This window comes from Cupriavidus sp. GA3-3 (genome assembly GCF_000389805.1).
In the GTDB taxonomy this organism is placed as follows: domain Bacteria; phylum Pseudomonadota; class Gammaproteobacteria; order Burkholderiales; family Burkholderiaceae; genus Cupriavidus; species Cupriavidus necator_D.
This window is the reverse complement of sequence record NZ_KB944488.1, coordinates 1-56,123: the sequence shown is the minus strand read 5'-3', so window position 1 is coordinate 56,123 and position 56,123 is coordinate 1. Positions and strand designations below refer to the sequence as shown.

General features: G+C 65.6%; 57 protein-coding genes (1 of these 57 running past the window's edge). 23 read left to right on the top strand and 34 right to left on the bottom strand.

Annotated elements, in window-relative coordinates; all coding sequences use genetic code 11:
* Window positions 1-402 carry the 3' portion of a SagB/ThcOx family dehydrogenase gene (locus tag C265_RS21315; RefSeq protein WP_010809970.1) on the top strand. Its footprint begins 264 nt before the window's first position, so the window shows 402 of its 666 coding nt (coding positions 265-666); the start codon falls outside the window, past its left edge; it ends in the stop codon at window positions 400-402.
* 45 nt (window positions 403-447) lie between these two features.
* Window positions 448-690, top strand: a complete 243-nt coding sequence (locus tag C265_RS21310) for a hypothetical protein (protein ID WP_010809969.1) — start codon at window positions 448-450, stop codon at window positions 688-690.
* A gap of 102 nt (window positions 691-792) precedes the next feature.
* Here C265_RS21310 and C265_RS21305 read toward each other — a convergent pair whose 3' ends face one another.
* From C265_RS21305 to C265_RS21295, 4 genes are all read right to left on the bottom strand, one after another.
* Window positions 793-1,155, bottom strand: a complete 363-nt coding sequence (locus tag C265_RS21305; protein WP_010809968.1) for a TraR/DksA C4-type zinc finger protein — start codon at window positions 1,153-1,155, stop codon at window positions 793-795.
* Between the two features lie 64 nt (window positions 1,156-1,219).
* Window positions 1,220-1,609, bottom strand: coding sequence for a ribose-phosphate pyrophosphokinase-like domain-containing protein (locus C265_RS33230; protein WP_144062262.1), 390 nt, complete (start codon window positions 1,607-1,609; stop codon window positions 1,220-1,222).
* Window positions 1,492-1,824 (bottom strand): YqjD family protein, encoded by a 333-nt coding sequence (locus C265_RS21300; protein ID WP_010809966.1) that lies wholly within the window; start codon window positions 1,822-1,824, stop codon window positions 1,492-1,494. Before C265_RS21300 ends, C265_RS33230 begins: the two co-directional genes overlap by 118 nt.
* Window positions 1,825-1,887: 63 nt before the next feature.
* Complete coding sequence (locus C265_RS21295) at window positions 1,888-2,556, bottom strand: dienelactone hydrolase family protein (protein WP_010809965.1); 669 nt, start codon at window positions 2,554-2,556, stop codon at window positions 1,888-1,890.
* Window positions 2,557-3,074: 518 nt separating this feature from the next.
* Here C265_RS21295 and groL point away from each other — a divergent pair.
* The gene (gene groL / locus C265_RS21290) at window positions 3,075-4,712 is read left to right on the top strand and encodes a chaperonin GroEL (RefSeq protein ID WP_010809963.1); all 1,638 of its coding nucleotides are present in this window, start codon (window positions 3,075-3,077) and stop codon (window positions 4,710-4,712) included.
* Between the two features lie 19 nt (window positions 4,713-4,731).
* On the opposite strand, the gene C265_RS21285 is transcribed toward groL, so the two are convergent.
* From C265_RS21285 to C265_RS21275, 3 genes are read right to left on the bottom strand one after another with little or no spacing between them, the layout of a single operon-like run.
* Complete coding sequence (locus C265_RS21285) at window positions 4,732-5,388, bottom strand: BON domain-containing protein (protein WP_010809962.1); 657 nt, start codon at window positions 5,386-5,388, stop codon at window positions 4,732-4,734.
* 25 nt (window positions 5,389-5,413) lie between these two features.
* Window positions 5,414-6,040 (bottom strand): phosphoribosyltransferase, encoded by a 627-nt coding sequence (locus C265_RS21280; protein WP_010809961.1) that lies wholly within the window; start codon window positions 6,038-6,040, stop codon window positions 5,414-5,416.
* A gap of 32 nt (window positions 6,041-6,072) precedes the next feature.
* Window positions 6,073-6,678, bottom strand: a complete 606-nt coding sequence (locus C265_RS21275) for a nitroreductase family protein (protein ID WP_010809960.1) — start codon at window positions 6,676-6,678, stop codon at window positions 6,073-6,075.
* Window positions 6,679-7,039: 361 nt separating this feature from the next.
* Here C265_RS21275 and C265_RS21270 point away from each other — a divergent pair, with 361 nt between their 5' ends.
* From C265_RS21270 to C265_RS21260, 3 genes are all read left to right on the top strand, one after another.
* On the top strand, window positions 7,040-7,519 hold the full coding sequence (locus C265_RS21270) for a hypothetical protein (protein ID WP_010809959.1): 480 nt from the start codon (window positions 7,040-7,042) through the stop codon (window positions 7,517-7,519).
* 4 nt (window positions 7,520-7,523) lie between these two features.
* The gene (gene phbB, locus C265_RS21265; RefSeq protein WP_010809958.1) at window positions 7,524-8,270 is read left to right on the top strand and encodes an acetoacetyl-CoA reductase; all 747 of its coding nucleotides are present in this window, start codon (window positions 7,524-7,526) and stop codon (window positions 8,268-8,270) included.
* Window positions 8,271-8,353: 83 nt separating this feature from the next.
* A complete protein-coding gene (locus tag C265_RS21260) occupies window positions 8,354-10,042 on the top strand; it encodes an alpha/beta hydrolase (RefSeq protein WP_246840237.1) in 1,689 nt (562 codons plus the stop codon).
* 238 nt (window positions 10,043-10,280) lie between these two features.
* Here C265_RS21260 and C265_RS21255 read toward each other — a convergent pair whose 3' ends face one another.
* The 10 genes from C265_RS21255 to C265_RS21210 form a co-directional block, all read right to left on the bottom strand.
* On the bottom strand, window positions 10,281-11,120 hold the full coding sequence (locus C265_RS21255; protein WP_010809956.1) for a universal stress protein: 840 nt from the start codon (window positions 11,118-11,120) through the stop codon (window positions 10,281-10,283).
* A gap of 360 nt (window positions 11,121-11,480) precedes the next feature.
* Window positions 11,481-11,759 (bottom strand): DUF1488 domain-containing protein, encoded by a 279-nt coding sequence (locus C265_RS21250; protein ID WP_010809955.1) that lies wholly within the window; start codon window positions 11,757-11,759, stop codon window positions 11,481-11,483.
* A gap of 40 nt (window positions 11,760-11,799) precedes the next feature.
* A complete protein-coding gene (locus C265_RS21245; protein WP_010809954.1) occupies window positions 11,800-12,252 on the bottom strand; it encodes a universal stress protein in 453 nt (150 codons plus the stop codon).
* Between the two features lie 344 nt (window positions 12,253-12,596).
* Window positions 12,597-13,076, bottom strand: a complete 480-nt coding sequence (locus C265_RS21240) for a carboxypeptidase-like regulatory domain-containing protein (protein WP_010809953.1) — start codon at window positions 13,074-13,076, stop codon at window positions 12,597-12,599.
* A gap of 52 nt (window positions 13,077-13,128) precedes the next feature.
* Window positions 13,129-13,593, bottom strand: coding sequence for a universal stress protein (locus C265_RS21235; protein ID WP_011615450.1), 465 nt, complete (start codon window positions 13,591-13,593; stop codon window positions 13,129-13,131).
* 167 nt (window positions 13,594-13,760) lie between these two features.
* Window positions 13,761-14,876, bottom strand: a complete 1,116-nt coding sequence (ald, locus tag C265_RS21230) for an alanine dehydrogenase (RefSeq protein WP_010809951.1) — start codon at window positions 14,874-14,876, stop codon at window positions 13,761-13,763.
* Between the two features lie 253 nt (window positions 14,877-15,129).
* Window positions 15,130-15,981, bottom strand: a complete 852-nt coding sequence (locus C265_RS21225; RefSeq protein WP_037024973.1) for a YgcG family protein — start codon at window positions 15,979-15,981, stop codon at window positions 15,130-15,132.
* Between the two features lie 130 nt (window positions 15,982-16,111).
* A complete protein-coding gene (locus C265_RS21220; protein ID WP_010809949.1) occupies window positions 16,112-16,564 on the bottom strand; it encodes a pyridoxamine 5'-phosphate oxidase family protein in 453 nt (150 codons plus the stop codon).
* 449 nt (window positions 16,565-17,013) lie between these two features.
* Window positions 17,014-18,525: a thymidine phosphorylase family protein gene (locus tag C265_RS21215; protein ID WP_010809948.1), complete on the bottom strand. Its 1,512-nt coding sequence runs from the start codon at window positions 18,523-18,525 to the stop codon at window positions 17,014-17,016.
* 77 nt (window positions 18,526-18,602) lie between these two features.
* Entirely contained in the window at window positions 18,603-19,397 is a 795-nt protein-coding gene (locus tag C265_RS21210; protein WP_011615454.1) for a helix-turn-helix domain-containing protein, read from the bottom strand.
* A 366-nt stretch (window positions 19,398-19,763) separates the two neighbouring features.
* Here C265_RS21210 and C265_RS21205 point away from each other — a divergent pair, with 366 nt between their 5' ends.
* The 6 genes from C265_RS21205 to C265_RS21180 all read left to right on the top strand — a co-directional run bounded on the left by C265_RS21205 (window position 19,764) and on the right by C265_RS21180 (window position 25,577).
* Complete coding sequence (locus C265_RS21205; protein ID WP_010809946.1) at window positions 19,764-20,186, top strand: Hsp20/alpha crystallin family protein; 423 nt, start codon at window positions 19,764-19,766, stop codon at window positions 20,184-20,186.
* Between the two features lie 28 nt (window positions 20,187-20,214).
* Entirely contained in the window at window positions 20,215-20,679 is a 465-nt protein-coding gene (locus C265_RS21200) for a cyclic nucleotide-binding/CBS domain-containing protein (protein ID WP_010809945.1), read from the top strand.
* Between the two features lie 68 nt (window positions 20,680-20,747).
* A complete protein-coding gene (locus C265_RS21195; protein WP_010809944.1) occupies window positions 20,748-21,395 on the top strand; it encodes a BON domain-containing protein in 648 nt (215 codons plus the stop codon).
* A gap of 94 nt (window positions 21,396-21,489) precedes the next feature.
* A complete protein-coding gene (locus C265_RS21190) occupies window positions 21,490-22,143 on the top strand; it encodes a BON domain-containing protein (RefSeq protein WP_010809943.1) in 654 nt (217 codons plus the stop codon).
* 55 nt (window positions 22,144-22,198) lie between these two features.
* Window positions 22,199-24,895: a bifunctional acetate--CoA ligase family protein/GNAT family N-acetyltransferase gene (locus C265_RS21185; protein ID WP_010809942.1), complete on the top strand. Its 2,697-nt coding sequence runs from the start codon at window positions 22,199-22,201 to the stop codon at window positions 24,893-24,895.
* 283 nt (window positions 24,896-25,178) lie between these two features.
* Window positions 25,179-25,577 carry a response regulator transcription factor gene (locus tag C265_RS21180; RefSeq protein ID WP_010809941.1) on the top strand — a complete coding sequence of 133 codons (399 nt, stop codon included), beginning with the start codon at window positions 25,179-25,181 and terminating at the stop codon, window positions 25,575-25,577.
* 39 nt (window positions 25,578-25,616) lie between these two features.
* Here C265_RS21180 and C265_RS21175 read toward each other — a convergent pair whose 3' ends face one another.
* The 3 genes from C265_RS21175 to C265_RS21165 all read right to left on the bottom strand — a co-directional run bounded on the left by C265_RS21175 (window position 25,617) and on the right by C265_RS21165 (window position 28,911).
* On the bottom strand, window positions 25,617-26,264 hold the full coding sequence (locus tag C265_RS21175) for a response regulator transcription factor (RefSeq protein WP_010809940.1): 648 nt from the start codon (window positions 26,262-26,264) through the stop codon (window positions 25,617-25,619).
* A 398-nt stretch (window positions 26,265-26,662) separates the two neighbouring features.
* On the bottom strand, window positions 26,663-27,493 hold the full coding sequence (locus C265_RS21170; RefSeq protein WP_010809939.1) for a universal stress protein: 831 nt from the start codon (window positions 27,491-27,493) through the stop codon (window positions 26,663-26,665).
* 59 nt (window positions 27,494-27,552) lie between these two features.
* Entirely contained in the window at window positions 27,553-28,911 is a 1,359-nt protein-coding gene (locus C265_RS21165) for an MBL fold metallo-hydrolase RNA specificity domain-containing protein (protein WP_010809938.1), read from the bottom strand.
* Window positions 28,912-29,135: 224 nt separating this feature from the next.
* Here C265_RS21165 and C265_RS21160 point away from each other — a divergent pair, with 224 nt between their 5' ends.
* From C265_RS21160 to aspA, 8 genes are all read left to right on the top strand, one after another.
* Window positions 29,136-31,850: an HAD-IC family P-type ATPase gene (locus tag C265_RS21160; protein ID WP_081645146.1), complete on the top strand. Its 2,715-nt coding sequence runs from the start codon at window positions 29,136-29,138 to the stop codon at window positions 31,848-31,850.
* Window positions 31,851-31,939: 89 nt separating this feature from the next.
* Window positions 31,940-32,290 (top strand): DUF2252 family protein, encoded by a 351-nt coding sequence (locus tag C265_RS32980; RefSeq protein WP_371258370.1) that lies wholly within the window; start codon window positions 31,940-31,942, stop codon window positions 32,288-32,290.
* Complete coding sequence (locus C265_RS31045) at window positions 32,287-32,853, top strand: hypothetical protein (protein ID WP_010809935.1); 567 nt, start codon at window positions 32,287-32,289, stop codon at window positions 32,851-32,853. Before C265_RS32980 ends, C265_RS31045 begins: the two co-directional genes overlap by 4 nt.
* 183 nt (window positions 32,854-33,036) lie before the next feature.
* Window positions 33,037-33,489, top strand: a complete 453-nt coding sequence (locus C265_RS31685) for a hypothetical protein (protein WP_011615461.1) — start codon at window positions 33,037-33,039, stop codon at window positions 33,487-33,489.
* An 82-nt stretch (window positions 33,490-33,571) separates the two neighbouring features.
* Entirely contained in the window at window positions 33,572-33,988 is a 417-nt protein-coding gene (locus tag C265_RS21140) for a DoxX family protein (protein WP_231881343.1), read from the top strand.
* Window positions 33,989-34,042: 54 nt separating this feature from the next.
* Window positions 34,043-34,171 carry a hypothetical protein gene (locus tag C265_RS33090; RefSeq protein WP_256333822.1) on the top strand — a complete coding sequence of 43 codons (129 nt, stop codon included), beginning with the start codon at window positions 34,043-34,045 and terminating at the stop codon, window positions 34,169-34,171.
* 416 nt (window positions 34,172-34,587) lie between these two features.
* Window positions 34,588-36,291 carry a SulP family inorganic anion transporter gene (locus C265_RS21135; RefSeq protein ID WP_081645144.1) on the top strand — a complete coding sequence of 568 codons (1,704 nt, stop codon included), beginning with the start codon at window positions 34,588-34,590 and terminating at the stop codon, window positions 36,289-36,291.
* Between the two features lie 511 nt (window positions 36,292-36,802).
* The gene (gene aspA, locus C265_RS21130; protein ID WP_010809932.1) at window positions 36,803-38,236 is read left to right on the top strand and encodes an aspartate ammonia-lyase; all 1,434 of its coding nucleotides are present in this window, start codon (window positions 36,803-36,805) and stop codon (window positions 38,234-38,236) included.
* A gap of 113 nt (window positions 38,237-38,349) precedes the next feature.
* On the opposite strand, the gene C265_RS21125 is transcribed toward aspA, so the two are convergent.
* From C265_RS21125 to C265_RS21090, 8 genes are all read right to left on the bottom strand, one after another.
* Complete coding sequence (locus tag C265_RS21125) at window positions 38,350-38,535, bottom strand: UTRA domain-containing protein (protein WP_010809931.1); 186 nt, start codon at window positions 38,533-38,535, stop codon at window positions 38,350-38,352.
* Window positions 38,536-38,811: 276 nt separating this feature from the next.
* Window positions 38,812-39,534, bottom strand: coding sequence for a DUF6081 family protein (locus C265_RS21120; protein WP_010809930.1), 723 nt, complete (start codon window positions 39,532-39,534; stop codon window positions 38,812-38,814).
* Between the two features lie 24 nt (window positions 39,535-39,558).
* Window positions 39,559-40,470, bottom strand: a complete 912-nt coding sequence (locus C265_RS21115) for an SDR family oxidoreductase (RefSeq protein WP_010809929.1) — start codon at window positions 40,468-40,470, stop codon at window positions 39,559-39,561.
* Window positions 40,471-40,505: 35 nt separating this feature from the next.
* Window positions 40,506-42,947 carry an RND family transporter gene (locus C265_RS21110; protein WP_010809928.1) on the bottom strand — a complete coding sequence of 814 codons (2,442 nt, stop codon included), beginning with the start codon at window positions 42,945-42,947 and terminating at the stop codon, window positions 40,506-40,508.
* 21 nt (window positions 42,948-42,968) lie between these two features.
* The gene (locus C265_RS21105; protein ID WP_010809927.1) at window positions 42,969-44,030 is read right to left on the bottom strand and encodes a YCF48-related protein; all 1,062 of its coding nucleotides are present in this window, start codon (window positions 44,028-44,030) and stop codon (window positions 42,969-42,971) included.
* 34 nt (window positions 44,031-44,064) lie between these two features.
* Window positions 44,065-45,447 (bottom strand): DUF1329 domain-containing protein, encoded by a 1,383-nt coding sequence (locus C265_RS21100; protein WP_010809926.1) that lies wholly within the window; start codon window positions 45,445-45,447, stop codon window positions 44,065-44,067.
* A 17-nt stretch (window positions 45,448-45,464) separates the two neighbouring features.
* The gene (locus tag C265_RS21095; RefSeq protein ID WP_010809925.1) at window positions 45,465-47,114 is read right to left on the bottom strand and encodes a DUF1302 domain-containing protein; all 1,650 of its coding nucleotides are present in this window, start codon (window positions 47,112-47,114) and stop codon (window positions 45,465-45,467) included.
* Window positions 47,115-47,181: 67 nt separating this feature from the next.
* Window positions 47,182-48,258, bottom strand: coding sequence for a homogentisate 1,2-dioxygenase (locus C265_RS21090; RefSeq protein WP_010809924.1), 1,077 nt, complete (start codon window positions 48,256-48,258; stop codon window positions 47,182-47,184).
* Window positions 48,259-48,398: 140 nt separating this feature from the next.
* Here C265_RS21090 and C265_RS21085 point away from each other — a divergent pair, with 140 nt between their 5' ends.
* On the top strand, window positions 48,399-48,926 hold the full coding sequence (locus C265_RS21085; RefSeq protein WP_010809923.1) for a MarR family winged helix-turn-helix transcriptional regulator: 528 nt from the start codon (window positions 48,399-48,401) through the stop codon (window positions 48,924-48,926).
* A 17-nt stretch (window positions 48,927-48,943) separates the two neighbouring features.
* On the opposite strand, the gene C265_RS21080 is transcribed toward C265_RS21085, so the two are convergent.
* From C265_RS21080 to C265_RS21055, 6 genes are all read right to left on the bottom strand, one after another.
* Entirely contained in the window at window positions 48,944-49,936 is a 993-nt protein-coding gene (locus tag C265_RS21080) for a 4,5-dihydroxyphthalate decarboxylase PhtD (protein ID WP_010809922.1), read from the bottom strand.
* A gap of 40 nt (window positions 49,937-49,976) precedes the next feature.
* Window positions 49,977-50,702: a DUF6081 family protein gene (locus C265_RS21075; RefSeq protein ID WP_010809921.1), complete on the bottom strand. Its 726-nt coding sequence runs from the start codon at window positions 50,700-50,702 to the stop codon at window positions 49,977-49,979.
* The gene (locus C265_RS21070) at window positions 50,699-51,694 is read right to left on the bottom strand and encodes a 3-keto-5-aminohexanoate cleavage protein (RefSeq protein WP_010809920.1); all 996 of its coding nucleotides are present in this window, start codon (window positions 51,692-51,694) and stop codon (window positions 50,699-50,701) included. Before C265_RS21070 ends, C265_RS21075 begins: the two co-directional genes overlap by 4 nt.
* Window positions 51,695-51,821: 127 nt before the next feature.
* The gene (locus C265_RS21065) at window positions 51,822-53,033 is read right to left on the bottom strand and encodes an FAD-dependent monooxygenase (RefSeq protein WP_010809919.1); all 1,212 of its coding nucleotides are present in this window, start codon (window positions 53,031-53,033) and stop codon (window positions 51,822-51,824) included.
* 24 nt (window positions 53,034-53,057) lie between these two features.
* On the bottom strand, window positions 53,058-53,924 hold the full coding sequence (locus C265_RS21060; protein ID WP_010809918.1) for a fumarylacetoacetate hydrolase family protein: 867 nt from the start codon (window positions 53,922-53,924) through the stop codon (window positions 53,058-53,060).
* Window positions 53,925-53,958: 34 nt separating this feature from the next.
* Window positions 53,959-55,041: a cupin domain-containing protein gene (locus tag C265_RS21055; RefSeq protein ID WP_081050282.1), complete on the bottom strand. Its 1,083-nt coding sequence runs from the start codon at window positions 55,039-55,041 to the stop codon at window positions 53,959-53,961.
* 120 nt (window positions 55,042-55,161) lie between these two features.
* Here C265_RS21055 and C265_RS21050 point away from each other — a divergent pair, with 120 nt between their 5' ends.
* Complete coding sequence (locus tag C265_RS21050) at window positions 55,162-55,653, top strand: MarR family winged helix-turn-helix transcriptional regulator (protein ID WP_010809916.1); 492 nt, start codon at window positions 55,162-55,164, stop codon at window positions 55,651-55,653.
* Between the two features lie 93 nt (window positions 55,654-55,746).
* The coding region (locus C265_RS21045) for an IS256 family transposase (protein ID WP_010809915.1) at window positions 55,747-56,123 on the top strand (377 nt) is incomplete at its 3' end.

The following is a 56,123-nucleotide window of genomic DNA, read 5'->3' as shown; positions in this document are numbered from 1 at the left end:
GGCGAGGCGGTGATCGACGTCTACGCGGCGCTGCCCGCCGGCCTCTACCGCTACGACCCGATCCACCATTGCCTGGTGCTGAAGCGCGCGGCAGACGTGCGCAGCATGACCGGCTACCAGGACTTCGTCGGCATGGCGCCGCTGGACCTGGTCTACGTCGCCAACCATGGCCGGATGCAGGACGTCCCGCCCAAGCTGCACGAGACCTTCGCTGCCGCCGCGGCCGGCGCCATGGTCCAGAACGCCTATCTCTACTGCGCCTCGGCCGGGCTGGGCGCGGTGGTGCGCGGCTGGCTTAACCGGCGCCAGCTGGCCGAGCATATGTCGCTGAACGAGGACGAGGAACCGATCCTGTCCCAGACCATCGGGCGTCCGGCTCCGCATGACAGCGCGCCGGTCTAGGCATCCTGGCCGGATCGCCACCACCTGACAACAGGAGACACCGACATGATCAAGAACCTCGGCAGTGCGGAACAGATCCGCAATGAAATTCTGCGGCGTCTGCAGGAAAACGCCGACCTCGGCGACACCTGCCGCGACTGCGACATCCCGTTGCCGCAGCGTGTCGACGCAACTGCCAACGGCGGCTGCAACTGGACCATCGACGCCTTCCCCGCTGTCCCGCCGGCATGCCTGGCCACGGTCAAGGCAGTCACGACCGAAATGATGCGCGAGTACGACCTGCGCTAGCCGGTCAGCGCCAGCCTCCCGGCCGCTGCCGGGGGGCGACCGTCGTTTTCGCGGTGGCGGCCCGCCAGGCGCTCAGTTGCCCTCGGCGGCATCCTCCGACTGTCACGCATAAAGCTGCTCGTGCCGGCGCTGGCATGCGGTACAGCGCTTCGCGGTCGGATATGCCTGCAGGCGCGAGAACGGGATCGGCTGCTGGCAATCGATGCAGGTGCCGTACTGGCCGTGCTGCATCCGCGCCCGCGCGGCGGCGATGTCGGCCAGTTGCATGCGGTAGTGTTCCAGCATCGCATCGTCCTGCCGCTGCAGGATTTCTTCGTCGGCAAGGTCGCCCTCGTCCCGCGCCTCACGCTGCGCCAATGGTGTCATCGGCGTGTCGGCGGAACCAACGGCGGCATGGATGCGCGCTTCGTCCGCGTCAAGCTGCGCCGCCAGCGAGACGGTTTCCTGCGCTGTGAGCTTGTTCATGACGGATCTCCTGAACCCGCTGGCGCCTGGAGTGCCAGCCGGATGCCGGCTGCCAGGCGCTCTGCTACGGGAATGCGGTTGGATGGGTGCGCAACGGTGTCGCACGTGACAATGTCGGCCGCGACCGCTTGCAGCCTGTCGGGAAGAGCTTGTCCTGGCGCATGTACGCGAGGTATGGCGCCACCAGTCCGACCCGCACGGCGCCACCTTCCCTGGCTGCGGCAGCGGGCCACAGCAGCGGCACCAGCCTGGCATCCGGACGGTCCAGCGTGCACACGACCATGGCTTCGCAACCGGCCACTGGCTGCAGCAGCCTGCCTGCCTGCCGTGCCCGCGCTAACGGCGGGTGACGGCCAGCGCGACCAGGGCGCCAGCCACGGCCGCGACAGCGGCGACGGAGCCCATGCTCTCCCAGGGATGTGCGTGGACGTAGCGATCCGTGGTGTCGGCCCATTGCGAGACACGCATGCGCGCCGCCTGGCGTTGCTCGGCGAGGCGGCCCTGGAGCGCGTGCAGGCGTGCGCTCAGCTGCGCGCGTGCCTGCGCGGTCTCCACGCCGGCTTCGTCGGCAACATCCCGCAACAATGCCTGTACATCCGCCAACAGCGTGTTGGCATCACGGGCTAGTGCTTCCTTGTGCGGCAAGAGCGCGGCGCGAGTATCGTTCATTTCATTCTCCTTTTCACTGAGTCATCGCCGTGCATCGCACGGCACCATGGAAATCCTGTCGAACTACAAGTTCCCGCCAGCCGCTGCAAAATGCTGGCAGAACCATTTTCCGGCGAGCTCGCCGACCTGTTCCAGCGCACCCGGCTGCTCGAACAGGTGAGTAGCGCCGGGAATCACCTCCAGCCGCTTCTCGCATTGCATCCATGCGGTGGCGCGCGCGTTGAGCTTCAGCACCACCGGATCCGCTTCGCCTACGATCATCAGCGTCGGGGCCTGCAGTTGGCGCAGCGCCTCGTGGCCTGCCAGGTCCACGCGGCCTCCGCGCGCCACCACCGCGTCGATCCGCATGCGCGGCGGCGGCTCAGCGGCGGCACGGATGGCCGCGGCAGCCCCCATACTGGCGGCGAAGTAGCCGAGCCGCAGGTGGCGATCGCGCGTCAGGTGCGCGACCGTGACCGTGGCAGCTTTGAGGCGTTCCCCGAGCAGGGCGATGTCGAATCGCTTCGACCTCCCGGCGTCCTCGTCCGGCGCCAACAGGTCAAACAGTAGCGTGCCCAGGCCCACCCGATTCAGCGTCGCTGCGACCCCGCGGCTGCGCACGCTGTAGCGCGAACTGCCGCTGCCATGTGCGAACAGGACCAGGCCGGATGCCGCTTCCGGCAGGGTAAGGTCGCCTGGCAGCGCGATGTCGCCGATATGGATCCGCACCTGTTCGATGGTGATGTGCTCCATGAGACTTCCCTTCCCCCCTCTTCCTGTCCTTGCCAACGGCCGCGCCACCATCGCGTCCTGTGCCAGTGCACGTTCAGTTCGGTCTCGGCGATGCCGAGGTCCATCGTCAGCGCTCCCCGCAGGCATATTGGATGGGGTTGCCGATGTCCCGCGCCAGTTGCATTTCCTTAGTCGTGCTGACGACGGGGCGCGTTCACACTGTTAAAGCTATGCGCCTGCGCGGCCATCGACTTGGGCTGGATCAAACAATGACCAGACACCTGCAGGCGACACCGCCTACATGACCCGCCGTAGCAGGTCGCGCAATGCCCCTCTTCCACCTGGATGAGACCAAGGCGCTGGAGCCGCTGGAGCCCGGGCATCCCGTGCCCGTACTGGACAGCGACCGGCCGGAATGAAGCGCGCCTGTCACAGGCGCGGGGCGCCACCCCGGGCTTGCGTTGCATCAACGTGCGGACCTGCACGGCAACTACCGTAGTAGCAAGCCCGACCCACTGATTGTCAATGCGGAGTTTTTCATGCCTGCCAGAACACTTATCTTCCACCAAGGCGCGCGCCGCATGATGCTGAGCGGCGTGGAACAACTGGCCCACGCGGTCAAGGTCACGCTGGGCCCGGGAGGCCGCAACGTGATCGTGGAGCGGCCCGACATGGTGCCGCTGGTCGCCAATTCCGGCGTGGTCGTGGCGAAGTCGGTGACGCTGGCCAATCCGTTCGCCGACATGGGCGCCCGCCTGCTCTGCGAGGCCGCGGTGCGCACCAGCGAGATCGCTGGCGATGGCACCACCACTGCGACCACGCTGGCCCACGCGATCGTGGCTGAGGGCGTGAAATACGTCGAAGCCGGCCACGACCCCATGCAACTCAAGCGCGGCATCGAGGCCGCCGGCAAGCTGGTCGCCAGCGCCTTGCTGGAAAGCGCCCGGCCCTGCAGCAGTACCGGCGAGATGCGCCAGATCGCCACGATCTCGGCCAGCGGCGACCAGACCGTCGGCACGCTGGTGGCGCAGGCTGTCGAGCGGGTCGGCAAGGATGGCGCAATCAGCGTGGAGGATGGCTCCAAGCTGGACGACGCACTCGACATCGCCGACGGCGCGCTGATCGATCGCGGCTACCTCTCGCCCTTGTTCGCGACCAACGAGAGCCGTGCCGTCGTGCTGGATTCGCCGCTGGTGCTGCTGTGCGACGCGAACATTGCCGCCATCGCGCAACTGCTGCCGGTCCTTGAGGCCGTGAGCCACGCTGGCCGGCCCTTGCTGGTCATCGCCAACGATGTGGAGGGCGAGGCCCTGGCCACGCTCGTGGTGAACAACCTGCGCGGCGCGCTGAAGAGCTGCGCAGTCAAGTCACCGGGTTTCGGCGACTCGCGCACCGAGCAGCTGGGCGACCTGGCCGCGCTGACCGGCGCCACGGTGGTCTCACCGCAGGCCGGCATCTCGCTCGAGCACGTCACGCTGGAACAGCTTGGCGAAGCCCGCCGCGTGGAGGTCAACAAGGACACCACCACCCTGATCGGCTCCGGTGACGAACGCCCGCGCGTGGCCGAGCGCATTGCCGCCCTGCGCCTGCGCCTGGACGAGGTGCGCTCGGACTATGAGCGTGAGGCGCTGCAGCGGCGCCTGGCCCGGCTGGCCGGCGGCGTGGCTGTGATCAAGGTGGGTGCGGCCACGGAGAGCGCGCTGCACGAGCGCAAGAACCGCTTCCAGGATGCTTTGCACGCCACCCGCGCCGCGGTGGACGAAGGCATCGTCGCCGGCGGCGGCGTGGCGCTGCTGCGCGCCCGCGCTGCCCTCGAAGCCTGGCAGGCACCGAACGCCGAGCAGGCCGCCGGCGGCCACATCGTCCACGCGGCACTGGCCGCGCCGATGCGGCAGATCGCCGCCAACGCCGGTGCGGATGCCGACGCAGTGGTGCACCAGGTATGCGTCGGCTCGGGCACGCTCGGCTACGACGCCGGCACCGAGCGCTATGGCGACATGCTGGAACTCGGCGTGATCGACCCCGTCAAGGTGGTGCGCACGGCCCTGCAAAATGCCGTGTCGATCGCCTCCCTGCTGCTGACGACGGACTGCATGATCGCGATTCAGCGCAGCCCCGCCGGCCAGGGCGATGCCGGCATGCGCACGGGGTCGTCGATGTTCGGCGAAGAATACTGAGCAACGGTGCAGGCCTGAGCTAGCCGGGCCTGACTTCGATCTGGTTGACGACCGCGCTGACGCCCGGTGCAGACCAGGCCGCTTCGAATGCCGCCTCGCGCTCGGCCAGCGTGCGCAGAGTGCCGGTCAGCGTCACCGCGCCATCCCTCACCGTCACGGTTACCTGGTCGGCGTCGCTGGCAGCCTGGCGTGCGATGGCCGCCTGGATCCGTGCCGCCACGTCCTGCTTGTCGGCACGAGGCCGGATGGCGAGCGCATTGGTGACCCCGACCACGCCGAACAGTCCGGCCACGGCGTGCTCGGCGGCGGTGCGCTGGTAGTACCAGTCGACATCGCCGCTCAGGGTCACCACGCCGTGTTCGACCAGGATCCGGATACGGTCGGCCGGCACCGTCGCATCCCAGGACAGCACGTTGGCAGCGGCCCGGGCAATGTCGGCATCGGTGCGGCGCGCATCGTCGGGCAGGTGAACGTCCAGTTCCACGGCCAGCGCCCGCACGCCGGGAATGCGCCTGACGGCCGCTTCCGCCGAGTACTTCTCGGCAAAGGTTCCAAGGTGCCCGGTCAGCGTGACGACGCCGTCCTGGACCTGGACCCCGATCTCGTTGCCATGGACCGCAGGATCCCAGATCAGCGCCTCGGTCACGTCCTGCTGCAGCTGCCTGTCGCCCTTCATGGGTGCCCCCCGCTTGTGCGTGTCTTTACCGCCCTTTCAGGCAAGCCACGACCTCCGCATCCTCGACCTGCGAGAAGTCGCGGTAGAACTCCCCCACTGCCCGGAAGCCGGCCGGCGTCTCCAGGCATACCACCTCGTCGACATAGGGCTGCAACAGCTCCAGCGTCCGCGGTGGCGCCACCGGCACCGCGCAGACGAGCCGCGCGGGCTTCTGCTCGCGGATGGCGTGCAGCGCGGCGATCATCGAGGCCCCGGTCGCCAGGCCGTCGTCCACGATGATGACCTGTCGACCGGTGGCGCGGACCGGTTCCCGGCCCGGCGTGTAGGCGGCGCGGCGCCGCCGCAGCACCTCAAGCTGGGCCGCGCGCTCGCGGTCGATGTATTCGCTGTCGGCGCCTGCCGCGGCGGCATAGGGCGTAAGATAGGTCCACCCGCTCTCGTCTACGGCGCCGATGGCGAACTCCGGGTTGCCCGGTGCGCCGAGTTTGCGCACGAGCACGACGTCAAGGTCCGCGCCGAGCGCATCGGCAATGATGGCGCCCATCGGCACCGCACCGCGGGGCACGGCCAGCACCAGCGGCCGTTTTCCTGCGTGGCCAGCAAGCGCACGCGCCAGTTGTGCGGCGGCATCGGCCCTGTCAATGAATGGCATTACCCCCCTCCTTTGGCTGCCTGGGTGGCGGCTTACGCCGGATAGCCCACGCTCTGGGCCAGGATCACGCGCTGGTCGGGCGCCAGCCGCATGGCAGTGGCCAGCGCGCGGCGGTCCAGCAGCCCGCGCGCCACCGTGGCCAGCCCGGACGCGGCGCAGAAGAGGTAAACGTTCTGGCTGATATGCCCCGTATCCAGCGCGGTATAGAACTGGCGCAGCGGCTTGTCGGTCTCATCGAGCCTGGAGAGCCGGCTGACATAGACGAGATTCAATGGCGCCTCGGCAACATAGTCCTGCAGGCCGGTCGCCGCGCGCAGGTCTGCGCCGACGACCAGCCGAAGGCGCCAGTCCGCCGGTTCAAGCACGTACAGTCCGTCGCGCAGCGCCGCGTACAGGTCGATTTCCTGCCAGTTGCGGGTCGTGGGCGCAGTGCGCAGGCCGGTGCCCGGGCGGTTGACGCCGAAAGCCGCCCACAGCAGGGACGACAGCAGTGTGTCATCCAGGTTCCGCGCAGCAAAGTGTCGGGTCGAGCGGCGCTGCAGCAGCGCCGTCAGCAGCGGCATGCCGCCTTCGGTCTGCGGTGGCGGCAGCTTCAGGTATTCCGCGCCGGCTTCGGATAAAACGATGGGATGTGTCACGTCGTGCTCCGGATCGATGGGGTCGGCAACGCCCCCCTGGGATTAACGTAGGCGGCAAGCCGGCCCTGCCATTTGGGATGGATCAAAGGAAAGCCCGTTTGCTCGCGGCATGTAGCAGGACAGCTCGGTCCCGGCTCCTGATCGGCCTTGCCTCTCCGGGTGTCCGGCCACAATGCGCAGGCCGCCGGCCATGCGACCCCTGCGCTCTGACGAACCCGGCGCGGCTTGGCGATGCCGCGCGCCGCCCGACGCATTGCGCACTCCTTGCGATACGTCAAGCCCCGCCAAGGTTGCCCTCCTAGACTTATCCAGACCTGCGCGCCCCGGGGCAGGCCAGCCGCTTGACTATAGGAGTTCCTCCATGCCAGACCAGACCGATCCCGCCTTCGAACTCGCGCGCTGCGCCGAGCAGTCCGCCCTGCGCATTTGGCTGCGCTGGGAAGAATCGCGCCAGATGCTGCTCAGGCTCCGCCTCAAGGCCCTGGACGAGGACATCAAAGGCACCCGGCAGGCGCTCGCCCGCGTCAACGATGCGCCAGACTGGAACGCCTTCCATGGCCTGCCCGCTCAGATTCTGGCCGCGCAGGTCGAGCGCAACGCCGCACATGCACGCGACATTGGCGGTCTTTACATAGAAATGGCCTCGGCCTTCATGGAGCACCTGCGCGAGTCGACCGAAGCCTGGCAGGACTACCAGCAAAGGGTCATGGTGGAGGGAGGCGGCTACGCGCCCTTTGCGGAATCGGCGCGCGAAATGTTCGACAACGTCGGCCGCCTGATGGCCGTCCCTACCCCAGGCGCGAAGGCCCCGGCGCGCCCCGCCGGCGCGTCACGGAGCTGACGAGATGGCCGGACAACGCATTGCCCTGGTAACGGGAGGCATGGGCGGCCTCGGCGAAGCGATTGCCGTGCGGCTGCTGGCCGACGGCGCGCGCGTCGTGGTGACGCACTCCGTACACAATGACCACGTGGCCCAGTGGCTCGGCACGCAACGCTCCGCCGGCCGCGAATTCACGGCGTTCCCGGTCGACGTGACGGACTTCGCGTCCTGCCAGCGCTGCGTGTCGCAAGTGCGCAGCGAGCTCGGCGACGTCGATATTCTGATCAACAATGCCGGGGTCACGCGCGACCGGACCCTGCGCAAGATGGATAAGGCTGACTGGGACTTCGTGCTGCGCACGGACCTCGACTCGCTCTTTCATATGACGCGGCCGCTGGTTGAGCCGATGTTGGCGCGCGGTTGGGGCCGGATCGTCAATATTTCTTCGGTCAATGCCTCGCGGGGCGCCTTTGGCCAGACCAACTATGCCGCCGCCAAGGCGGGGGTACATGGCTTCACCAAGGCGCTGGCGCTGGAACTCGCACGCAAAGGCATCACCGTCAACACCGTTTCGCCGGGCTACCTGGATACGCACATGGTGACGGACATGCCCGCCGAGATCCTCGAGCGGGACGTGTTGCCGACTATCCCGGTCGGCCGGCTAGGCAAGCCGGCCGAGGTCGCGGCGCTGATCTCTTACCTGTGCAGCGACGACGGGGCCTTCGTCACTGGCGCGAATTTTGCCATCAACGGCGGGCAACACCTGCAATGAGGATCGACGACAGGACGTCACCGCCCAGCCTGTCGGCCATGCCGGAATGCGCGCCGCAGGCCGCCATACCGGCGCAAGTCTGGATGGACAAGCAGATCCGCGCCGGCCTGGCCCGTGCCACCGGGGGCCTGTCGGTGATCTCGGCAAGTCTGGCCGGACTCGACTGGGCGCTGCAGCTCGGCATCTCCCCGGCAAAGATTGTGCAGGCATGGCAGGTGTGGCTGCAGCACAGCATCGAGGACTGGCCACGGCTGTTGCCGACCGCGGCCGAGCCGCCGTCCGTTGACCTCAGCGATCAGCGCTTTGCCGATGCCGGCTGGCAGGACTGGCCTTATCGCTGCTGGCGCGATGCGTTCATGCGCAACGAAGCCTTCTGGGAGTCGCTGACGCAGGATATTGACGGCCTGTCGCGTCATCACCAGCACATCGTCGCCTTCTGCGCCCGGCAATGGCTTGACCTGCTCGCGCCCGGCAATGTTTGGTGGATGAATCCGACCATTGCCAGGACCGCCTCGAGCACCTTCGGCGCCAACTTCCTGCAAGGCGCCCATCACTGGCTGCAGGACGCCAGTGAGCTGTTGTCAAAGGTGCCTGGGCTGCCTGCGGGGCGCCCCGCGCTGGAATTTCTACCCGGGCGCGACGTGGCGCGCACGCCTGGCAAGGTGGTGTTCCGCAACGCACTAATTGAACTGATCGAGTATGCGCCCGCCCTTGGCGCCAATACAGTCTGGCGCGAGCCGGTGCTGATCGTGCCGTCCTGGATCATGCGGTACTACATCCTCGACCTGAAGCCCGAGGATTCGCTGGTGCGCTACCTGGTCGAGAGCGGCCATACCGTGTTCATGATTTCATGGAAGAACCCGGACGCCTCGGCCCGCGACTTCGGGCTTGACACCTATCTGGAGGCCGGGCTTCTGACCGCGCTCAACACCGTGCACGCGCGCTGCGACGGCGCGCACGTCCACGCCGCCGGGTATTGCCTGGGCGGCACCCTGCTTGCCACGGGTGCCGCCATGCTCGCCCGCGACGCCGCCGGCGGGCCACTGGCCAGCATGACGCTCTTTGCGGCAGAGACCGATTTCCATGATCCGGGCGAACTGGGCCTGTTCATCGACAAGAGCTCGCTCGCCACGCTCGACGCCCTCATGTGGAGTCAGGGATATCTGGACGGGCCTCAGATGAAGTCTGCCTTTCAGATGCTGAACGCCCAGGACCTGATCTGGTCGCGCGTAATGAGCGAGTATTTGCTCGGCCAACGTTTGCGCGCCAACGATCTGGTCTCCTGGAACCGCGACACCACCCGCTTGCCTTACCGCCTGCATTCGGAATGCCTGCACAAGCTGTTCCTGGGCAATGAGCTGGCCACCGGCAAGCTGTGCGTGGGCGGACAGCCCGTCGCCCTGTCGGACCTCGACCTCCCGCTTTTCGTGGTTGGCACCGAACACGACCACGTCTCGCCCTGGCGCTCCGTGTACAAGCTGCACTTACTGACCAAGGCTGAACTGACCTTCTTGCTGACCTCGGGCGGCCACAACGCAGGCATCGTGTCCGAGCCGGGCCACCCGGGCCGGCGCTACCATATGCATACGCGATTGCCCGCCGCGCCCTACCTGAGCCCGGAGCAATTCCTCAACGTAGCTGTGTACCGCGACGGTTCCTGGTGGCCGGCGTGGCATGACTGGCTAGTGGCCCACTCGACAGCGCGCTGCACGCGACAGGCGCCGGGCCAGGGGCTCGCGGACGCTCCTGGTACCTACGTGCTGGAACCCTAGCCTCTTGTTCACTGTGCTGCGCCTGGCAACCTTGCGAGCGGGCAAACTTTCGGGTAGCCGGATCGAATGGAAACATGCCGTCGGACACGGGAAATGCCGGCCGACGCCTAAGGAACTCATTCCAGAAACCCCGCGCAAGCTGGTGGAGTGTTCGGTTTTGTCCCACATCCCGCTCCCTGGCAGCAGCCGAACCGCACCGCACCTCACTTCATCGCATCGCCGAGGCGCTGCGGCAATATCAGTGCGACATCAGGACCGGCACTGTCATCGACTCAAGCAACGTGCGGGTGACACCGCCAAGGACCAGCTCGTGCACCCGGCTGTGCCCGTAGGCCCCCATGACGATCAGGTCAGCATTTCGGTCCGCGGCGTGTGAGAGTAACATCTGGCCGACGTCTTCGCCGTCTTCCGCTCCAAACGTGCAAAGCTGCACCGCCACGCCATGCCGACCCAGCCAGTCCACGGCATGCTGAGGCGGCGAAACCCATGTCCCCTTCAGAACCCCAGACGGTGTCCACGAGACCACCTCCACAGTGCCCGCGCGCTGCAGGAGCGGAAGCGCATCGCGGATGGCCCGCGCCGACTCGCGGCTGCCGTTCCACGCCACCATGATGTTCTTGCCAACGCTCGGGAACCGGCCCGCATACGGAACCACCAGCACCGGCCGCCCGCATCCCAGCACAATGGATTCAACAAAGCCGGGCTCGGCGTAGGCGGCTTCATCAGTGGGATCGTGCTGTCCGAGGATGACAAGATCCGCCCGATGCGCCTCTGCCTGGACCGTTGCCGCCGTGGCCCAGTCCGGCGCCCGCCATTCCGTAATGACGGTTACCTCGTCCGTTGCGCCCATCAGGGCGTGACGGGCCCGCTCGCCGACCTGATGCCGCCATTCGGTGTAAGAGGCAAGATTGCGGTCACCGTCCACCAGGTAGCGCACGGCGGTGGGATCCGGCTTGCCGACGGCTAGCAGGCCAACCAGCGTGGAATGAAACTCCAGCGCCAGCCGGGTGGCGAGGTGCAGCCGGTCGTACACGCGGCGGCCGGCATCGAGATGAACCAGGATCGTTGCGTAGTCCATGGATTGACTCCATCAGGCAGCCCCGGACGGAGCTTTTCTTGAATCTATATCGCCACCCCGCCCCGGATTTGTCGTGCATCAAGCCGTCTTCGTGTCCGCGCTACAGGCAATACCGCTGGCACCAGGTACGAGTTGGCCCAGGCTGCCTGCCGCCAGCGCGGCGGTGCGTGGCTTCGGCGGCCGCAGCAGGTCCGGTACGGCGGTACACGCTGTGCATAGCGGCACCAACGCGCAGGCGGCAAGCCTGCGCCATCCTGGCCGTTTCTCCGGTGTGCATGACTGCAAGCGATTCTTCATGGGTAGCTCCTTGTAAGGACGCGCACCGCCCGGTGGCGGCTGCCGCCGGCCAGGACGTGCGCCTCACACCGCGAAGCGAAAATGGCCGCTGTGCAGCACGATGTGCCGCGCACCTGTCATCTCGAACAGCGCTCCCGCGACGCGTTCAATGTCCTGGCGGTTGCTCATGAATGCCGGCAGCAAATCTTCACTGCGGTACGAGCGTGCGCCGAAATGATCCTCAAGCGCCTCGGCAGTGATCTCATAGGTCGCCGGTGTGCCATCCACCTTCACGGCACACCGCAGGCTTGGCCCGGTCGGGCAGTAATCCGGCGTCTCGCCGGAAAAGTCGATCGTATGCATAGCTCTCTGGCGTAATGCCCTCCAAAATCTGTTCGCCTGCTTACGCTTCCTCGGCGCGGAGAAGCAGGACGGGCGCGACGGCCAGGTTGATCACGCTTCGCGCGACGCTGCCCATGACGAGTCGCCGCACTCCCCGGCGGCCGTGCGTACCCATCACAACCAGATCAGCGCCCCAGCCATTGGCTTCGGCAGCGATCGTGGCAGCAACGTCGCCCTCGACCATAGGCTTACCGAGCAGCCGCGTTACGTGGCGAATACCCGCTGCGGCAAGCCGGCCGGAGGCGGCAGCGAGAACGCTTTGCCCCGCCGTCGTGAGGTCCTCTATCAATCTCACCGGATCCAGATTGCTGGCATCCAGAAACGGGCTGCGGTCATCGACCACATGGACCACCTCCACTTCGGCGTTGGCGGCGCGCGCGATGATCATGGCCTGTTCCAGGGCAAGTTCCGATGCGGCGCCGCCGTCCATGGCGACAAGGATGCGCTGGTACATAGCGGTTTCTCCGGCGATGGGAGCCTGTGGCGACTCGGGTCTGGACTGGTTAAATGCAGCGTAGGGCAACCGGCGCAACTGCTGTTGATACGTGTCAAAGCCGCGGTACCGCGCTCCAACCGCCGCTGGTCGCGCGCGCATCGGCAGTCTTCGCGCAGGGGTTGCGGCTCGCGGATTCAGGCCTGCCCACGCCGAGCGGCTCGCCTGCTTGTCCCCGAACGAAGCCTGAGCGCTTCTTCTTCCCCTTCCAGTTCCGTCGCTTCTCTTTCGCGGGATCGTCCCTGAACCGCCGCGAACTTGCTTGCGCGGTGTCGTGCCCGCGGCGACACGTCCGAGCGGCAGGCTCAGCGACGCGGACAGGGTGTCGTGGCGCAGAGCAGCCAGTCGTCCTCGAGCGTATTGACCGGCAGCCGGAACGTCACCTCGAGCGGCTCGCCAGCGACGACGATGTCGCGCATCTGGTCCCGCCCCTGGTAGCCGACCGCGAGCCGATAGGCACCCGGCCTGAGTCGCATATAGAACAGCGGCCCGCTAGCCGTAGTGTGCAGCACCGGGCGGCCCTCCTGGCTGGCCACGACCACCGTGGCACCGCCCAGCGGCTTCCCGCGCCCGGCATCCACCATCGTCAGCCGTACATTGAAACGCGCGGCGATGGCCAGCATGCTTTGCATGCCCGCCTCATCGTCTCCACCCGATACGTAGGAAACGCCGTGCTGCTCCATGATCTGCACGCCAGCGGGCGCGGCGCGAGTGGCGCAACCCGCCGCCGCAACGGCAATCGCCAGCGACGACAGGCCGAGGCCTAGGCTTCTTGAAACCTGCATTTGCGTCACTCCGGAAGAATTATTGGGGTTTTCGCAGGCCGGAACCGAACGGTCAGGGCGTATCGCCGCGCGACTGCTGCCGAACGAGCAGCACGGGGCGAACCGTCTTGCTGACCACGTGCTCCGAGACCGAGCCCAGCACCATGCGCCGCACGCCGCGATGGCCGTGTGTGCCCATGACGATCAGGTCCGCGCTCCAGTGGTCCGCTTCCGCTATGATCGCCTCGGCAATCTTCGCAGGGGTGCCGGGCGTCTCGGCCAACCTGCTGCTCCAGCGCACGCCGGCGGCACTGAAGCGCTCGCCGGCACGAGCCAGCACCTGCTTGCCATAGGCAATGATGTCGGCCATCAGCCAGTGCCGGTCACCCGGGCTGACCTCGAAGAACAGGTCGCTGTCGTCGACGACGAACATGGCGCTGACCTCGGCGTCGGTGGTCAGCGCCATCGACACGGCCTGCTCCAGGGCATTCAAGGATGAACGGCTGCCATCGAGGGCTAGGAGAATGCGGCGGTACATGGCGACCTCGGCTTCGGCTGTGGTTCATCCCAAATTAGCGGTCGCAAGGACATGCGGGTTGATGCCAGTCAACCAAGCCAGCCACACCGCTGTGATTCGGCTCATGGCAGTGCTGCTGCACCAGGGGTGGCCGACAGCAACGTGTCGGCCGATACTGGCGGCCGCGCTCAGGTCAGCACCTGCTCGGCGGGTACATGGGCGTAGCCATGGGCGCTTGCGACGGCCGCATAAGTCACACTCCCGCGACAGATATTCAGCCCGGCCCGCAGGTAGGGGTCGTCTGAGAGCGCGCGGGACCATCCCTTGTCGGCAAGGGCCATCGCATGACCGATCGTGGCGTTGTTCAGGGCAAAGGTGGAGGTCCTCGCCACCGCTGCCGGCATGTTGGTCACGCAGTAGTGCAGCACGCCGTCCACCACATAGGTCGGATCCGTATGGCTGGTCGGGCGCGATGTCTCGGCGCAGCCTCCCTGGTCTATCGCCACATCCACCAGCACCGAACCCGCTTTCATGCGCGCGACCATCGCACGCGTGACCAGCCTGGGCGCCTCGGCGCCAGGCACCAGCACCGCGCCGATGACCGCATCGGCCGAGAGCAACGCGCGCTCGATACTGTCAGCGCTGGAGTAGACCGTCACGACTCGATTGCCGTACACGGAGCCGAGATGCCGCAGTCGTTCGATATTCTTGTCCAATACCGTCACGCGCGCCCCCATGCCAACCGCGATCTGGACAGCATTGGCGCCCACCACGCCGGCGCCGATCACCACGACATGTGCCGGCGCGACGCCCGGGACGCCGCCGAGCAGCAGTCCCATGCCGCCGTTCGGCTTCTCGAGGTAGGCTGCCGCCACCTGGACCGACATGCGGCCGGCGACCTCGCTCATGGGGGCCAGCAGCGGCAGACCACCGTCAGGCCCCGTAACCGTCTCATAGGCGATGCAGACAGCGCCGGATTGCAGCAGCGCGGCAGTCAGCTCACGGTCCGCGGCCAGGTGCAGGTATGCATAGAGGATCTGCCCGGGCCTGAGCAGCGCCAGTTCGCGTGGTTGTGGCTCCTTGACCTTGACAATCATCTGGGCCCGGTCGTACACGGCCTTCGCATCGGCAGCCAGCTTCGCGCCAGCCGCTTCGTATTGCGCGTCGGAAAGGCCAAGCGCGGCCCCGGCCCCGGCCTGGACCATGACCTGGTGACCGCGGCTGACAAGTTCGCGCACGCAGGCAGGCGCCAGGCCAACCCGGTACTCGTTGTCCTTGACTTCTTTAGGCACGCCGATCCACATGGCCTTTGCTCACGCGCGTGGTAATTCCGGCAGATTCCGCACCAGGTGCTTGAATCCTCAGTCCACGGCCGGATGCACCGAGGCCTGTCCGTGGCCACACGTACGGCGACACCTGCATGGCAGCCTCGATGTCGGCAGATATCGAAATAATTATAGGGCCCAAGGGTTACATAGCTGCCCAGCCATTTCACATCCAAATATCGCCATTTTCGCCCCCTCGGCGGACGCCGCAAGATGTGATTGATGTTTGCCATCACCACTTGCCGGAAGCACCACCACCGCCAAAGCCGCCGCCACCGCCGCCGAATCCCCCGGGGCCCGACCGGCCGCCATATCTTCCCGAGCGGCCGCCGATAGCCAGCAAGCCCATGTGCGGGCCACCCATCAGCGTGAACAAGAGCGCGATTGCCCCTGCAACGATGCCGGCAAAGATGGCGCCAGAAAGCATCCACGCGACCACTCCAACGGCCCCACCCGTCGCGACTGCACCCGGGAAGCGCCCCAGCATGGAACGCAGTAACCCACCCAGAACCAGAGTGAGCACAAGCAGGATTGGCATCAGTTGCCGGACGGGGTCACCCGTATCCCCTGCTCTTTCCTCCGGAGGTGGCAGTGGCTCCCCTTCGATGACCCCAAGCATGCGGTCGATGCCCGCAGACACACCGCCATAGAAGTCGCCCCGCTTGAATCGGGGCACGATATCATCACTGATGATGCGCTTGCTCGCGGCGTCAGTCAGGACGCCTTCGAGCCCGTAACCCACCTCAATACGAAGCGTGCGGTCGTCCTTGGCGATGATGAGCAGCGCGCCGTCATCAACGCGGTTACGTCCCAGCTTCCATTGCTCGACCACGCGAAGCGAATACTGTTCGATGGTTTCCGGTCGGGTAGTGGGAACCATGAGAACTGCAACCTGAGCTCCCTTCCTGGCTTCGAAGGCCTGCAGCGTCTGGTCCAGGGACGCCTGCTGTGCGCGCGTTAGCGTACCAGTCAGGTCAGTCACTCGCGCCGTCAATGACGGAACGGCAACCTCGGCGATGGCTCCGGGAAACACGAAGGCAGTCAGCACCAGAAGCAGGCCTCGCGCGGCCGTGCGCAGGTTCAACTGGCACCACCGAGGGCGCTGGCCGCAGCGGCACAGACTAATGGCTGGCATGACGAGCACCGCCCACATCTTGCGCACGGCACACCTCCGCAACGAAAGGTCTCTTGACTTCCCTCAGCGGACCCAGGTGTCAGCAGCTGACAAGATCCGTATGTCCGAAGCCCTTGGAATAGTCGAGCACGGAAATGACTGTCGGGGTCACCCTGAATATTCGGACGTCCTCCGCGGTTGGCATCGGCACTGGCAAGGCAATCTGCTCCGGATACTTCAATGGGAACATCCGGAGGATTCTCTCCGCTACGGCCACATCGACCACCGGTTGCGCGTGCGCCGCCATGGACAGGCCGGTAATCGCCATGAGATCTGGCGTGTCGTGATCAATTGTCAGCGAGACACGGTCATCCAATGCCAGATTGGCCGCCTTTTGGCTGCCCGGACCACAGAGGAAGTAGAGCGTGAGACCCTCATTCACATAACCCACAGTGGTAGCCTGAGGCCAGCCATCCGGCCTCAAGGTGGCAAGCGTCATGATCCTGTGTTGGTTCAACAAGGTCAGGATCTTCTGTCTGGTCTCTTCGTCCATATTTGGTCACCTGTTACGCCAGTACAAACAACACCAACGGGGCCGGCACGGCCGGGGGAGCGATCTCCAGCCGGCACGTTCCTGGACAAATGCCCCGCATCTTCTTCATTCCACGACAGCAATGGCTGGTTCAGGCCCATGTCTTGCCTCTCCCCCTAGCTACCTCGGCTTCGGCTATGGGCTATTTCCAAAGTAGCGGTCGCAAGCGCATGCGTGTTGATGGCTGTCAACGAAGCCCAGAGTCCCCTTGGCCGGCCGACCGCCCGCCCGCCCGCTGACCCGCATCAACCGGCCTACCCCCCGCCTAAGCCGGAAGCAATGTCTGCGCTCCCGCACCCGGGAACCGCTTCCGGCACCTGGTGATGGGCAGCGTGGCCGAGGGGGAGGTGTGCAGATCGACGGTGCCGGTGCTGCTGGTGCGGGCGGCCGCTGCCGGCCGCCCACTGGAGCTATTCGATGCGGAAGGGGTCATGCGCCAGGGCGTAGCTGAACGCATATTCCAGTTCGCCGGACGCCTGGGCATGCAGCGTACAGAGCGGTGCGCCGGCTACGACCTCGTCGCCGGCGCGCACATGCAGTTCCAGCCCGGCCACCTGCCGGCGCGGCGCCCCGGCCAGCTTCGCCGTGCGCGCGACGTGCCGGTTGTCGACGGACGTCACGATGCCGCTGCGGGCTGCGACCACGTCGCGCCGGAACACCGCCTGCCCCGGGGTGCGCAGCCCCCCTTGCGCTTCACAGATCGCCTGGAACCGGGCCCAGGCGGCACCACTGTCGAGCAGGCTGCCGGCCAGCAGCCGTCCCTGCCCGGGCGGTATCGCACCGCAGAACTCCAGCAGCTCGCCCGCCAGCAGCAGCGAGCGTTCGCGCAGGTCGGCGGGCGCCGTCGGCTGGCACTGCAGCACGGCCAGCACGTCGAGCGCCTCGAGCGCAGGGCCGACGCCCCGGCCCACCGGCTGCGAGCCGTCGGTGCGCAGAATCCGGAGCTTCAGCCCGAACGCATCCGCGACCTTGGTCATGGCGAGATCCAGGCGCGCCAGATCGCTGTCTTCGCGGATCTTGGCCGTCGGCCCCACCGGCACGTCGATCAGCACGTGGGTGGAGCCGGCGGCAATCTTCTTCGACAGGATTGAGGCCACCAGCTGCGCATCGCTGTCGATATCCAGCGCGCGTTCCACGCGGATCAACACGTCGTCCGCGGGACTCAGGCTCAGCGCGCCGCCCCACACCAATGCAGCCCCGACCTGTTCTACCACGCGCCGCAGTTCCGTCGAATCCAGCGTCACGCGGGTCAGGGCTTCCATCGTATCGGCGGTGCCGGCGGGTGAGGTGATCGCGCGCGATGAGGTCTTGGGCAGCAGCAGCCCGGCCGCTGCCGCGATAGCCACGACGACCGGCGTGGTGCGATTGCCCGGCAGCCCACCGACGCAATGCTTGTCGGCAACCACCTCGCGGTCCCAGTTCAAGCGCTGGCCGGACCGGACCATGGCCCGGGTCAGGTCGACAGTCTCGCGCAGGCTCATGCGACCGTCCGCGCAGGCGGTGAGGAATGCCGCAATATGCACGTCGGCGTACCGCCCTGCACTGATGTCGCCGATGATGCCGTCGAGCTGGACGCTGTCCAGGTGGCAGCCATAGATCTTGGCACGCAGTGCGCGCACCGACTCCAGCGCGGGCGCATGGGTGACATGCACGACATCGCCGGCGCGTGCCGAAAGCGTCCGTGCCGCGCTCAACGACAGGCTCGCTTCGCCCGTGTTCAATAGCGGCGCGCCCAGCAGCGTCAGCGTGGCGATCAACGACCTGTCGCCGATCTGCACGCGCACGCGCGCCTGCGCGGAAAAGCCCTCGGCGCGGCAGACGGGGCAATCCGGATGCATATAGATGACATGCTCCTGCCACGTATCGATCTCGAGCGGCCGGAACACCAGCGCCCCCACTTCGCGGGGCGCGGCGGCGGCCACGACATCGCCGGGACGGCCGGGAATTCCGGGATCAGAACTGGCATCGTTCACGTCATGCCTTGCCGCGTATGACGCCGCTAGCGAGCGTCCAGGGCGTCCAGATTGAGCAGCTCGATGGACTTGCCCTGCACTGTCAGCAGCCCTTCCTGCTGGAACTTGGACAAGGTCCGGCTCACGGTTTCCAGGGTCATGCCAAGGAAGCTGCCGATGTCTTCACGAGTCATGCGCAGCACAAAGGACGTGGCCGAATAGCCGCGTTCGCGGTAGCGTGCCGAGACGTTCAACAGGAATGCCGCCACGCGCTGCTCGGCGGACATGTTGTTGCCTAACAGCATCATCTGGCGCGATTCCCTCACGATCTCGGCACTGAACATCTTGTGCAAGTGGCGTTGCAGCGGCTTGATCTCGCGGCATAGCGCCTCGAGCTGGTGAAACGGGATCACGCAGACCACGCTGTCTTCCAGGGCAATCGCATCGCAGTTATGGGTTTCCTGGCAAACGCCGTCCATGCCGATTGAGTCCCCGGCCATGTAGAAGCCGGAGATGGTCTCCTTGCCCCGCTCCGGCGCCACCACGGTCTTGAACGAGCCGACGCGGACCGCATAGAGGCTGCGGAACGGGTCGCCCGCCCGGTACAGCCGTTCGCCCTGCTTGACCGAACGCCAGCTCCGCACGACGGAGTCCAGGCGGGCCATTTCGCCGGCCTCCAGGCTGGCGGCCATGCAGATGTTCCGCATCATGCAAGTTGTGCACCGCGCCCGCGCGGGATCCGGCGCCGGCTCCGCAAACGTCTCATCCTCACGCCTGGAGAGCGCGACGGACATGTTGGGGGCGTCACAAACAGCATCAGCTTCAGTATGCAAGTCAAACATGGTTGTCTCCAGCCTGCCGGCCTTTCCCTAATCCCGACCCTCGCCTTCACCCGTGTCGTCTGGCGGACCGCATATTCGTGCGCGCCGCGATGTGTTTGACTGAAGTATTGGCCTGCCCGCGCTCCGCGCCTAGAAGGCTGCGCTGAGTTGCGTGTCAGAAATGCAGCGTCACTTGTCAGGGTTCCCTGACGCCGGTCATGCCGAACGCCCTGGCTGTCCAAGCTGGCGCATGTGACGTCATGCCGTTATCCCGTGCAAGCAGTCGGGGCAATGTGCCGGCGTTTGATGCAAAGCAAACCGCAACCGCCCCGGCTTGCCAAAGTAAGAAAACACGGCGCGCACGGCGCCGTCATCCAGGAGACCATGATGAGCAACATCAAGCGCTACGACCCGTTCTCGATCGAACCGCTCGGCGACATGCTGCAGAGCATGCTACGCAATTGGCGGATCGGGCCAGACACCGAGCTGCCATTCAAGGTCGATGTGGCCGAGTCCGACAGCAGCTTCACCATTACCGCCGACCTGCCAGGCGTGAAGAAGGAAGACATCAACGTCAGCGTAGACCGTGGGACTGTGATGATCTCCGCCAAGCTCGAGAAAGCTTCCGAGGTAAAAGAAGGCGACCGCGTGATCCGCCAGGAGCGCTACAGCGGCTCGATGCAGCGTGCCTTTACGCTGGACGGCAACATCGACACGGAAAAGATCGATGCCAGCTTCCAGGACGGCGTGCTGCGCCTGGTGCTGCCCAAGAAGGAAAGCTCAAGCCAGCAACGCATTACCGTCCGTTAGGCAACGTTGCGCAAAAAAGGAGACCGGGATGCTAGTCCAGGATATTTGCTCAGCGAAAGCCGTGCATGTCCCGCTGTCCTGCACCCTGCAGGAAGCTGCCGTCCAGATGCGGGACCGCCACGTCGGTGCGCTGATCGTGACAGAGAACTCACCGGCAGGGACGCGCGCGGTCGGCATGGTCACGGACCGGGACATCGTCATCGGTGCGACAGCCACCGGTGCGGATCCATGCCGGACCGACGTGGTCGAGGTGATGACGCGTGGCCTGGTGGCGATCCAACGGGATGCCGTTGTCGCAGAGGCAATGCAGTTGATGCTGACGCACGGCGTACGACGCCTGGCGGTGCTCGATGGCGAGGCAGTGACCGGAGTGGTTGCGCTCGATGATCTGTTCGCCGCTCTCGCAACCGACTGGGGCATGCTGTTTTCGCTGGTGCGCAAGGCGCAAGAACGAGAGCGTTCTGGCAGCGCACAGGCTCTATCGCAAACGTAGCGCCCAGAGACGCACCGGGGCCAACCCGTGGCGCCGCTTGCGGCGCCCTGCCTTTGAAGAGGCCAAGCATGAAAACAGATCATCAGATCCAGAAGGACGTCACCGAGGAACTCGACTGGGATCCGGCGATTGACGCGGCGTCCATCGGCGTCGAGGTCCATGAGGGCATTGTCACGCTGGACGGACACCTGTCCAGCTATGCGGAGAAGCTCGCCGCCGAGCGCGCCGCGGAACGCATTTCAGGCGTACGAGCGGTCGTCGTCAAGCTCGACGTGCATCCGCCCGGCGCCTTCCTCGACGAGGCCATTGCCGAGGCGGCTCGCGGTGCGTTGCAATGGCACGTGCATGTGCCCTCGGACGTCATCAAGGTCCGCGTCGAGCGCGGCTGGGTCACGCTGTCTGGCAACGTCGACTGGGGCTATCAGAAAAAGCTGGCCGAACGCACGGTCAGCCAGTTGCGCGGCGTGATCGGCGTCGTCAACAACATCCGGATGAATGAGAAGACCGCGCCCCCCGATGTGGAGAAGCGCATCGAAGAGGCGCTGCTCCGCCATGCCGTGCGCGAGGCCCACCATATCAGCGTCAAGGTCAAGAACGGCACCGCCACGCTGAGCGGCCACGTGGATTCGCTGGCCGACCGCCGCGCCGCCATCGGTGCCGTATGGTCGGCGCCGGGCATCTCGGCGGTCATTGATCAGCTGGAAACGCGGCCGTGACGCCGATGCCGCGTGCCCGCGCTGGCACGCACGGAGCAGGCGGCACGCGCCGCGATCGCGCCCGAGGGCGCCAGGCAAACAGGAGACAACCAACATGAAAGGCGATATCCAGCTCAAGCAGCATGTGATCGAGGAACTGGCCTGGGACCCGGCCGTCGATGCCACCGAGGTCGGTGTCCAGGTCAAGGACGGCGTGGTGACGCTGACCGGCCATCTCAGCAGCCATGCCGGCAAGTACGCTGCCGAGAAGGCCGTCAGGCGCGTGCCCGGCGTGAAAGGCCTGGCCGTCGAAATCGACGTGCGCCTGCCCGATGACGCGCAGCGCACGGACGCGGACATCGCACGCGCAGCGAGCAACATCCTGGCGTGGACCTCGGTGCTGCCCGCGGATCGCATCCAGGTGATGGTCGAGGACGGCTGCGTCACGCTGACCGGCACGGTCGACTGGAACTACCAGCGCCTGGCCGCCGAGCACGCGGTGGGCGGCCTGTACGGCGTGGTCAGTGTAGCCAACGCCATCGTGGTCCAGCCTGCGATCGCGGCCCACGACGTGAAGGAACGGATCGCCAGGGCCATCGAGCGCCAGGCGGCGGACGACGCGACCCATGTCGCGGTCGACGTCAAGGACGGCGTGGTGACGCTGCGCGGTAGCCTGCGCAGCTGGGCCGAGCGCGAGGCCGCTTCCGAAGCCGCCTGGGCGGCGCCTGGGGTGAGCGAAGTATCGAACATCATCCAGGTGAATCTCTGACTTCCCGACCGGGCCCTGTCGGGAGGGTTGCCGCCGGTTGCCATGAGGGCCAGCCATGACTGTCCGTAATCTCGATGCCCTGTTCCGTCCGCGCTCGGTCGCGCTCATCGGCGCGACGCTGCGGCCGCATAGCGTGGGGGCAACGGTGCTGGCGAACCTGTCCGCGGGCGACTTCACCGGCCAGCTGTACCTGGTCAACCCGAAGTATGCGACGCTGGCGGGCCAGCCCTGTTACGCGCGCGTCGGCGCGTTGCCGGCACCGCCGGACCTGGCGGTGCTATGCACGCCCGCGCCCACCATCCCGGGGCTCATCGCCGAGCTTGGCGCCGCCGGCACGCGCGCGGCTATCGTGCTGACCGCCGGCTTCGAGGGTCCCGAGGACAGTGCCGCAGGCGCCCTGCGGCAGGCCATGCTGGACGCGGCGCGGCCCCATCTGCTCAGGATTCTCGGGCCAAACTGCGTCGGGCTGATCGCTTCGGGAATCAGCCTCAATGCCAGCTTCGCGCCCGGCGCGGCCCGCCAAGGCAAGCTGGCATTCGCCACCCAATCCGGCGCGCTGGCCACCGCCGTGCTGGACTGGTCGCGCTCGCGGCAGATCGGCTTTTCCCATTTCATCTCGCTGGGCAACAGTGCCGATGTGGACGCAGCCGACGTGCTCGACTACCTCGCCGGCGACGCCGGGACGCATGCGATCCTGCTCTACGTGGAAGCGATCCGCCATGGCGCAAAGTTTATGTCTGCGGCACGCGCCGCCGCCCGCAACAAGCCGGTGCTGATCGTCAAGGGCGGACGCTCGGCGCAGGCTGCACGCGCCGCCGCGTCCCACACAGGCGCCATGGCGGGTGCCGACGACGTCTACGACGCCGCCATCCGGCGTGCCGGCATGCTGCGCGTGGACAGCACCGAGGGCCTGTTCGACGCCGTCGAGATGCTTGCCCGCATGCAAGGGCTGCGCGGCGAGCGCCTCGCCATCCTGACCAATGGCGGCGGCGCCGGCGTGATGGCGACGGATGCGCTGGCGGATGCCGGCGGGACCCTGGCCCGACTGTCAGACCAGACCCTGGCCCGGCTGGACTTGGTGCTGCCCGCCACTTGGCCGCGCGCGAATCCAATCGACATCATCGGCGACGCGCCCGTCGAGCGCTACCTGCAGGCCTACGCCATCCTGTGCGAGGCGCCCGAGGTTGACGCTGTGTTGATGATCCATGCGCCCACGGCCATCGTGCCAGCCGCCGAGATCGCAGCCGCGCTCGTCAGCGCGCCGTCGGGCGGCAAGCCGCTGCTGACCGCATGGCTCGGGGCGGATGCCGTGCTGCAGGCACGCCGCTTGTGCCGGCATGCCGGCGTGCCGACCTTCGATACCCCGGAGCGGGCAGTGCGCGGCTTCCTGCAGGCCTGCGAATACCACAGGAACCAGCAATTGCTGATGCGCACGCCGCCCGCAGACGACACGTACACGCAGGCCGACAAGGAACAGGTGCGCACGATCATCGGCAATGCCCTGCGCGCCGGCAGGGCGTTGCTGACCGAACCGGAGGCCAAGGCCGCGCTGGCCGCCTACGGCGTCCCCGTGGTCGCGACCCGGACCGCGGCAAGCGTCGATGAGGCTGTCGACCAGGCCACACGGATCGGATATCCGGTAGCGCTCAAGATCCTGTCCCCGGACATCACGCACAAGTCTGCCGCGGGCGGCGTTGCACTGGACCTCGCCGATGCCGCCGCGGTGCGCAGCGCCGGCAGCGCCATGCTCGAGCGGATCTGGCAGCAAGCCCCGGAGGCACGGCTGGAGGGCTTCACCGTCCAGCCGATGGCCGGGCACGGCGATGGCTTCGAGCTGATCGTCGGCGCCGCCACCGATCCCGTGTTCGGCCCCGTCTTGCTGTTCGGCCATGGCGGCGTCAACACCGAACACATCGGCGACCATGCGGTTGCGCTGCCGCCGCTCGACGCGCTGCTCGCGCAAGACCTGGTGTCGCGCACCCGCATCGGGCGCCTGCTGGAAGGCTGGCACGGACACCCGGGCGTCGACGGGGACGGCTTGCTCCAGGTACTGGTACAGGTATCACGCCTGGTCTGCGACATTCCCGAGATCGCCGAACTCGATATCAATCCCCTGCTGGCGAGCGCGACAGGCGTCATCGCGCTCGATGCCCGCATCGCCATCAAGGCGCCGGCGCCGGGCACGCGGCTGGCCATCCAACCCTATCCGGAAGCGCTGGAGGAACGCGTCGAGCAGGACGGCCGCACCATTGTGCTGCGGCCCGTGCGCCCGACCGACGAGGCAGCCTACCAGGCGTACTTCCGCCAGCTGACGCCGGAAGATATCCATGCACGCTACTTCTGCACGTTCCGCGAGCCGGAACACAGCCAGTTGGCAAGGCTCACGCAGATCGACTACGCGCGCGAGATGGCGTTCATCGCGACGACTACCGATGCATGTGGCCAGGCTTCCATCCTGGGAGAGGTCCGGGCGGTTGCGGATCCGGACAATGTCCAGGCAGAGTTCGGTATCGCCGTGCGCTCGGACTGCAAGGGACAAGGACTGGGAAAGCTGCTGCTCGACAAGCTGATCCGCTACGCGCGCGAAAAGGGCATCGGCGCGCTGGTGGGCTGCACCATGCAGCACAACCGGGCCATGCTGACGCTGGCGCGCACCTGCGGCTTCAGGACCAGCATCGCGGCCGGCGCCGACGGTGTCAGTCTGCACCTTGCGCTGCGCGAGGAGAATGCCAGCGTTCGCACGCAGGGTTGAGGCATCGCAATCGGCACGCGCGCGCAAGGCGTTGGCAATTTCGATCGCCTTCAGGCGCACTGCCGGCGGCGGCCGCTTTCCTGAGACAAGCCGGTAGCCGACAACCTCGGTTGCAGACGCCACCCAGCCGGCTTGCTTGTCGAAACTGTCGTACTCGCTCCTGCCAAGCCGGCAAGGCGTGCGCGCGCATGTCAGGGATCACTGACAGTGCCTTCTGCCCCCCTGACGCGACTCTCAGCCGCCCCTGATTTGCCACCGCAAGGGGAGCCGCGATACTAGGACCATGCCAGACCGCAATCCTGCCCGCCTGCTTACCGTGTACTTGCTCGAGCATGCCAATGCGATCCGAACCAGGCAGCTCGGCCTGCTTGGGCGAATGCCTGGCATCCGTGTCGCGGGTGCGGGCGCCAGCGCAGCCATGGAACTTGCCCCGCTCCTGCGTCATCGCCCCGACGTCGTCCTGATCAGCCTGGGCACGGGCTATGCTCATGCGCTCCAGGAGGTCAGGACGCTGAGGTCGACGCTACCGGATTCGATCGTGATCGTGCTGGCCGACAACCTCGGCCCGCCGCTGCGCCGCGCCTGCCTGAAGGCAGGCGGGAGCTACTGCTTTGACAAGACGCTGGAACTCGATGCGCTGCGCCAGACCCTGGCCGGGCTGGCTGCGACTTCGGGGCGATAGGGCACAAAGCCAGCGGCCGACCGACGCTGCACTGTGGCACTACAGGTCCGCATCGTCGTCGAACAGATGATTGCGCATGGCGTAGCGCAACAGCATGGCTTCATTGGGCATCTGCATTTTTTCCATCAGCCGCATCTTGTAGGTGCTCACGGTCTTGGCGCTGACGCACAGTGCCGTGGCGATCGCCGTGATGGGCTCGCCCAGCACCAGCCGCCGGTAGACTTCCAGTTCGCGGTCCGAGAGCCTCAGGTGCGGCAGGTCGTCGCTCTGGTCCTTCAGCCCGCTTGCCAGCTTCGTGGCCATCGACTGGCTCACATAGGTGCCGCCCCGGGCTACCTGGCCGATGGCGGACACCAGTTCCGTAGCCGCGCTTTCCTTGGTCAGATAGCCCGCCGCTCCAGCCTGGAACGCACGAACGATGTATTGCTCCTCGGCGTGCATGGTCAAGACCAGGATGCGCAGGGCCGGGTGCTCGCCGCGCAGCAAGCGGATCAGTTCCAGCCCGCTCCTGCCAGGCATGGAAAGGTCAAGCAGGAGCACCTGCGGGGTGCATTCCCGTACCATCCTGGGCACTTGTGTACCATCTGCCGCCTCGCCGACGACCTCGAACACACCGGCCCGTTCCAGGATATGCCGCAGGCCATCCCGTACCACAGCATGGTCATCCGCAATCATCACCCTTGTCATGCCCGTTCCCCTGCTCTCGCGGAAATCGCACGACCAGGCGAAAGCCATCGTCGGGCGAACTCTGGACAAGGCTGCTCGCCTGCGGAGCGGATGAAGACGCCGTCAGGGGCATGCTCTCGTCACTATTACCTTGCCAATGGACTATAGAGTTTGTGCGCGGAAAGGCAACGGCATGGGAAGCGAGATGCGGCTCAGAACCGGAAAATTCGCAGGTACCGGCGACGTCGGAGCCACAACCCGTGTGCCGACACCGGCTGAGCCACGCACGTTGGAAACTAGCTCAGGATGCGGCTCGGGTATGTCGGCAAGCCAACATTCGGCCGGCACGCAATGTGCCGGCCGAACGAGCCTGCGGCCAGGCCATGCGCTGCCACTGCCCCACCGGCAGCGGTCACCCGTCAGTGCGACATGAAGACTGGCAACGATGACTGACGCACCAGGGCGCGGGTGGTGCCACCCAGCACCAGCTCCTTCAGCCTGGAACGGCCATAGCCGCCGGCGACCAGCAGGTCGGCCTGTACCTTGCAGGCAAGTTGCGGCAGAACGTGGTCGGGGTCGCCCTCCCCGACAACCAGATCGGCATTGATGCCATGGCTGGCCAGCCACTCTGTCAGCCGGTTCCCGCTGTCACGGCAGGTCTCTTCGTCAATGGCAGCCGCGCTGACCACCAGGGCGGTAACAGCACTGGCATGCGCGAGCCACGGCAATGCGTCCGCTACTGCCCGCGCGGCCTCTCGACCGCCGTTCCATGCGATCGCGACATGACCACCAAAGCGCGGGCCGGCCGCGCCCGGCACCAGCAGGATGGGCCGTCCGGCATTGAGCATCGCATACTCCGCAACCCCGGCCAGCAGCGCCGGCACATCGGCATCCGCCGACGGCGGTGCGGGAAGGATGAGATCGGCGAAACGCCCCTCGTCGGCAAGCGCCCAACCGGATTCAGCGTCGATAATGATGTGCCGGGTGGGGATGTCCGGCGACACTTGCCTGGTCAGCGTGTCGAGGGTCTCCTTGTGACCGGCAACCAGCTTGTGCAACTGGCTGGCGGCAAGGGCCGCGTATTGTCCGGCTTCTTCGCCCGCCCCGCGAAACGGCTCCAGGTTTGTTCCAGTCGCAGTCAGCCCGACCACGCTGCCGCCGAATTTCGCGGCAACCCGTGCGGCCGTTTCAATGCGTGCCGACCGGGCAGAATCTTCGCTGAGGTCGACGAGGATGGTTCTGAAGTCCATGACGTGATTCCGGTTTGGCAGACGTAACGAAAGGCGCACATATCAGGCGCCGGCCTGGATCAGTCGAGCGGATAGGAGCGCCGATATTCCGGCATGGTGACCGCCCAGCGCAGGTCGCGCTCGATGTGCTGGCGCAGCGCATCGCTTGCCTGTGGCTCGCCGTGCACGACAAACGTACGCCGCGGCGCCTGGTGAAAGCCGCCGAGCCAGGTCATGAGTTCCGCGGCATCGGCATGTGCGGACAGGTTCTCCACCTGCTCCACCGACGCATGCACGGCGATGTCCTTGCCATGGACGCGGATGTCGCGCCGGCCTGCGGCCAGCGCTGCGCCGCGCGTACCCGCCGCCTGGAAGCCGGAAAGCAGAACGGTGTTGCGAGGGTCCGGGCCGTAGGCGGCAATATGGTGGACCACACGACCACCGGTAGCCATGCCGCTGCCAGCCAGGATGATCTTGGGACTTCGGTCATGGTTCAGCCAGATCGACTGCTCCATGCTCTGCACCGGGGTGGCGAGATTGCAGGCTGCGGCGCACTCTTCGCGGCTGATGCGCAGCTCTTCCGGATGCAGCGAGAAAATCATGGTCGCGTCGATGGCCATCGGGCTGTTGAGGTACACCGGCACGTCGGGGATTCGCTTGAGTTCGCGCAGGCGGTGCAGGCAGTACAGCAGGCTCTGCGTGCGCCCTACCGCAAAAGCGGGGATGATCAAGCTGCCGCCGCGGCCAATCGTCCGGCTGACGATCTCGCCGAGCACATCGAGCGGGTCGTCGTCCGGATGCCGCCGGTCGCCGTAGGTTGACTCCACCAGCAGGTAATCCGCCTGACGCACCATCTCCGGCGCGCGCATGACGATGTCCTGCTGCCGCCCGAGGTCGCCTGAGAAGACGATGCGCTTGCCGTCGACGAACAACGTGACGATAGCCGCGCCGATGATATGTCCGGCCCGGGCAAACTCGGCCTCTACGCCGGGCACTACCTGGAAGCGCTTGCCGAACTGCATCGGCTGGAGCCGCCGCATTGCTCGTGCAGCGTCGGCTGCTGTGTAAAGAGGCAATGCGGGCCGATGACGCGAGAAGCCCTTGCGGTTCGCATAATCGGCGTCTTCTTCCGCCAGGTGGGCGCTGTCTGGCAACAGGATTCCGCACAGCTGCGCGGTGCCCATGGTGCAGTGCACGCTGCCGCGGAAGCCGTTGCGCACCAGCAGGGGCAAATACCCGCTGTGGTCGATGTGGGCATGGGTCAGCACCACGGCGTCGAGCTTGGCCGGATCGAGCGGCAGTGGATCCCAGTTGCGCAGGCGCAGGGTCTTGTATCCCTGGAACAAGCCACAGTCGACCATGACCTGGTGACGGCCGGTATCGAGCAGGTACTTGGAGCCGGTGACCGTATCGGTCGCGCCGAGGAATTGCAGTTGCATGCTGGTGTCCTTTGACGCTTGCGCAAGGCCGTTGGCCCCGCCACGGGTGCCGCTGGCCGATACAGCCAGTCTAGGAGGGGGAACCGGGTGGTGGTTGATCCGGATCAATCATGCGGAAACGCGAGTACCTACGCTTGAACAGTGTCCGGACCCGCCCGCCGCACGTGGCGTACGCCCAGGGTGTGCACGCGTGGCTCCGCGCCGGGCATACCTTGGGAAACCTCATGCAAAATCGCTCCAGCGCGTTGCAAACGGATCGCCCCCGATCTCACGAAGAACATTCCGGCACCCGGGATCGCGTCGATCCGGGACATGTCCCACCCGGCCTGACCACCGCGCAGGCTAATGCGCGGCTGGCCGAGGTGGGCCGCAATGTGCTGCCTCAGGCGGCCCCTAGGTCGGTGGCCGCGGTGTTTCTGCGCCAGTTCCTCAGTCCGCTTATTTACATTCTCCTGGCCGCGGCAGCGGTGTCGCTCGCGTTGGGTGACCTGAAGGATGCACTGTTCATCGGGGCAGTACTGCTGATTAACGGCGTCATCGGCACCGCACAGGAGCATACGGCCGACAAGGCGGCCGTGGCGCTGCGCAGGATGGAGCAGCCCCGTGCCACGGTGATCCGGGACGGCATCCAGCAGGAGATCGATGCAAGTACGCTGGTACCGGGCGACCTGGTGGTGCTGGAAGCCGGCAACCGAGTGCCGGCCGACCTGGAACTGACCTCCGCCATTGACCTGCAGTGCGATGAATCCCTGCTGACTGGCGAATCGCTGCCGGTGCGCAAGCTCTCAGCATGTGATGCCAGCAACGCCCCAGCGAGCGCCCGCCAGTGCCTGACCTTCGCCGGCACGGTGGTGCTCCGCGGCAGGGGCCACGGCATCGTCGTGGCAACTGGCGCTGCCACGCAAATTGGCCGGATTGCGCGGGAACTGGGCCGCGAATCCATCTCGCAGCCACCTTTGATTCTCAGGCTCCAGCGTTTTTCCCGACTGATCGCGGTGGCGGTAGGCGTGGCTGTGGCGTTGCTGGTGTTGGTGGGTATGCTGCGCGGCATGGCATTGCGCGAACTGTTCATGATGTCGGTCGGACTGGCGGTAAGCGCGATCCCCGAAGGACTGCCCGTCGCCATTTCGGTGGCGCTGGCGATCAGCATGCGGCGGATGGCGAAGGCCCATGTGATCGTGCGCAAAATGCCCGCCGTGGAGTCGCTTGGATCCTGCACGATGATCGCCACCGACAAGACCGGCACCCTGACCATGAACGAGCTTGTCGTCACCGATATCCGGCTTCCCGACGGCACGGCGTTTTGCTGCGACGTCGGACACGATCTGGACAACTGCACGATCCGCGCCGCCGGCACCACCGACCATGACGCGAGAACGCGGGTAGCGGCCCTGCTAAGGGCCGCGGCGCTGCCAAACGAGGCCCAACTATCCAGGGAGCGTGATGGCTGGACTGGCACCGGGGACAGCGTGGACGTGGCGCTGCTGGCCGCAGCGCACAAGGGGGGCACCGTAGCCAATGAGATCCGACAGCGGTACCCCTTGGTGGCCCGTATCCCGTATGAGCCAGACCTGCGGTACGCGGCCTCGTTCCACCGGCACGAAGAGACGATCCGCGTGTTCGTCAAGGGAGCGCCCGAGACTCTGATTGCCATGTGCGACCAGGCGGACGTTCGCGGCCATGCCGTGCCGATCCGGCGCGAAGGACTGCTTCGGGAAAAGGCAGCGCTGGCCGCGCAAGGACTACGCGTGCTGGCGTTCGCAGAAGGCACGATTGATGCGGAGCCGGACGGGTCCTACGGACACGGGCACCTGGTCAACCTGACCTTTCTGGGAATGGCAGGCATGAAGGATCCGGTTCGCCCGGAGGTCCCGGACGCTATCCGACGCTGCTACAGCGCCGGCATCGACGTGGCGATGGTGACTGGCGACGATCCGTTGACAGCCAGCGCAATTGGCGCGCGGGCGGGGCTGCGCTTTACCACGGACCAGGTCGTGACGGGCGAGCAGGTGCGCCAGGCCGAGAGCAAGGGGCCGCACGGACTCGACCAACTGACCCGCCGTGCGCGCATCTACGCCCGCGTCAGTCCGGATCAGAAGCTGTCCATTGTCCTGTCGCTGGCAAGAACCGGCCATTTCGTGGCGGTCACCGGCGACGGCGTCAATGACGCTCCTGCGCTCAAGCACGCACACGTCGGTGTGGCCATGGGCCGAAAGGGAACCGAAGTAGCGAAGGAAAGCGCAGACATAGTCCTCACCGATGACAACTTTGCGTCCATCGTCAACGGCATAAATGAAGGCAGGGTGGCGTACGCGAACATTCGCAAAGTCATCTTCATGGTGGTTTCCACGGGCGCGGCCGAAATGGTTCTGTTTCTGCTGGCGATTCCCCTGGGCCTGCCAATGCCATTGCTGCCGGTGCAGCTGCTGTGGCTCAACCTCGTGACCAATGGCATCCAGGATGTGGCTCTGGCTACCGAGCATGCGGAAGGCGACGAACTGTCATATCCGGCGCGCAAGCCCCGGGAGCCGATCTTTGACCGCGTAATGATCCGCCGCATCTGCTATTCGACTCTTGTCATGGGCGTAGGGGGATTTGCAACTTTCTACTGGCTGCTCGACCGCGGCTATCCCCTAAACGAGGCACGCAACCAATTGCTGCTGCTGTTTGTGCTGTTTGAGAACTTGCAGACGTTTAGTAGCCGTTCAGAGCGCCACTCCGTATTCCGACAGGGGGTCTTCGCCAATCCGATGCTGGTGGTCAGCGTACTGGCTGCCCAGTTACTCCATATCGCTGCCATGTACATACCCGGGCTAAGCGACACGCTCGGTCTCACACCTGTGTCGGCTACGACGTGGGCTGGACTGTTGTCGCTCGCGCTCACATTGACGATTGCAGTGGAGCTGGACAAATGGTGGAGCCGGCGGTGCAAGCTGTAGCGGGAGACCGGTGCTCGCCAACTCAGAATTCCATCACCCCGTTGGCCACGGAGCACAGGCGCCGCTCTTCCCACAGAAGCCAATAGGGCATGGAGGGGACACCGCTTCTATATACGCCAGTGCGCGACATGAAGCTGTCGGCGGTCATCGAGAACTGGGATACCGCATGCTCAGGCAATACGGCCGGGTGTGCGCACACGCACTCGTCCGTGCGCATTGCCCGTTCCGGTAATGCCGCCACGATCGCCGGTTACATGGGCCCAGGACAAACCTCTGACGGCGCGATCCGCGAGTTCGCCACCGAGTACTGCTCCCAGGGGAAGGCGGCTGAATGTATTTGGTATCTCGTTTGCGATGCATCAATGGGACAGTGCGCATGCGAGCTACGCTTCAAAATAGACGGGCGATATTTTGCGCGCCGCAAAGGAGGATTGTCATGACCGCGAAGCTGCAGCGTGGACACGAGGAAAACCTCCAGGCTCCCGTTAGCCACCATCGATCACTTGCAATGCGCGCCAGCAAGGTTGAGCGTGCAGCTGCCGCCGCGCTGCTCCTTGGTACCGCACCGCTTCTCCACGCGCAGATCCTCGCAACGCATCCAACGCCGCCGGAAATCCACCAATCCGCTGGCGTCCGGTATGTCTCGGGCGGGATGGGGCGCGAAGGCTTGCGGCAAATGCAGGCTATCGCCGGCCAATTCAATGTGCGGCTCAGCTTCCAGGATCCTTCAGAAGGCAACCCCGTTTCTGGCGTCACACTGATCCTGGTCAACGAACAGGGCAACCGCCTGCTACGGCTGGTCTCGGACGGTCCCCTGGTCTACCTCAAACTGCCTCACGGCCGCTATTACCTGACGCTGATTTATCAAGACGTCGATCACGAGCAATGGATTACGGCCGAAGCCGAGCCGATGGACCTCACATTTCTTTTCAACCTGATCCACCTGGAACGAGACTGGCTGCACGCACGGACACGAACGCCCCAGTACCCGACTCCCACATAAGAAAGGCCTCATTGCGAAGGGCACCGGCTGCAAGGCGGCGCACGTGTCGTGACAGCCAAACGCATATGAAGCCGGCACGCATCGTTGCGGGCCAATGGCCTGTCAATCTTTTCTTTGATGTAGCCAAAACTCCGGGATTTTTCAGATCCTATAGCCAGTGGCTTGCCAAATGTGGAGACTGCAATGTTGGGGCAACAAATGAGCACAGCTTCGCCACCCCGTTCCACTCCGAACGGCTTGATCACCCTGCTGTTTCACCTGAGTCACGCAGCATCTCAAGGACAGCTCGATCCTGTTCTCGTGCGTGAGCTCGGCAAGCGCATCTACACCGAGATTGATGCTTGCAAGGCGGACGACGCCAAGAGCCAGGTCGAGTTGAATCTGCTGTCAGAGGCAATGGCGCGATTTGAGGAGACTTTGCTGGCGGCGCGGAGCCACATGCTGATCGCGGCCATCCGGCGTGCAGGGAGCACTGAACGTCCGCACCGTGAAGCGGATCAAGCTCCCGGCACTCATGAAGGTGGCGCACCGCTACCTGAAAATCGTCCGTTCGATCCTTCGCCCGTCAGTGGCCGCTGCACGGATTATCTCGGGCGGCTCGCCACGCTCGGCCAAGGTGGTCCGCCCTTGGGATGACGGCACCGGCAAGGAAAAGGAGCGGGACTCCTAATTGGGGACTGGCTCTTGGCTGCAACCGCTCTTCGTTTTGGAGATGGTCATGACCACTATGTCACTCGCGCCCACGGTCGTTTCACGAACGTACTCTGTCGGTCGTGCGCTTCTCGGCTCTCTTTTTTTATTTTCCGGACTCCTGAAGATTGGCAGCTTCGCGGCCTATTCTGCGTGGATTGCCAGCGCTGAACTGCCGAGCCCGGATTTGCTGCTGGTGCTAACCATCGCAGTTGAAATTGGTGGTGGACTGACTTTGATCTCGGGCTGGAGCGCACGCTTGGGCGCGCTGCTTCTTGCACTGTTCCTGGTACCCACCACCATCATCTTCCATGGCTTCTGGCGCGCCGATCCCGCAGACTTCATGAATCAGCTTAACCACATTCTGAAGAATGTCTCAATCCTGGGCGGCATGCTGGTGGTATTCGCCATTGAATCGTCACGTATGCAAGCAAGAGTCCCATAAGATGGCTGCCCGGTACGCACCTGGCGCCCGCCACCTTGCGAGATGAGAATCGCCATGAGCAACGAAGCAGAGAAGAACCGCCTCGACGAAGCGCAGGCGGGCCACGTGTGGTTGCGGTTGACGACCCGGGCGCCGGGCGCGGGCATCCACGCCCAGTGGCATTGTCCTGGAAGCGGATTCTGACATTATAGCGCGGCGCGAGTTATTTTCATGCGCGCCACGTCTTCCGTGCCGACGCCACCGGAAACATAAAGGATCCCGGCCGATTCGCGGATCTGCGCGGTGCCTGGAGCGGCAATTCCTGCGCATGGCACAGGGCCATGGCGGTCGCCGCCAAGGTCAGTGCCATTGCCTGGTGGAATAGGGTTGACTGCATGTGGCGTTCCTCGTCAGCAAGCCAAAGGGATGGGACGTTCAAGTCTTCAGACGTTGCACTCACAACTTCTGTGGACGGAAGGACCAAGTTCGATTGGCTGGCGAGCATCGTTGGGGCGGGGTCGCCATAAGGGCGCTCCGTGTGCAACGACGCCGAAGTCATTTCGATGGCATCTATCAGTGGCAGAATAAGCGGACCGCCGATCGCCCGAACTACATCGACTATGTGTCCTGCGTCTGATGCCCCCGGTTCGTCCACCCCGCCGGATACCGGCAGGGCCAATGACGTGGCGCTGACACGAAGCCAACGGCTCGGGCGAGATGTGATCGCCGGCTGCTCTATTGCCGGTCTGCTTCTGCCGGAAGCCGTTGCATACGCCGGCATCGCCAATCTGCCTGCGCAAGCTGGCTTGGTCGGCCTGCTAGTCGGGCTGGTGATATACGGCATTGTGGGCACGAGCCGCTTCGCGGTGGTGTCGGCCACCTCATCTTCCGCTGCGGTGCTGGCCGCGGCCACGCTGTCGACGAGCGGTGCCGATGCCGCGCTGCGCCTGGCGCTCGCCGCCGGGTTCGTGACGCTGGCCGGTGTCTTCCTGGTGCTGGCGGGCATAGCGCGTTTGGGCGGCATTACCGACTTCATTGCCAAGCCGGTGCTGCGCGGCTTCACATTCGGACTAGCGGTCATTATCATCCTCAGGCAAATTTCGAGCATCGCCGGGATCCACCCGACGCACAGCGACCTGCCACGTTTCACTTACCAGTTCCTGCACGAATCGGCGGGTTGGAACGTCAATGCGCTCGCCGCGTGCCTGGCGGCGCTGGCTTTGTTGTTCGCGCTGGCGCGCTTGCGGCGGGTGCCGGGACCGCTGGTGGTGATCGTGCTGGGCATCACAGCAGCCTATGCCACCGATCTGTCGCACTACGGCATTGCCGAAGTGGGCACGATTGATCTGGCAAATGTCACCATCGGCCTGCCCGACCTGCAGCGCGTACAGTGGTTGCGCGTTGGCGAGCTCGCCTTCGCGCTGGTGCTGATCCTGTATGCGGAATCGTACGGCTCGATCCGCAGCTTTGCGCTCAAGTACGGTGATGTGACCTCACCCAACCGCGACCTGGTCGCACTGGGTCTGGCCAATATTGGCTCCGGTTTGCTACATGGCATGGCAGTCGGGGCGGGCTATTCCGCCACGTCTGCAAATGAAGCAGCCGGAGCACAGTCTCGCCTGGCGGGTTGGTGCGCCGCAGCAGTCATCGCGCTGATTGTTGCCGCGCTGCTGCCGCAGCTTGCACGCACGCCCGAACCCGTGCTCGCGGCCATCGTGATACATGCCGTGAGCCATACGTTGCGTCTCGATGCATTCAGGCCCTACTGGACATGGCGCCGCGACCGGCTGCTGGTGGTTGCCGCATGTGTCGCCGTGGTCCTGCTTGGCGTGCTCGACGGACTGCTGGTGGCAATCGGGATCAGCCTGATGCTGACACTGCGTAGCTTCTCCGAACCAAGAGTCAGCGAATTGGGGCGCCTTGGCTCTAGCCACGACTACGTTGACATCGCGGCTCACCCTGAAGCCCGGACTCTGTCGGGCGTGCTGATCGTTCGACCGGAAGCGCCGATGTTCTTCGCCAATGCGGAACGCATGCTGGCCAGGGCGCGACACCTGCGCGAGGCAGCCGGGCCGGGGCTCCATACGCTTGTTTTCAGCATGGAGGAGACGCCGGACATCGATGGCTCGACGATCGAGGCGCTGCATACTTTCGCGTCCGAGGTGGCCGCCAAAGGCCAGCGCCTGCTGCTGGTGCGGCTTAAGCCACCCGTGCTGGCTGTCCTGACACGCGCGGCCAGCGAAACGCTGCCGCGCGAGTCACTGCATGAACTGAGCGTGGATGAGTGCGTCCGGTCACTGGGCCAGACGTGGGAACCTGCTTAGGGTGGCCTGAAGCTGCCATCGGTGGCCAACGCCCAAGACGCCGCCGGCAGCGCCACCCGGGGCGCCGTCACGGCCGCCCTCTCCCTCGAAGTCAACGGCAAGCCGCTCGCAGAGGTGTTCCGCGTGACATGCGTCCCCGGCAGGGTAGCGCTTCGGGACGCCCCATGCCGTCCTGGCTCGTTGTGAAAGCAGCTTCAGCAGCCGTGCTTCGTCGGCACGCAGGCGGCTGACGATGACGATCATGCCCCGGCGTGACATCGTCAAATACTAGCTTCAGCATCAGCGGCACCGCTACGGCGCAGGCGTCCATTCCAAGACGGTGGAAGACCTGATCCGAACAGCTGTCGGATGCGCAGTGTCACCAAGCGCCGCGCACTTATGCGATTTCTGCATAACCATGCGCTGCGCCGCGACACTTCATGAAATCTTGGCATCGAACGCGCTCCGGGCACGGCCGATTCCCTAGACTTCGGCCATAGTGCTGAAACCAATTTACGCGAGGAGCGTAACCATGACTGCCGGACTCTTCAGAACCGAACATGACCTCCTGGGTGACCGTGAAGTCCCTGTCCAGGCCTACTACGGCGTGCATACGTTGCGCGCCGTCGAGAATTTCCCTATCACAGGCACCCCGATCTCCATCTACCCGGAGCTGATCAAGGCGCTGGCTGCGATCAAGCAGGCCGCGGCGCAGGCCAACCATGAGCTGGGCCTGCTCGACCAGGCGCGCTGCGACGCAATCGTCGGCGCCTGCCAGGAGTTGATTGCCGGGAAGCTGCACGACCAGTTCGTCGTCGATGTCATTCAGGGCGGCGCCGGCACCTCGACCAACATGAACGCCAACGAGGTGATCGCCAACCGCGCGCTCGAACTGCTCGGCCATCAGAAGGGCGAGTACCAGCACCTGCACCCGAACGAGCACGTCAACATCGGCCAGAGCACCAACGATGTCTACCCGAGCGCGCTGAAGGTCGCTACGTGGTTCGGTATCGCCGGTCTTGTGGACGCCATGGCGGTGCTGCGACGGGCCTTCGAGGCGAAGGCCGACGAGTTCGCTCACATCATCAAGATGGGCCGCACCCAGTTGCAGGACGCCGTGCCGATGACGCTCGGCCAGGAATTCAGCACCTACGCCGTGATGCTCGGAGAAGACGAGGCGCGCCTGCGCGAAGCCGCGATGCTGATCTGCGAGATCAACCTCGGTGCCACCGCGATCGGCACCGGCATCACCGCGCATCCGTCGTATGCGCCGGTGGTGCTGCGGCGCCTGCGCGAGATCACCGGCATCCCGCTGGAGACCGCGCCCAATCTGATCGAGGCCACGCAAGACTGCGGCTCCTTCGTGCAGCTCTCCGGCGTGTTGAAGCGCGTTGCCGTGAAGCTGTCGAAGACCTGTAACGACCTGCGGCTGCTATCCAGCGGTCCACGCGCTGGCCTGGGCGAGATCAACCTGCCGCCGATGCAGGCCGGCTCGAGCATCATGCCCGGCAAGGTGAATCCGGTGATCCCCGAAGTCGTGAATCAGATCGCCTTCGAAGTCATCGGCAATGACGTCACTGTCAGCTTTGCGGCCGAGGCCGGCCAGCTCCAGCTCAATGCGTTCGAGCCGATCATCGCACACAGTCTGTTCAAGAGCGTCAGCCATCTGCGCAACGGCTGTCTGACGCTCGCCGAGCGCTGCGTCAAAGGCATCACCGCGAATGCCGACCGGCTGCGCGCCACGGTCGAGAACTCGATCGGCGTCGTGACGGCGCTCAACCCCTACATCGGCTATGCGAACGCGACCGCCGTTGCGCAGGAAGCGCACGCCACGGGCGGCAGCGTCTATGAAATCGTCTTGCGCAAGGGCTTGCTGTCGAAAGAGGAACTCGACCGCATCCTGCGCCCCGAGACGCTGACCCAGCCGGTGCCGCTGGACTTGCATGGGAAGTCGTTTGTCCGATGACAACCCGAGCCCGCTTCAATGGGAAGACTGGCCCGCCGGTCCGGCTCCAGGATACAAGTCCCGCCGCCCTGCGATCCCGTGCAGCAAGCCCTGTGCAGCAAGTGGCGGCCTTATTAGCCCGACGAGCGCTGCAAGCGCATCGATACCGAAAAGCTGTCGGCGGGATGCACCGTCACCGAGACTTCAAAGGTCTCGCCCGCCGCATCCATATAGCGCCGCACGATCTTCGGCGCCGCGGCTCCAGGCTCCAGCCTGAGCGCGTCAGCGACGTGCCGGTCGCTGACCGCAACCGCGCGCATCGTGCGGGACTCCGAATAGAAAAAGCCCGCAGTTACGCGGGCTCAAAGCTAGTTTCTTGCTATTTGGTGCCGGTCTATGCCGGACGCCGGATCACTCCCACTCTATCATCAGCAGGCCGCCAAAAGCCGCGTGGTTAAAGGGATGCCTGAGATCGACTTCAGGCCTTACCGTCGCTTTTACCGTCAACCGCGCAGGGCATTTGCTGGCGCGGGAGATGGAGCGAATGCCTCGGCAGCGGCACAAGCGGCTTCCGGATGCGGGCGCCAACGCATGTGTCAGCTATGCACGGCCAGGTTGCGCCAGCGTCCGGTGGCGCCCTGCCCGTGATTGGAGATGCTGCCCTTGCCGCCTTCGATAGGCTTGAGCGTCATCAGCCCCACGCCAGGCGTGACGCTCCGGACCTCCACCGGGATATCGGACACGGCATACATGCGCTTGCCGTCCAGCCACCATTCGCAAGCGCGCGCCTTCCGGTCGAAGCGGATCTCGTACCGGTGAAACCCGCCTGGACGGGGCTGCGCCATCAGCGGGGACTGCACCACATGGATCCAGTCCGCGCCCGTGGGTACGATGCCCGGCAAAGCGAGTCGCTCATAGACGACGCCGATGCATTTTCCCGACATGATGAAATCGAACACCATGCCAGTTTCGAAATCCCCGAGGCTTAAAACGGCGAAGCCATCGAGCAGGTCATCGGGATTGCCGTTGTGGTTCTCGCAGGCCATCTCCCATGAAATCGTCGTGCCGCCCGTCTCCGAGAGCGGCACCGGCTTCTGCATCACCATGAGCAGCTTCGGGTTGTCGAACATCTGCACGTGGTCATGCCGGATCCGGAATGTTTCGATGCTCGCCTCCAGCACGCCGTCCGAGGCCTTCAGCTGCAGGTCGGGATCGCGAAACGTCCAGGTAGCGCCGTCGCCGGCGGGCAACTCAAGCGTGCGCCAGGTTTCCGGCGCCGGCTGCCCGGAAGTGAATGGATCGAGAATGGTGGTTGGCATGTCGTGGTCTCCGTAGCGCTGAAGTCAGGAAAAGCTGCGGCCTTCAAAGGCCGCGATCTGGGATTGGCCGACAGGCCAACCTGCGACAGTTTCCGCCACGAAATCCTCATAGCTGCGCGGGGAGCGCCCGAGCAGACAGGCAAGACGGTCGAGCTCTTCATCGGTGGCGACCAGGCCATCGGTCTGCCAGGCGGTGAACATCATCTTCAGGTCCAGTGCGAACCACTGGGGGGCCCCATGGGTGAGCTGTTGCTGCTCCCACTGCTCCATGTCATGGCCGCCATACGTAATCGCCTTGCCCAGCACGGCCGACCATAGGGCCGCGGCACGCTTGCCGGTAAATGGCTCCGGTCCGGCAATGGTGTAGGCCTGTCCGTCATGGCCATCGGTGGTCAGCACGATGGCCGCGGCCTCGGCAATATCCCGCACATCGCACAGCGATGCGCCCAGGTCACCGAGCGGCTGCGGATAGATGGCATGCCCAAGCAAGGCGTCCCGGTACCAGTAGTCGTTCTGCATGAACACATTGGGACGAAGAAAGGTGTAGGACACGCCGGAGTCTCGTATCACCGACTCGATCAGCAGCTTCGAGCCGATATGCGGCACATGGCGCGGGGGCCTTGCGGTCTGGTGCACCGACAGGTAAACGATGCGCTTCACGCCGGCCGCGTGTGCCAGCGCCACGGCCGTCAGCCCTTCGTGCGCCTCGCTCGGGATGCCCGCCAGCAGCAGGAAGAGCGCATCGATATCCTCGAACGCCGGCCGGAGATCGGAGGGGCTGAGAAGGTCGCCCACCACGGCCTCCACGTGCGGCGAGATCGCCCTGGCGCGTTCCGCGCTGCGCGTCAGGACTTTGACCTGCACGCCTCGCACGAGCAGCTCGCGCACCACCCGGCTGCCGGTCGTGCCGGTACCGCCTGTCACCATGATTTTCATTACCGCTCCTCTTCTCTATGTGTTGGTGTTGGATTTCAGTGCCGGGCGCCGGATGCGCCGTTGGCGATTGCATCAACGGGCACCGGCGATCTTCCGGCCCTGCCTTCCGGCAGCAGCACCCATGCCAGCGCCGGCAGCAGGATCAGGGCGCCGAGCATGTTCCACAGGAACATGAAGGCGAGCAGGACGCCCATATCGGCCTGGAACTTGATTGGCGACAGCGTCCAGGTGGCCACGGCAATTGCCAGCGTCACGCCGGTCAGCATCACCACCTTGCCGGTGAAGCGCAGCGCGCACCGGTAAGCCTGCGGCAGGCTGGCGCCGGCACGCAGTTCGGCCAGCACGATCGTCATGATGTAAAGCGCGTAGTCCACGCCTATGCCGACGCCCAGTGCGATGACCGGCAGCGTCGCCACCTTGACGCCAAGACCCAGCGCCACCATGAGTGCCTCGGCCAGCACCGAGGTAAGCACCAGCGGCACCACAGCGCACACTGCCGCGCGCCAGGAGCGGAATGTCAGCATGCACAGGACGATCACCGCGCCGTAGACCCAGAACAGCATCTCGCGGCTGGCTTGCCGCACGACAATATTGGTGGCCGCCTCGATCCCCGCGCTGCCCGCCGCCAGCATGAAGCGTGCGTGCTGGCTGTCGTGCGATGCGGCGAAGGCTTCCACCGCGCTCACCACCCTGGCCAGCGTCTCGGCGCGGTGGTCCTGCAGATAGACATAGAGCGACAGCAGGTTGCACGCCTGGTTGAAGCTCTCGCGTGGCGATCGGTTGGCGGCCGTATTGAGCGTGGCCTGGTTCTGCACCAGCTCGTACCACTTCGGGCTGCCCTCGGCCATGCCCGCGACGATACGGCGCGCCAGCAGCGCCAGCGAGTTGGTGCCTTCCACGCCCGGCAGCTGCCTGAGCTGCCACTCGAGCGCATCCACCTGCCTGAGCGTGGCGTAGTCCGCGCAGTGCCCGTCCGGCGTGCGCACCATCACCACCAGCAGGTCGCTGCTGGCTGCGTAGTTGGCCCTCATGAAGCGGTCATCGCGGTTGTAGCGCGAGTCTGCGCGCAGTTCCGGCGCGCCTTCATCGAGATCGCCTACCTGAAGATGCTGGCTGACCAGATATCCGCCCAGGCCGAGCACGGCTGCCGGCAGCAATGCAGACAGGGCCCACCGCGCAGTGGTAAAACGCTCCAGGAAACGCCACGGACCGCCGACCTGTGCCGGGGTGTCTTGCGAGCGCAGCGCCCTGGCGGCCGCATTCGCGTCCACGCCGGTGTATGACAGCAGCACCGGCAGCAACACCAGATTGGTGAAAATCAGAATGGCCACGCCCAGGCTTGCCACTACCGCCAGCTCCTGGATCACCGGAATGCGGATCACGAGCAGCACCGCGAAGCCGACTGCATCGCACAGCAAGGCGGACAACCCCGCCATGAACAAGCGCCGGAAGGTATAGCGCGCCGCCACGAGCCGGTGCATGCCGCGCCCGATGTCCTGCATGATGCCGTTCATCTTTTGCGCGCCATGGCTCATGCCGATGGCAAACACCAGGAAGGGCACCAGCACCGAGTAGGGATCGAGCGCATACCCCAGCAGCGGCAGCAGCCCAAGCTGCCAGACCACCGCCAGCAGCGATGTCAGCACCACCAGCAGCATGCTGCGCAGGCAGCGCGTGTACCAGAGCACCGCCGCAGCGGCAATCGCCACGGCCAGGGCGAAGAACACCATGACCTCGCCGATGCCGGTGATCAGGTCGCCCACCACCTTGGCGAAGCCGGTGACGTGAATGCGGATATCCCTGGTCTCGTACTTCTGCCGCACGGCTTCGAGCGCATCCGAGAAGCGCTTGTAGTCGAGCGCCTGTTCGTCCCTGGGGTCTCGCTCCAGCAGCGGCAGGAAGATGATCGACGACCGATAGTTGCCCGCGACCAGCTGGCCGATTTCGCCCGAGCGCTCCACATTGCGCCGCACCTGCTCCACGGTCTGCGCCGAGCCGTCATAATCGTCGGGAATCACCGTGCCGCCTTCCAGGCCCTCCTCGGTCACGCCTAGCCAGCGCGTGTTCGCAGTCCAGAGCGACTTCTGGTAGGCGCGGTCGACACCCGGAATGAGGAAGAGCTCGTCGTTGATCTTCTTGAGCCGGTCCAGATACCCGGCATCGAATATCGTCCTTTCACGCGTCTCCACCGCGACGCGCACCGAATTACCCAGACCGCTCAGATCCGCCTTGTTCTGCAGGTAGTTCTGGATATACGGATGCGCGGCCGGAATCATCTTCTCGAAGTCGGCGTTCAGCTGCACCCGCATCGCCTGCCAGCCGAGCAGCACGGTGACGATGACGCACAGCGCCACGATCCAGGCGCGGTGATTGAAGATGAGGCGCTCGACCACCGAGCCCGAGCCGGCGTCGAAATCCTGGATATGCTGCACTACCTGCCAGTCGGCCTGGCATGCCTTGCTAAGCTTCTCATGCATGAGAGGAAACTCCGGTTTGCATCACTGCCTGCCGGCTGTTGCTGGCACCGCCGAACTGCCGCGTGCGCCCACCAGCACGATCCGGTCGCCCTGCTGCGCTGCGCCGGCGAAGGGTTGCGGATGATCCGGCACCACGCGCACGAAGGCCTCCGGGCGCACCAGCTCGCTCACGAACAGTTCGCCGGCCTGGGTCGCCAGCGCTGTCCGGCCGTCTGCAAGGGCCACGCCGCCGGTGATTGCGGCGGTGGTGCCGAGTGCCAGCTTCGACCAGTTCGCGCCCTGGTCGGTCGAGCGGAAGGCATTGCCGCGCAGGCCGTAGACGATGACGCCGCCATCGGCCTGCACCAGTACGCCGAAGAACGTGCCCCGATATGGCGAGACCAGCGGCCGGAAGGTTTCGCCAGCATCGGCCGAGCGCAGCAACAACCCTTGCTCGCCCGCGATGTACAGGTCGCGCCCCGCTCCCGCAATGCCATAGAGATGCAGCGATTTGGGATTGGGAATCCGGTCCTGCCACGGCACCCAGCGCCTGCCGCCATCGGTGGTGCGAAACGCAAGGTTGAAGGCGCCCACCACCAGTGCAGTGCTGGCGTCGGCCGTGTACAAGTCGAGGAATGGCTTGTCCGGCCCGTCCTCCACCAGTTGCTGCGCCTCGGCTCGCCGGGCGGGATCTTTCCCCGCGGCTGCCAGCATCAGACGGGCGGCGGCTTCACCATCAAGCTGCCGCGACCATGTGAGGCCGCCATCGGCTGTGTGCAGCACCGTGCCGGCGTGGCCGGTTGCCCAGCCCTCCTGCGGCGTGGCGAAGTGGACTGAAGTGAGCGTGACATCGGTTGGCGCACTAGCGTGGCGCCAGTGCCGGCTGCCATCGTCGGACAGCACCACCGTGCCGCGCTCGCCTACCGCCACCAGGCGCGTGCCGGCGCTCGCCACGCCAACCAGCGCCGCATCCTGGCGGAAAGCGCGTACCGGGCCCGCCGCCGCGGCGCCCTGCACCAGCGCGGCCGCCGTGGCGGCGCCAGCCAGCAGCAGGGCCAGGCGGCCCGCGCCGCGCCGCCGCGGCGTTTTCGTGCATGCAAACATGGCATTCGTCTCCACGTGGACCATCGCCGGCGTGCTAGCGCACGCCCTCGCCGGCCAGGGCCTCTGGCGAGAAGTAGCTGGAAGGAATGCGGTCGAGCAGCTTGTAGTGATAGCGGAAGCCGGGGCTGCCATAGTCCGGGAATGCTGCGGCCAGGTAGGCACCGGAAAGCAGGTTGTAGATGCACCACGAACTGGTGGCGTTGACGAAAGGGCCCTCGGGCACCACATACGGCATGGCGACCTGTACGCGCCACAACTGGCCCTGTGCATCCCAGCCCTCGCCCAGCACGGCGGCCCAGGTGTCCTCATCGAGATACAGGCGGCGCTTGGGCACGACATGGCGCTTGCCCGGCGCCAGCTCGGCCTCCACCACCCAGACGCGATGCAATTCCCAACGCATCGAATCGGGGTTGGCATGATGCGGCATCAGCAGCTGTTCAAGCGAAAGGCCCTTCTGGTAAACCTTGTTGTTGTTGTAGGGGATGTAGATCTCTTTCTTGCCAACCAGCTTCCAGTTGTAGCGGTCCAGCTCGCCCAGGAAGACAAAGGCCTCGTCGAAGTAACTCTGGCCGGAATTGATGTCGTCCGGCGTGTCGTAGCCAAGCGTGGGCGCCTTGCGCACGCGGCGCTGCCCGGTGAGATATTCCCAGGCCTGGCGCGGCCGGTTTACCGCATCGACCAGCAAGAACTGCGAACCGGCCTTGAGCGGCGGCTCGGTGGTGAAGATGCGCAGCTGCTGCGACTCGCCGGTGAACTTGTCCACGGCACCGCCCTTCTCGTAGTACGGGTACTGCGACTTGTTGTAGCCCTTAGTGGCCATGATCAGCTTGCCGTCCGGCGTGCCGACGTAGTTCACGAAGTAGCTGGAAATGGTCTCGCCCGTCCATTGCAGCTTGTGGTTCCACATGGCCTCGTTGCCGTTCTTCGGAATCGGAAATGGAATGCCGCCATAGGCGCCTTCCACCCACAGGCCGTTATCGGTAGTGCGGGCACGGGTGGCGTTCTGGAAGGTGTTGTCGTAAACCCATTGCGGCGCGGCCGCCGTGCGCCGGGTCGGGTAGACGTCAAGCCTGAATGTGTCGGGATACTTCTTCAGCAGTCCCTTGACGCCCTCGCTGAGCTTGTCGGCGTACTGCGCGGCGTTCTTCGCGTCGATCTTCAGGAGCGGCTTGTCGGCAGCGAACAGGTCGGGCGGCGGATCGCCGCTCTTGTAGTTCGGCGGCATCTGGGTATGCCCGCCCGTCCATGCGGGAATGCTGCCGTCCTTGTTGCCTGCGCGCTCAGCGCCCAAGGGCGTGAGCGTGGACTTGAGCGCGGCAGCTTCCTGCGCGCTGACCATGGCCAGCGCGGGCTGCGCCGCCAGCATGGCTGCGGCGAGCCAGGGCGTCACGATGGTCACGATGGAAAAGGGCTTCATCAATTGTCTCCTCTGTTTCAGAACGCGCGCTGGATCGTCAGCGACACGAAATCCCGGTCCTTGAAAGTCTGGCCGTAGGAATACGCCTGGCTGGCGGCGTTCGGCGGGGTCAGCACGGTCGCGGCCGGGCCGAAGTAATGGGTGTAGTTGAGGCCAATGTTCCAGACCTGCTCGTAGACGCCATTGACACCCACGCTCAGGTCGCCGCCGCGATGCACGCCGAAGCCTGGGTTGAGCACCGACGACTTGCCGAACAGGCCGTAGCCAATGCCGATCGGCACGTTGATGTCGAGGCCGTTGATGACCTGGTAGTAGGCGGGCTGGAACACCATGCGGATGGCCCCCGCATCGCGCGTCGCGTTGGGGTCCAGCGTGCCGGCATTGCGGGTTACGCCCAGGCGCCGGTTCCACGCAATCTCGCCGACGATGCTGCCGCCCTCCCACAGCGCCGTGGGCGGCAGCAGGTTGATCCACGAAATCTGCCCATGCAAGGTGTCACCCACCGGGTACAGCGGATTGCCGGCGTTGTTGGCGCTCATGCCGGGCGGCACGAACACCGAGCCACCGCGCGCGACCAGTGGCATGTTGTGCCGGTAAGAGAGCTCGCCAGCCACGTTGGCAGTGCCCAGCGTGGTGGAGAAGCTGGTGCCGATCACCTTGATGTCTTCCGGGAACACCAGCTGGTACTGGCCGAGCTTGCCGGCAGCCAGGTCCTGCCCGGCAAAGCTGGTGTACACGACCGGATCCTTGGAGTGGAAATTCGCCGCGTAAAGCCCGAACTCCGCATCAAGGCCGCGCGGACGGTAGCGCAGCTGCATACCGCCCTGGCCGGACGACTTCGCCTTGATGTCGCCGGTGCGGCTGAAGTACGCACCGGGACCGGCAAGAATGCGCTCGCCACCGGCGTCGAGGATATCCACAGCGGAAAAATAGCTGCCCACGCCCGGCAGGCGGTTGCGCTCCCAGTCGAACTGGTAGTAGCCGCCCGCGGCCAGGTTCGGCGTGACCTGGACTTGCCCTGAGACCTGTGGCACCGGCCGGATCAGTTCCTTGAACTGTGTGTTCGGCACCGACAGCAGCTTGACCAGGTCGATCGGCGACTGCGCCGCCGCAATGCCGTTGTTGCCGAAAAAGAGGCTCTCGCCGTACAGCACCGAATGCTGCCCCAGCCGCATGCTCACGGGCATTCCGCCCACTTCGACCTTGCCGAAGGCAAAGGCATCCAGCAGCTCCACATTGCGGCCGTTGATGGTACGCGTACCGCTGGGGAAGCGGTCGTGCGGCACCGATGCGGCGTTGGCGGTGGCGGCAGAGTCGTTGTCGTTGCCGCGGTTGTAGACGTCGTCGTACCATGCCGCGCCGCTCACGCGCACGCCGAAATTCCGGTAGCTGACGTCGAACTCCGAGAGCAGGTCGACCCGGTTCGAGATCAGCCCCCAGCGGCGGAAGTTGCGGTCGCCATCGTCGGCGTTGGCATCGGCCGTCAGGGTGGCAGAGCGGTCCTTGAGGCGCTGGGCCACGCTGTACTTGATGGTGTTGTCCCAGCGGATCGTCAGGTCTTCGTTATCGGTCGGAATCTGGAAAGCATGTGCAGGCGGTGCGGGCAGTGCGCACAAGGCCAGGGCCAGCGCGCTGGCGGCGCGGGCCTGGAAGGTGTTGGCGTTCAAGATGGTCTCCTCGCTACTTTATTTTTGTGTGTGCCGTATCGGCGGCGGCTCCCCGCTTTGTGGGCGCTTACCGCTGCATGGCCGCCTCGCTCGGATGGATGCCGTACTCGCGCGTATCGAGCAGTGCGGATGCCTCCAGCGCTACCGGCGTAAGGCGCAGCGTCGGCCGCGTCTCCAGCAGCCATGCCTGGTAGCCTTGCGGCACATTCTCGCTGGGCCCCTGGTGGATGACTCCCTTCGGCACCCAGCTCACCGTGCCGGGCTCGCTCACGTCACCCCATGCGCCCGGACCGGCGTGGTAGAGAATCACTTCGTCGAAATCGGCATTGACATGGATCGGCGGGCGCTGCGTGGTGCGCGCGCAGAGCGTGTAGATCATGATCTCGCCGTCGTCGGAGGTGATGAACTGGAACGGCGGGCCGCCATGCGGCAGGTACGTGCCGACCTGCACGTTGGCCAGGTTCACCTTCCACACCGGCACGTTCCCGTACACGTGCGCCACCGCGCGCAGCGGGTCCTGCGGCAGCCGGAACACCGTGGGACCATCCTCGGCCTTCAGCACCAGCGTCACCTCTGTCGGCACGTGGCCGTCTTGTTGCGGTTCAACCCTGGCGTAGTGCACGTCGCGCGCGAAGTTGATCATGCCGGACGGGGTCTGGGGGTTCAGGCGCAGCGGCGAGGGGCTTTCGACGATGAACCGCCACGCCGGGCCGCCCTGCGGCGTCGTGCGGTAGGCCACCGAGCGCGGAATGCAGACAAAATCCCCGGCCTGCGCGTCCAGCACCCCGCAATCGGTTTCGAATCGCACCTCCCCGCGGTGCACGAAATGCAGTTCGTCGGCCTCGACGTTGCGTACCACAACGGAGGCCCCCTGATCCTGGTGCGCGGCGCTCAGTTGCACCCCTTTGCGCGAGCTGGCAACCGGCACCGGCATGGCAAGCGCATCATCGCCGTGAGACATCGCCAGCTTGTCCAGCTGGAAGCGGCGCGGCGCGTGCGGCCCCTGTGCCGACAGGTAGGCCGGCGCGTAGTGCGGGCGCAATACCATCGAGCAGGTGCCGTTGAAGCCGTCACGCGTCCACAGCTCGCCCTGCCCCGCCGCGTCGCCATCGCCGGGCGCCGGCCCGAATCGGTTGTCTTTCACGCTACCCCTCCTTCTTACGTTGTGCTTCGGACAAATACGGAGTCGAATCCATTTGGTTCGACAACGGATGATTTGCTTCCCAGACCTTGCCGGCGGGTGATGGTAAACTCGCCTCGCCTGACAAAGCGGAGAATGTAAGCGTGGCCACCAGCCAAACCAAGCCCACCACGAAAGCCGGCAAGCCGGAGCCTGCCGGAACCCACCCTCCGGTATTCGATCTCGGCGGCCGCAGCATCGCCTGGCATGTGCGCGACCTGCACCGGCTGTTCACCAGCCACCTGCAAGCCCTGATGACTGACGAAGGCGCTTCGGTGGGGCATTGGTACTACCTGCGCGTGCTGACGGAGCAGAACGGGCTGACGCAACTGGAACTCAGCCGGCGCGTCGGGCTGGCCGCGACCACCTCCGTGCCCGCGCTCGACAGCATGGAAAAGCAGGGCCTGGTCAAGCGCGTGCGCGACACCGAGGACCGGCGGCGCAGCTTTGTGTTCATCACCGACCAGGGCCGCGCCCTGGTCGAGCGGCTGATGCCCGCGATCACGGCGCTGCTTGAGCACGCCGTCGACGGTGTCTCCGAGCGCGAGCTCAAGAGCTTCCTGAAGGTCATGGTGCGCATCGAGGAAAACCTGCACACGGCAGCGCCAAGCCTCAGCGAAGTGAACGACTGAAATTCCTGGTGCGCCGGTCATACCCGATGCACCTCCAGGGTCGAAGGGTGCAGCAGTTCCTCGACCCGCACCCGGCGCGGCGACAGCCCCTGCGCATGGTGGTACTGCAGGAATGCGTCGAGCGTATGCAGGTTCTGCGCCGCGCCATAGCTCCAGTAGTCCTGCCCCATCAGACCCTGCATGAACTGCATGGTCTCCTGCGCGAGCGGCAGGGTGATGGCGGATGCGGCGATCTCGGACAGCGATGACATCGCCACCGCCTTGGCGCGCTCGAAGGCCTTGAGCAGCGTGCCCGGCAGCCACGGATGCGCGTGCACCAGTTCGCGCCGCACGCCCAGCAAGTGCATGATGGGAAAGATGCCGGTGCGCCGATAGTAGTCGCTGGCGGCCTGCACCGGGTCCGGGAACAGTCTGCCTACGCCGAGATGGCCCTGCACCCAGCATGAGGGCGGACGCGGCGCGATCAGGGCATCGATCTCGCCCGCCGCCAGCATCGCGTTGAGCGTCGCGCCGTCGGGCGCGCTCTCCAGCCGCACATCGGCAGGCAGCGCAAGCTCGATCTTCTCGACCCGGCCCGGCTGCTCCTGCCCGCCGCGTATCCACTGCAGTTCGGCCGGCCGCACGCCATAGTCCTCTTCGAGCATCGCGCGCACCCAGACGCAGGCGGTCAGCTGGTACTCCGGCACGCCCACGCGCTTGCCACGCAGGTCGGCCGGCTCGCGGATGCCGCGGTCGGAACGGATGTAGATGGCGGTGTGCCGGAAGGCGCGCGACAGAAACACGGGCACGCCGACATAAGGACAGGATTCGCGCGCCGTCTTGACGGTGAAGCTGCTCAATGACAGCTCGCAGATATCGAACTCGGCATGCCGGAACGCACGAAAGAAGATCTCTTCCGGATCGAGCGCAAGGAAGACCGGGTCGACACCATCGATCGGTACCCGCCCGTCCAGCAGTGCGCGCGTGCGGTCGTAGTCGCCCATTGCCAGCGACAGGTTCAGCTTGCTCATATCAGATCTCGCCTTTGCGTAAGTCCGTTCCGCCCGCTGCTCATGCAGAGCGGACCCAGAGGTTGCGCCAGCGCCCGCTGGCGCCTTGCCCGTGGTTCGACACGCTGCCGACGCCCGCCACGGCCGGCTTCAGCGTGAACAGGCCAAGCCCCACCACCACGCTGCCGATATCCACCACGATATTGCGCACGGCATACATGCGCCTGCCATCCACATGCCACGTGCAGGTGCGTGCCGGGCGGTCGAGGGTGATCTCGTAGCGATGGAACTCGCCCGGGTGGTTCTGTGCCAGCAGGGGCGACTGCACCACGTGCAGCCAGTCGCCGCCGGCAGGCGTCACACCCGGGATTGGCAGCCGCTCATGCACCACGCCGATCTGCGTGCCGGAGATGATGAAGTCGAACACCATGCCGTTGGCCAGGTCGCACACATTGAAGCCCGCAAAGCCATCGAACAGGTCATCCGGGTTGCCGTTGTGGTTCTCGCACGCCATCTCGCAGCCGATGGTGAGCACGCCGCCTTCGGCGATCGTCAGCGCCTCGCGCTTGACCAGGAAATGCTTGGGGTTGTCGAACATCGGTATGAGCGCGTGCTGCCGCGTGAACCTGTCCACCTGTATTTCCAGAACGCCGCCTTCGGCCTGCACGCGCGCGCCGGGCTCCTCGTAGCGCCACATGCCGCCGTCCGGCATGGGCATCTCCAGCACCTGCCACACTGCCGGATCGGGCGCGCCGGTCCGCAAGCCGTCCAGCGGGCGGGACGTCATGCCGGCACCTGCGCGGCGGTTGCCACGCCTGCACGGGCGGGCTTGCCGATCATGCGGCGATAGGCGTCCGCGCTGGCCGGGCGGCGGCCATGCAGCTCGGCAATGTCGCGGGCCATGCGGAACATCTCCAGGTTGTCGCGCAGACGCACATCGCTGTTGGGGTATTTCCACGGCGTGTCCTCGGTGCCGACGCGGATGTTCAGGCCCATCATGGTGGCCAGCGTGGTCATGTAAAGCGTGGAGCGTCCCGCGGCGCAGACGGTGATGACCGAGGCAGGATCGATCTGGCGGATCTGGTCGACCATCATGAACATGTGGCGAGCCATGTCCTGCGCGTTGCTGGCCCAGGTGCCCGAGATCAGCGTACGGCCGACGTTGAACGGCAGCCCGTACAGGATGATCCAGTTGTAAGGGCCCTTCAGGATGCCGGTATCGATCAGCTTGCGCTTGGCCAGTTCGATCTCGCCGGAACTGTGGATCACGATCTCCGGCTTGACACCGTGCTGTTCCAGCGTGCGCACCGCCGGCACCATGAAGGCATCCGGGTGTCCCGCGGCGCACGGCGCGACTTCCGCCAGCCCGGCCCGGGCGGGGCTCATGCAGATATCGAACGTGCTGCCGTTGAGCACGTTCAGGTTGGCGACGAACTCATGGCCAAAACGGTCGCGCAGCGGGCGCAGCACGGCGCCGTACGCATCCACCGGCGGAACGTCGCGGTCCAGGCGCCGTCCCTGGCGATCGGTGACCATCGAGAAATCGATATGCACGCCGCAAGCGCCGGCCTCGATGACTTCGGAGGCCGCATCGACATAGGCTTCGATGGAAGTCGGATGGCCCTCTTCCTGGCTATCGCTGAAGCGGCCTGACACGGCGACGTTGATGGCGATCTCAGACGGCACCTCCCACTTCGGCTGGAGCTCCGCCCCGGCAACGAACTGGTAGTCGTCCATTTCGCGCTTCGCGGCTTCCCACAACGAAATTCCTTCCTGCATAGCTCACCTCGTTTTGTTGGCTGATGGGTGGTTCTCCGGCCCGTTCGTTCCGGAGAACCAAAAACTTCCACTTCCGATAATTGGATTTCGGCTCCTTTGGATACAGCGGTTGCCGGAGTCGGTCGGCTCAGACCCTCCCCATCGTGGCCGCGTCGGCGGCAACCGCGCGGGGCGCATACAGCCAGTCCACCGGGGCGAAGCTGTTGTCTTCCCGCGCCGACAGCAGCGCATTGCGCACCTCGGCGCCGATATGGCCGAGGTGGATGAAATCGCCGAACCAGCGCGCCGTGAGTTGCACGCGCGCGGTGCGCAGCCGCCTGGCCTGCTGGTAGGCCAGCAGGCCGCCCGGCACGTCGCTGGCGTGACGGTTCAGCGCATCGGCCAGCGTGCCCGCATCCTCGATGGCCTGGGCCGCACCCTGTGCGAGGTATTGCAGCATCGGGTGAGCGGCATCGCCCAGCAGGGCAATGTGATTGCGCGTCCAGTCGGCGATGGGATCGCGGTCGTACATGGGCCAGCGCCGGTTGGTGTGGATCAGGCTGATCGCGTCGCGCACGGGTGCGCAGGCATTGGCGAAGCGCGCCTCCAGTTCGTCCACCGTGCCCCAGTCGTCCGTGGACGGATCGAAGCGGTAGCTGCGGAACACTGCCACCTGGTTATAGAGCTCGCCGCGGCGCACCGGATACTGGACCAGGTGCATGTCATGGCCGGTCCACATCACCACGTTGTCCAGCCCGGCATGCTGGGGCATCTTCTCGATCGGCAGGGTGCCACGGTAGGCCACGTATTCCGAGCACACCGGTGCGCCGTCGTCCGCAATCATGCGGCGCACGGTGGAGTGCAGCCCGTCCGCACCGATCAGCGCCTTGCAGCGATAGACCGAGCCGTCGGCGCAGCGGACCTCGGCGCCGTCGCCCAGATCCTGCACCGCCACCACGTCGCGGCTGGTTTCCAGCGTGATGCGGGCGTCGCGCTGGCACGCGTCCAGCAGCGCGGCGAGCAGGTCGCTGCGGTGCATCACCAGGTAGGGATAGCCATAGGCCTGCCGGAAGCTGGCACCCAGGTCCAGCGCGGTCAGCCGGCGGCCGCTCATCGCATCCATCCACACCAGCTGGCGCGGGAACACCGCGCTTTGCCAGACGGCATCGAGCACACCCAGGCGGTCGAGCATGCGCGACGCGTTGGGCGCCAGCTGCAGGCCGGCGCCAACCTCACTGAACTGCGCAGCGCGCTCGAGCACGTGCACCGTGCGGCCGGACTGGGCCAGGGCGAGCGCCGTGGCAAGGCCACCGATGCCGCCCCCCACGATCAAGGTCTGGATCTTGTTGCTGTCGTTCATGAAAGATATCCGTGTGCGGTGAACTCAGGCGGCGCGTACCGGGACACGCATGGCGCCGATGCCTTCGATGCTGGCCTCGATCAGGTCCCCAGGCACCACCGGCCCCACGCCGTCCGGGGTGCCGGTGTAGATGACGTCGCCGGGATGCAGGGTGTAGTAGGACGATGCCCAGGCAATCAGCTGCGGAATGCCGACCACCAGATCACGTGTGTTGGCCCGCTGGCGCAACTCGCCGTTGACGCGCAACTCCAGCTCCAGGTTCGCCGGGTCTGCGATCTCGTCGGCGGTGACCAGCCACGGGCCAAGCACCGAATAGCTGTCGATCGATTTACGCAACGAGCGCTCCTGCGGGCCGCGCACTGTCATGTCCAGCCCGATGGCATAGCCGGCTACGTGGTCCATTGCACGGTCCACCGAAACACGGTCCGCGGTGCGGCCGATGACCACCGCCAGCTCCAGTTCGTGGTCGTTGCGGCGGTCGGTGTGGCGCAGCGTCACGCCCTCGCCTGGACCGGCGAGTGAACTCGATGCCTTGAGGAACAGCCCCACCTCCTGGATGCGCTGCAACTGGTGCGCGTGGAAGGTTGCGGGATCGGCCTGCGCCTCGGCCAGGTGGCTGAGATAGTTGACCGGCGCCGCGGCCAGCTTTGACGGATTGGCCACCGGGCTGAGCAGGCACAGGCCGGACAAGGCGCGGCGCGGTGCCGCATCCAGCAGGCGCGGCGCGTGCTCGCGAATGAGCGGCAGGTGCGCAACGAGCGAATCGCCCATGGGGAATGGCCAGCGGTGTGAGGGCAGCATCTCCAGGACGGGCGAGATATCCGCCACGAAGTGGTCCTCGACGATGCCGAGGCGCTCGCCCCGGTCATCCTGGAATCGGCAAAATCGCATGGTGCAGGCAGGTTGAAGGATTGATCGGTGCTGTTCAGGCCAGCTGGCGTTCCTGGAAGAAGCCCAGCTTCTTCTGCAGGGGCGCGTCGTCAACGCGAATCAGGAAGGCAGGCTGCCCGTGCGTGGCGCGGTGCGAGACACAGGCAAACGTAGTGCTGCTGAAGGTGTCGCCCGCGCTCCAGTCGAAAACGTGATCGTCGACTCGGCTCTCGCCGCTTCCCTCGACAACGTGAAACACAGTGCTGGCCGACGTGGGCACCGCCTGCCAGTGCTGGCCCGCGCCGATCATCATCGCCGTGAAGCCGAGAATGGGCAGACAGTCCTGCCCGGTCTCGGGGTTAACGTAGGCCAGCTCCGCGCAGGCCTGACCTGTCGCAGCGGCCAGCCGCTCCAGCGCAGCCCTGGCGGTCTGCCACGGATAGCGCAGCATCGGATAGGCATTCTCGCGACGCCAGGCCTGCGGCGGCCGCAAGCCCTGGCGCAGCAGTTCGGACGTCAGCGTCATCAGGGGCTCTTCGGCATTGCAGCCGGCATGACCGCCCTCGGCATAGGCTGATTCCGCGGCGGTGAACACCGGCAGATCCAGCACATCGAGCCAGGTCACCGGACCCTCGCCGTCGTGGCCGTGGTCGTGCCACTGGCCGCCTGGCGTGAGGATGATGTCGCCGCGCTCCATTTCGCAGCGCTGCCCGTTGACGATGGTGAAGCCGCCACGGCCTTCGATGACGATGCGCGCCGCGCTCGGCGAATGGCGGTGCGTGGGGGCGGTCTCGCCGGGCAGCAACAACTGGATGCCCGCGTAGAGCGTGCCCGTCGCCGACATCGCATGCGGGCCACGGCCAGGATCGCTGAGCACGATCACGCGGCGCTCGGCCTGCGCAACCGGCACCAGGCGCCCGGCTTCCAGCAGCAGCGGACGCACATCGGCATAGCGCCAGCGGTGCGGACGCGTAACACCCGCGGGGCGGCCGTGCGGCAGCGCCCCCTTGAGGAAGTCCCACAACGGAGCCAGTGCGTGATCGAGCAGCGCTGCGCGGAATTCTTCGGGCAACGAGGCAGCCTCGCCGGCATTCCGGCCCTGTGTGTTCGAGGGGATGGCCTGATTTATCATTTGCATCGAATCGTTCTATATCGAATCAATGCATGTATGATAATCAGCGTGCCTCACATATCCACTGGGGTAAACGTCAGGGTAGGGTCGATCCCACCTGCCGGACCAATCCGCAAAGAGGGCAAGATGGACCAATCCAATCTCGACGAACTGATCTACAACAAGCCGGGCCATCTCATCCGCCGGCTGCACCAGATTGCCACCTCTTTTTTCCACGAAGAGACCGGTGGCTTCGATACCACGCCCGTGCAATATGCTGCGCTGGCGGCGGTGCGCGCCTATCCGGGCATCGACCAGCTCAGGCTGGCCAACGCCATCGGCTTTGACCGCACCACAATTGCCGGTGTGGTGGAAAGACTGGAGGGAAAGAGACTGATCTCGCGCTCACCGGGCATCGCCGATCGGCGTACCAAGCTGCTCTCGCTGACGGCAACTGGTGCGGCGCTGCTGCAGGACATCTACCCGGGCACGGAGCGCGCCCAGGCCCGCACGCTGGCAGGTTTGGATCAGGCGGAGCGTGCACTGTTCGTCGCCTTGCTGCAACGCGTGGTGGCGGCCAATAGCGAGAACAGCCGGGTGCCGGTGTCACCGCCGCCCGCGCGCCGTCCCGAACTTTGATCACGCCGCGACAGAAGACCATACTTCCGCCATCCTGTCCGGACCTGTCAGAAATTTTGTGTTTAGGGCATAACATGTCGCCAAGGAGCATGTATGCCACGCAAGACGAAGACCAGCCAAGCCGCAGGCCGTGAACTGCCGGCTATTCCCGAGGACCTGATCGCTCATTTCGTTAAGGGTCCGATGACCGCCGAAGCGGTTCAGGACGCCTCGATGGCATTCAAGAAGGCCCTGATCGAGCGGGCCCTAGGCGCCGAGCTAGGCCATCACTTGGGCTACCAGCCGGGCGCGGAGCGCCCGGCTGGCACAGCCAACCAGCGCAACGGCAAGAGCGCCAAGACCGTTCTAACCGAGGATGGCCCGCTGCGGGTCGACATCCCGCGCGACCGCGACGGCAGCTTCGATCCGATCCTGATTCCCAAGCACGAACGGCGCTTCACTGGGTTCGATGACAAGATCATCGCCATGTA

Bases quoted from the DNA above. Each gene is read 5' to 3' on its own strand.
- C265_RS21165 (WP_010809938.1), bottom strand. From the start codon at position 28,911: ATGCAACTGCAATTCCTCGGCGCGACCGATACGGTCACCGGCTCCAAG.
- C265_RS31685 (WP_011615461.1), top strand. From the start codon at position 33,037: ATGTTGGGGCAACAAATGAGCACAGCTTCGCCACCCCGTTCCACTCCG.
- ald (WP_010809951.1), bottom strand. From the start codon at position 14,876: ATGTGGATCGGCGTGCCTAAAGAAGTCAAGGACAACGAGTACCGGGTT.
- C265_RS21205 (WP_010809946.1), top strand. From the start codon at position 19,764: ATGAGCAACATCAAGCGCTACGACCCGTTCTCGATCGAACCGCTCGGC.
- C265_RS21300 (WP_010809966.1), bottom strand. From the start codon at position 1,824: ATGAACGATACTCGCGCCGCGCTCTTGCCGCACAAGGAAGCACTAGCC.
- C265_RS21285 (WP_010809962.1), bottom strand. From the start codon at position 5,388: ATGAAGGGCGACAGGCAGCTGCAGCAGGACGTGACCGAGGCGCTGATC.
- C265_RS32980 (WP_371258370.1), top strand. From the start codon at position 31,940: ATGGAGGGGACACCGCTTCTATATACGCCAGTGCGCGACATGAAGCTG.
- C265_RS21055 (WP_081050282.1), bottom strand. From the start codon at position 55,041: ATGCAAATGATAAATCAGGCCATCCCCTCGAACACACAGGGCCGGAAT.
- C265_RS21075 (WP_010809921.1), bottom strand. From the start codon at position 50,702: ATGACGTCCCGCCCGCTGGACGGCTTGCGGACCGGCGCGCCCGATCCG.
- C265_RS21280 (WP_010809961.1), bottom strand. From the start codon at position 6,040: ATGCCATTCATTGACAGGGCCGATGCCGCCGCACAACTGGCGCGTGCG.
- C265_RS21270 (WP_010809959.1), top strand. From the start codon at position 7,040: ATGCCAGACCAGACCGATCCCGCCTTCGAACTCGCGCGCTGCGCCGAG.
- C265_RS21190 (WP_010809943.1), top strand. From the start codon at position 21,490: ATGAAAGGCGATATCCAGCTCAAGCAGCATGTGATCGAGGAACTGGCC.
- aspA (WP_010809932.1), top strand. From the start codon at position 36,803: ATGACTGCCGGACTCTTCAGAACCGAACATGACCTCCTGGGTGACCGT.
- C265_RS21310 (WP_010809969.1), top strand. From the start codon at position 448: ATGATCAAGAACCTCGGCAGTGCGGAACAGATCCGCAATGAAATTCTG.
- C265_RS21170 (WP_010809939.1), bottom strand. From the start codon at position 27,493: ATGGACTTCAGAACCATCCTCGTCGACCTCAGCGAAGATTCTGCCCGG.
- C265_RS21110 (WP_010809928.1), bottom strand. From the start codon at position 42,947: ATGCATGAGAAGCTTAGCAAGGCATGCCAGGCCGACTGGCAGGTAGTG.
- C265_RS21160 (WP_081645146.1), top strand. From the start codon at position 29,136: ATGCAAAATCGCTCCAGCGCGTTGCAAACGGATCGCCCCCGATCTCAC.
- C265_RS21125 (WP_010809931.1), bottom strand. From the start codon at position 38,535: ATGCGCGCGGTTGCGGTCAGCGACCGGCACGTCGCTGACGCGCTCAGG.
- C265_RS21070 (WP_010809920.1), bottom strand. From the start codon at position 51,694: ATGCAGGAAGGAATTTCGTTGTGGGAAGCCGCGAAGCGCGAAATGGAC.
- C265_RS21195 (WP_010809944.1), top strand. From the start codon at position 20,748: ATGAAAACAGATCATCAGATCCAGAAGGACGTCACCGAGGAACTCGAC.
- C265_RS21065 (WP_010809919.1), bottom strand. From the start codon at position 53,033: ATGAACGACAGCAACAAGATCCAGACCTTGATCGTGGGGGGCGGCATC.
- phbB (WP_010809958.1), top strand. From the start codon at position 7,524: ATGGCCGGACAACGCATTGCCCTGGTAACGGGAGGCATGGGCGGCCTC.
- C265_RS21100 (WP_010809926.1), bottom strand. From the start codon at position 45,447: ATGAAGCCCTTTTCCATCGTGACCATCGTGACGCCCTGGCTCGCCGCA.
- C265_RS21250 (WP_010809955.1), bottom strand. From the start codon at position 11,759: ATGCATACGATCGACTTTTCCGGCGAGACGCCGGATTACTGCCCGACC.
- C265_RS21295 (WP_010809965.1), bottom strand. From the start codon at position 2,556: ATGGAGCACATCACCATCGAACAGGTGCGGATCCATATCGGCGACATC.
- C265_RS21175 (WP_010809940.1), bottom strand. From the start codon at position 26,264: ATGACAAGGGTGATGATTGCGGATGACCATGCTGTGGTACGGGATGGC.
- C265_RS21240 (WP_010809953.1), bottom strand. From the start codon at position 13,076: ATGCAGGTTTCAAGAAGCCTAGGCCTCGGCCTGTCGTCGCTGGCGATT.
- C265_RS21260 (WP_246840237.1), top strand. From the start codon at position 8,354: ATGGACAAGCAGATCCGCGCCGGCCTGGCCCGTGCCACCGGGGGCCTG.
- C265_RS31045 (WP_010809935.1), top strand. From the start codon at position 32,287: ATGACCGCGAAGCTGCAGCGTGGACACGAGGAAAACCTCCAGGCTCCC.
- C265_RS21080 (WP_010809922.1), bottom strand. From the start codon at position 49,936: ATGAGCAAGCTGAACCTGTCGCTGGCAATGGGCGACTACGACCGCACG.
- C265_RS21115 (WP_010809929.1), bottom strand. From the start codon at position 40,470: ATGAAAATCATGGTGACAGGCGGTACCGGCACGACCGGCAGCCGGGTG.
- C265_RS21235 (WP_011615450.1), bottom strand. From the start codon at position 13,593: ATGTACCGCCGCATTCTCCTAGCCCTCGATGGCAGCCGTTCATCCTTG.
- C265_RS21255 (WP_010809956.1), bottom strand. From the start codon at position 11,120: ATGGACTACGCAACGATCCTGGTTCATCTCGATGCCGGCCGCCGCGTG.
- C265_RS21180 (WP_010809941.1), top strand. From the start codon at position 25,179: ATGCCAGACCGCAATCCTGCCCGCCTGCTTACCGTGTACTTGCTCGAG.
- C265_RS21060 (WP_010809918.1), bottom strand. From the start codon at position 53,924: ATGCGATTTTGCCGATTCCAGGATGACCGGGGCGAGCGCCTCGGCATC.
- C265_RS21200 (WP_010809945.1), top strand. From the start codon at position 20,215: ATGCTAGTCCAGGATATTTGCTCAGCGAAAGCCGTGCATGTCCCGCTG.
- groL (WP_010809963.1), top strand. From the start codon at position 3,075: ATGCCTGCCAGAACACTTATCTTCCACCAAGGCGCGCGCCGCATGATG.
- C265_RS21105 (WP_010809927.1), bottom strand. From the start codon at position 44,030: ATGTTTGCATGCACGAAAACGCCGCGGCGGCGCGGCGCGGGCCGCCTG.
- C265_RS21305 (WP_010809968.1), bottom strand. From the start codon at position 1,155: ATGAACAAGCTCACAGCGCAGGAAACCGTCTCGCTGGCGGCGCAGCTT.
- C265_RS21135 (WP_081645144.1), top strand. From the start codon at position 34,588: ATGTGTCCTGCGTCTGATGCCCCCGGTTCGTCCACCCCGCCGGATACC.
- C265_RS21140 (WP_231881343.1), top strand. From the start codon at position 33,572: ATGACCACTATGTCACTCGCGCCCACGGTCGTTTCACGAACGTACTCT.
- C265_RS21245 (WP_010809954.1), bottom strand. From the start codon at position 12,252: ATGTACCAGCGCATCCTTGTCGCCATGGACGGCGGCGCCGCATCGGAA.
- C265_RS21220 (WP_010809949.1), bottom strand. From the start codon at position 16,564: ATGGACGAAGAGACCAGACAGAAGATCCTGACCTTGTTGAACCAACAC.
- C265_RS21050 (WP_010809916.1), top strand. From the start codon at position 55,162: ATGGACCAATCCAATCTCGACGAACTGATCTACAACAAGCCGGGCCAT.
- C265_RS33230 (WP_144062262.1), bottom strand. From the start codon at position 1,609: ATGGGCCGACACCACGGATCGCTACGTCCACGCACATCCCTGGGAGAG.
- C265_RS21185 (WP_010809942.1), top strand. From the start codon at position 22,199: ATGACTGTCCGTAATCTCGATGCCCTGTTCCGTCCGCGCTCGGTCGCG.
- C265_RS33090 (WP_256333822.1), top strand. From the start codon at position 34,043: ATGAGCAACGAAGCAGAGAAGAACCGCCTCGACGAAGCGCAGGCGGGC.
- C265_RS21210 (WP_011615454.1), bottom strand. From the start codon at position 19,397: ATGTTTGACTTGCATACTGAAGCTGATGCTGTTTGTGACGCCCCCAAC.
- C265_RS21120 (WP_010809930.1), bottom strand. From the start codon at position 39,534: ATGCCAACCACCATTCTCGATCCATTCACTTCCGGGCAGCCGGCGCCG.